The 57671-nt window shown below is 41.4% G+C and carries 41 protein-coding genes and 1 riboswitch (2 of these 42 cut by a window edge); of the genes, 21 read left to right on the top strand and 20 right to left on the bottom strand.

Annotated features, from left to right (window positions below; translation table 11 throughout):
* Positions 1-1100, bottom strand: partial view of a DUF4301 family protein gene (locus G563_RS0101520; RefSeq protein ID WP_028663737.1) — the 5' portion only. 409 nt of this gene lie to the left of the window's left edge; 1100 of the gene's 1509 nt are visible here — the first part of the coding sequence; the start codon lies at positions 1098-1100; the stop codon falls past the left edge of the window.
* 209 nt (positions 1101-1309) lie between these two features.
* Here G563_RS0101520 and G563_RS33455 point away from each other — a divergent pair, with 209 nt between their 5' ends.
* Positions 1310-1774, top strand: coding sequence for a (deoxy)nucleoside triphosphate pyrophosphohydrolase (locus G563_RS33455; protein WP_051210687.1), 465 nt, complete (start codon positions 1310-1312; stop codon positions 1772-1774).
* On the opposite strand, the gene G563_RS36660 is transcribed toward G563_RS33455, so the two are convergent.
* The gene (locus G563_RS36660; RefSeq protein WP_084650722.1) at positions 1764-4625 is read right to left on the bottom strand and encodes a metallophosphoesterase; all 2862 of its coding nucleotides are present in this window, start codon (positions 4623-4625) and stop codon (positions 1764-1766) included. The two genes, G563_RS33455 and G563_RS36660, sit on opposite strands and share 11 nt — an antisense overlap.
* A gap of 86 nt (positions 4626-4711) precedes the next feature.
* Between G563_RS36660 and G563_RS0101500 the strand changes: the two genes are divergently transcribed.
* A complete protein-coding gene (locus tag G563_RS0101500) occupies positions 4712-6865 on the top strand; it encodes a S9 family peptidase (RefSeq protein ID WP_028663736.1) in 2154 nt (717 codons plus the stop codon).
* Between the two features lie 55 nt (positions 6866-6920).
* Here G563_RS0101500 and G563_RS0101495 read toward each other — a convergent pair whose 3' ends face one another.
* The 5 genes from G563_RS0101495 to G563_RS0101465 form a co-directional block, all read right to left on the bottom strand.
* Entirely contained in the window at positions 6921-8051 is a 1131-nt protein-coding gene (locus G563_RS0101495; RefSeq protein ID WP_028663735.1) for an SDR family oxidoreductase, read from the bottom strand.
* A gap of 290 nt (positions 8052-8341) precedes the next feature.
* Positions 8342-10051, bottom strand: coding sequence for a hypothetical protein (locus tag G563_RS0101480; RefSeq protein ID WP_028663734.1), 1710 nt, complete (start codon positions 10049-10051; stop codon positions 8342-8344).
* 278 nt (positions 10052-10329) lie between these two features.
* On the bottom strand, positions 10330-11802 hold the full coding sequence (locus G563_RS33445) for a serine hydrolase domain-containing protein (RefSeq protein WP_051210685.1): 1473 nt from the start codon (positions 11800-11802) through the stop codon (positions 10330-10332).
* Positions 11803-11942: 140 nt separating this feature from the next.
* Entirely contained in the window at positions 11943-15389 is a 3447-nt protein-coding gene (gene ileS, locus G563_RS0101470; protein ID WP_028663733.1) for an isoleucine--tRNA ligase, read from the bottom strand.
* Between the two features lie 258 nt (positions 15390-15647).
* The gene (locus G563_RS0101465; RefSeq protein WP_037325757.1) at positions 15648-16379 is read right to left on the bottom strand and encodes a head GIN domain-containing protein; all 732 of its coding nucleotides are present in this window, start codon (positions 16377-16379) and stop codon (positions 15648-15650) included.
* Positions 16380-16632: 253 nt separating this feature from the next.
* Here G563_RS0101465 and G563_RS0101460 point away from each other — a divergent pair, with 253 nt between their 5' ends.
* The 4 genes from G563_RS0101460 (at position 16633) to G563_RS0101445 (ending at position 21144) form a co-directional block, all read left to right on the top strand.
* Positions 16633-17208: an RNA polymerase sigma-70 factor gene (locus tag G563_RS0101460; RefSeq protein ID WP_028663731.1), complete on the top strand. Its 576-nt coding sequence runs from the start codon at positions 16633-16635 to the stop codon at positions 17206-17208.
* Positions 17209-17266: 58 nt separating this feature from the next.
* The gene (locus tag G563_RS0101455) at positions 17267-18310 is read left to right on the top strand and encodes a FecR family protein (RefSeq protein WP_028663730.1); all 1044 of its coding nucleotides are present in this window, start codon (positions 17267-17269) and stop codon (positions 18308-18310) included.
* An 87-nt stretch (positions 18311-18397) separates the two neighbouring features.
* On the top strand, positions 18398-20311 hold the full coding sequence (locus G563_RS0101450; RefSeq protein WP_051210683.1) for an STN and carboxypeptidase regulatory-like domain-containing protein: 1914 nt from the start codon (positions 18398-18400) through the stop codon (positions 20309-20311).
* Between the two features lie 137 nt (positions 20312-20448).
* Positions 20449-21144, top strand: coding sequence for a porin family protein (locus tag G563_RS0101445; RefSeq protein WP_028663728.1), 696 nt, complete (start codon positions 20449-20451; stop codon positions 21142-21144).
* A 110-nt stretch (positions 21145-21254) separates the two neighbouring features.
* Here the strand turns inward: G563_RS0101445 and G563_RS0101440 are convergent, their stop codons facing one another.
* The 3 genes from G563_RS0101440 to G563_RS36655 form a co-directional block, all read right to left on the bottom strand.
* Positions 21255-22898, bottom strand: a complete 1644-nt coding sequence (locus tag G563_RS0101440) for an amino acid permease (protein ID WP_028663727.1) — start codon at positions 22896-22898, stop codon at positions 21255-21257.
* A 214-nt stretch (positions 22899-23112) separates the two neighbouring features.
* Positions 23113-26202, bottom strand: a complete 3090-nt coding sequence (gene secDF / locus G563_RS0101435; RefSeq protein WP_028663726.1) for a protein translocase subunit SecDF — start codon at positions 26200-26202, stop codon at positions 23113-23115.
* A 147-nt stretch (positions 26203-26349) separates the two neighbouring features.
* Positions 26350-26718, bottom strand: a complete 369-nt coding sequence (locus G563_RS36655; RefSeq protein ID WP_051210682.1) for a hypothetical protein — start codon at positions 26716-26718, stop codon at positions 26350-26352.
* Between the two features lie 474 nt (positions 26719-27192).
* Between G563_RS36655 and G563_RS0101425 the strand changes: the two genes are divergently transcribed.
* Positions 27193-27633, top strand: a complete 441-nt coding sequence (locus tag G563_RS0101425) for a hypothetical protein (RefSeq protein WP_037325755.1) — start codon at positions 27193-27195, stop codon at positions 27631-27633.
* Position 27634: 1 nt separating this feature from the next.
* On the opposite strand, the gene polA is transcribed toward G563_RS0101425, so the two are convergent.
* Positions 27635-30478, bottom strand: coding sequence for a DNA polymerase I (gene polA, locus G563_RS0101420; protein WP_037325754.1), 2844 nt, complete (start codon positions 30476-30478; stop codon positions 27635-27637).
* 116 nt (positions 30479-30594) lie between these two features.
* Here polA and G563_RS0101415 point away from each other — a divergent pair, with 116 nt between their 5' ends.
* Positions 30595-32277, top strand: a complete 1683-nt coding sequence (locus G563_RS0101415; RefSeq protein WP_028663723.1) for a S41 family peptidase — start codon at positions 30595-30597, stop codon at positions 32275-32277.
* A 6-nt stretch (positions 32278-32283) separates the two neighbouring features.
* Entirely contained in the window at positions 32284-32841 is a 558-nt protein-coding gene (locus G563_RS0101410) for an acyl-CoA thioesterase (RefSeq protein ID WP_028663722.1), read from the top strand.
* A gap of 22 nt (positions 32842-32863) precedes the next feature.
* Here the strand turns inward: G563_RS0101410 and rny are convergent, their stop codons facing one another.
* The 6 genes from rny to G563_RS0101380 all read right to left on the bottom strand — a co-directional run bounded on the left by rny (position 32864) and on the right by G563_RS0101380 (position 40095).
* Positions 32864-34426, bottom strand: a complete 1563-nt coding sequence (gene rny, locus G563_RS0101405; protein WP_028663721.1) for a ribonuclease Y — start codon at positions 34424-34426, stop codon at positions 32864-32866.
* Positions 34427-34508: 82 nt separating this feature from the next.
* Positions 34509-34814 carry a cell division protein ZapA gene (locus G563_RS0101400; RefSeq protein WP_169579703.1) on the bottom strand — a complete coding sequence of 102 codons (306 nt, stop codon included), beginning with the start codon at positions 34812-34814 and terminating at the stop codon, positions 34509-34511.
* An 8-nt stretch (positions 34815-34822) separates the two neighbouring features.
* Positions 34823-35239 (bottom strand): hypothetical protein, encoded by a 417-nt coding sequence (locus G563_RS0101395; protein WP_028663719.1) that lies wholly within the window; start codon positions 35237-35239, stop codon positions 34823-34825.
* A gap of 46 nt (positions 35240-35285) precedes the next feature.
* Positions 35286-37712, bottom strand: a complete 2427-nt coding sequence (gene pheT / locus G563_RS0101390; protein ID WP_028663718.1) for a phenylalanine--tRNA ligase subunit beta — start codon at positions 37710-37712, stop codon at positions 35286-35288.
* 167 nt (positions 37713-37879) lie between these two features.
* The gene (locus G563_RS0101385; RefSeq protein WP_028663717.1) at positions 37880-38521 is read right to left on the bottom strand and encodes a DUF1684 domain-containing protein; all 642 of its coding nucleotides are present in this window, start codon (positions 38519-38521) and stop codon (positions 37880-37882) included.
* Between the two features lie 83 nt (positions 38522-38604).
* Complete coding sequence (locus tag G563_RS0101380; protein WP_028663716.1) at positions 38605-40095, bottom strand: tagaturonate reductase; 1491 nt, start codon at positions 40093-40095, stop codon at positions 38605-38607.
* A gap of 188 nt (positions 40096-40283) precedes the next feature.
* Here G563_RS0101380 and G563_RS0101375 point away from each other — a divergent pair, with 188 nt between their 5' ends.
* Together G563_RS0101375 and G563_RS0101370 are read left to right on the top strand one after the other, a co-directional pair.
* A complete protein-coding gene (locus G563_RS0101375; protein ID WP_028663715.1) occupies positions 40284-41456 on the top strand; it encodes a putative sugar nucleotidyl transferase in 1173 nt (390 codons plus the stop codon).
* Positions 41457-41526: 70 nt separating this feature from the next.
* Entirely contained in the window at positions 41527-43152 is a 1626-nt protein-coding gene (locus G563_RS0101370) for a TlpA family protein disulfide reductase (protein ID WP_028663714.1), read from the top strand.
* On the opposite strand, the gene G563_RS0101365 is transcribed toward G563_RS0101370, so the two are convergent.
* Complete coding sequence (locus G563_RS0101365) at positions 43149-44054, bottom strand: DMT family transporter (RefSeq protein ID WP_028663713.1); 906 nt, start codon at positions 44052-44054, stop codon at positions 43149-43151. The genes G563_RS0101370 and G563_RS0101365 overlap by 4 nt on opposite strands.
* A gap of 72 nt (positions 44055-44126) precedes the next feature.
* Positions 44127-44341, top strand: a riboswitch (cobalamin riboswitch).
* Between the two features lie 42 nt (positions 44342-44383).
* Here G563_RS0101365 and G563_RS0101360 point away from each other — a divergent pair.
* The 8 genes from G563_RS0101360 (at position 44384) to G563_RS0101325 (ending at position 52520) form a co-directional block, all read left to right on the top strand.
* Complete coding sequence (locus G563_RS0101360; protein WP_028663712.1) at positions 44384-44974, top strand: DUF6580 family putative transport protein; 591 nt, start codon at positions 44384-44386, stop codon at positions 44972-44974.
* Positions 44974-45681 carry a Dph6-related ATP pyrophosphatase gene (locus G563_RS0101355; RefSeq protein WP_028663711.1) on the top strand — a complete coding sequence of 236 codons (708 nt, stop codon included), beginning with the start codon at positions 44974-44976 and terminating at the stop codon, positions 45679-45681. Before G563_RS0101360 ends, G563_RS0101355 begins: the two co-directional genes overlap by 1 nt.
* On the top strand, positions 45678-46652 hold the full coding sequence (gene bioB / locus G563_RS0101350) for a biotin synthase BioB (RefSeq protein WP_028663710.1): 975 nt from the start codon (positions 45678-45680) through the stop codon (positions 46650-46652). Before G563_RS0101355 ends, bioB begins: the two co-directional genes overlap by 4 nt.
* A gap of 146 nt (positions 46653-46798) precedes the next feature.
* The gene (locus G563_RS0101345) at positions 46799-47353 is read left to right on the top strand and encodes a YqgE/AlgH family protein (RefSeq protein WP_028663709.1); all 555 of its coding nucleotides are present in this window, start codon (positions 46799-46801) and stop codon (positions 47351-47353) included.
* A gap of 56 nt (positions 47354-47409) precedes the next feature.
* Positions 47410-47991 (top strand): outer membrane beta-barrel protein, encoded by a 582-nt coding sequence (locus G563_RS0101340; protein WP_037325753.1) that lies wholly within the window; start codon positions 47410-47412, stop codon positions 47989-47991.
* A gap of 234 nt (positions 47992-48225) precedes the next feature.
* Positions 48226-49665, top strand: coding sequence for an anthranilate synthase component I family protein (locus tag G563_RS0101335; RefSeq protein WP_037325752.1), 1440 nt, complete (start codon positions 48226-48228; stop codon positions 49663-49665).
* A gap of 108 nt (positions 49666-49773) precedes the next feature.
* Positions 49774-50961: a T9SS type A sorting domain-containing protein gene (locus G563_RS36650; protein ID WP_051210681.1), complete on the top strand. Its 1188-nt coding sequence runs from the start codon at positions 49774-49776 to the stop codon at positions 50959-50961.
* 2 nt (positions 50962-50963) lie between these two features.
* On the top strand, positions 50964-52520 hold the full coding sequence (locus tag G563_RS0101325; protein ID WP_037325751.1) for a phytoene desaturase family protein: 1557 nt from the start codon (positions 50964-50966) through the stop codon (positions 52518-52520).
* Between the two features lie 5 nt (positions 52521-52525).
* Here G563_RS0101325 and G563_RS0101320 read toward each other — a convergent pair whose 3' ends face one another.
* Positions 52526-53050: a DUF7935 family protein gene (locus G563_RS0101320; RefSeq protein WP_028663705.1), complete on the bottom strand. Its 525-nt coding sequence runs from the start codon at positions 53048-53050 to the stop codon at positions 52526-52528.
* Positions 53051-53145: 95 nt separating this feature from the next.
* Here G563_RS0101320 and G563_RS0101315 point away from each other — a divergent pair, with 95 nt between their 5' ends.
* Positions 53146-53436: a HesB/IscA family protein gene (locus G563_RS0101315; RefSeq protein ID WP_028663704.1), complete on the top strand. Its 291-nt coding sequence runs from the start codon at positions 53146-53148 to the stop codon at positions 53434-53436.
* A 203-nt stretch (positions 53437-53639) separates the two neighbouring features.
* A complete protein-coding gene (locus G563_RS0101310; protein WP_028663703.1) occupies positions 53640-57389 on the top strand; it encodes a sensor histidine kinase in 3750 nt (1249 codons plus the stop codon).
* A gap of 3 nt (positions 57390-57392) precedes the next feature.
* On the opposite strand, the gene G563_RS0101305 is transcribed toward G563_RS0101310, so the two are convergent.
* A protein-coding gene (locus tag G563_RS0101305) for a universal stress protein (protein WP_028663702.1) crosses the window boundary here: on the bottom strand, positions 57393-57671 show its end. Its footprint extends 564 nt past the window's final position; the window shows 279 of its 843 coding nt (coding positions 565-843); its start codon lies beyond the right edge, outside the window; it ends in the stop codon at positions 57393-57395.

Below are 57671 nucleotides of genomic sequence, written 5' to 3'. Positions count from 1 at the left end.
AGCCGTACAGGACGGTCTAGTTTTTCGGCAAAATAGGCAAGTTTTTGGGCACCACTCCAAGTTTCAAAACCTGATGGCGGTAAAGTGAAAAGTATCTTTTCATAAAATGAAGCTAGTTCTTCTATGAGTGTATCATCTTTACCACCGTTTTCGATATTTTCTTGAAAATCAAATATTTGCTGGCGATATTTCAAAAGCAACGCCCCCAATACTTTTTTGTAAACAAAAGTGGTTTCTTTGAGCTGGTCAGGCACTACGTTATCAATGTTTTTGATAAAAACCACATCTCCGTCTTGGTCATCCAAATTGGCCAACAAAGCCCCGTGACCGGCCGGTCTGAACAGTAGACTGCCGTCCGAGTTTCGGAAAGGCGTATTGTCCATATTGACAGAAATGGTATCAGTTGAGGGCTTTTGTTCAGAAAAGCTGATATCATACGTTACCCCAAACTCATCTTCATAATGGGGTTTTACGACATCAATCAAGGCCTCGAAACGGCTACGATGCTCAGGCGAAACCGTAAAATGAATACGAACTACCCCAGCCGCATTGGCATAATTGGTTCCTTCAATCAAGTGCTCTTCCACGGGAGTACGAGCGCCCGTTTCATAACGATGAAATTTTAATAGGCCTTTTGGCAGATTTCCATAATCTAGGCCCTTGCTTGAAAGAAGATAATCGGCGATTTTCTGAAAGTTACCCGCAGCAATTTCGGTCTCAATGTCAATATCATCTTTTGCCATTGCGGTTTTGAGATCTTCAAAAAAAGCAAAATCGCGCAAACGCTCACCAAATTCTACGATAGACTTATCACTCTTGCCTTCATCTTTATAAGCAAAAAGTGATTTAAACATCCGAGTAGCGGCGCCCGAAGCAGGTACAAATTTTAATAAAGAAATATCAGCCGATTGGGTGTCAAACTCCTCCACCAATGTGGCTAATTCGTTTTCCTCAACCCGTACCACTCCGTCTCCCACTGTCGCCGCTTTGAGTACTTTTAGATAAGGAAAACCTGTTTGAAAATGAGCAATTTGTTGCTGAATCGTTTCAAGTGAAATCCCTTGGTTAGCAATTTGAATAAGGTCTTTTTCCGTAAACATGATATAAGAGAAGTGGTTGAATTAAGATTATGTTTGAATGATAAATTTTCAGAATAAAAAATATATTTGTTTTGTCATATTTAATTTAAAATAACTCATAAAACTGGCTTGAAAGTAAAAAATATTTCTGAAGTTGATGACCATTTGATAAAAAAACAACATTAAAATGATTTTACGTCGTACCTTTGTATAAAAATAAATACCCGCGTATGTCTCACTCTCATCCCTCCGAACATCCCAAAAAGCTCGTAATAGTCCCTTGTGCTATTTTCGAGAAGGAGGGGCGTATCTTTGCTGCTCAACGCAGTGATGGTATGTCGCTGGCCTTCAAATGGGAGTTTCCGGGTGGCAAAGTAGAAGAAGGTGAAAGCGAAGAAGAAACCCTTCACCGAGAGATAATGGAAGAGATGAGTGTTGAGATTGAAATAGGTGTTCGTTTAGCACCTACCTACAAAGAAGACACGCATCGCATCATTTGTCTAGTGCCTTATATATGTCGCATTATGAGTGCCCCTATTGTACTTACAGAACATCTTCAATACAAATGGGTAAAGATTGAAGAAATATATAAGTTGGATTGGGCAGAAGCGGACTTAGGCGTAATCCAGACATTTTTCCAATACCGTGATTCAAAACTTCTCTGCCGCAATCCTAAGCTAAGAGCTAGAGTTTAATGATTTTGCGCTCAATCGTCGCTCCTGCAAACACCATTTTGAGTAGATACACCCCTGCCGGTAAACTATGAATATCTACTTCAGTCTGATTTCGTTGACTTCTTCGTAAGCTTCCTTGTTTTACTACCTTAGCTTCCACATTCCATAGTTCCCACTCTAAAGTTTTGTTTTGAGTAGCTTCTACTTCTATAAAAATTCTATTTTGAGCAGGATTGGGATACACCTTTAGCTGAGTCTCTTGAGGCATAGTGCTTGTTACGGCTACATTCACCCTTGCACTGCCACTCACTGTTCCTATCCCACAAATATTTGTTACCGATTTTAGGGTATAAGTAGTAGCCAAGTCAGGTGAGACAGGCACGGACACAAAACGCTCCGTAGTAGTGGCAGAGGTACTATCAGATAGTTTGTAGGTCCAAGGTGCTTGTCCTTGAAATGAGAGCTTCAACATGGCCTTTTCGCCTAATTGTACGATTGTATCACCGCTTATGATGGCTTTTGCGCGTTGTTTGATTGCAAAGACACCCGTCGGTGCTGCATTGTATACACTGACTTGGTCGGGGACTGTCCTCAATTGGTAATTCCCTCCAAATTCGACTTCTTTAGGAACAACAATTTTGATAGGACTCTCAATACCACTGCCTATGTTTTTAGGAGTGTTAAAATTGCCATTGGCATCAGACAGCTGCGCCACAAAACGAGTATTGTTGGGCAAAACACCTGCTACTTGAAAATTTAAAAATGCCGTAGTTTCGTCACATAGCACCTGATTGACCGACAGCGTGCTTGTGATTTTTGGAACCACTACCACTTGGGCTTTACCTTGGTATTCGCCATTTCCGCAAGCATTTGTGAGAGTTTCCAGCTCATACAGGGTCGTGATTTGCGGGTTTACAGAAATAAGGAGGGGATTGGTAGTAGTGGTAGCCGTAGCTCCTCCTGATAATTTATAAGTCCACGGTGGTGTACCCATAAACAACAATTTTAACTCAGCACTTTTCCCTGCCTCTATAGTGGTATCTCCGCTAAGGGTAGCTGTAGCTTTTTGTTTGATTGCAAAAGCATCCGAAGCAGTATACTCAAACCCAGCCACATTGGCAATTACTCTAATTTTATAGGCTGCACTTTGCGGTATTCCTTTTGGGATTGCGACTCTTAATTCGGCATTTTGTTCTCCACTATTTTCTAAAAAAGTAGGTTTCCCAAAACCTCCCTTCTCATCCGACAATTGTACTCGATATTGCCACTGACGCTGGTCGGTATTTTCTACTAGATATGAAACATTAAGATTTTGACCTTCACAAACGGCCTGAGGAGTACGGGTCTTTATGGAAGGTTTGATGGAGATGTTAACCACAAACTTTTGTTCCAAACAGCCCAATTCATCTTTTACTGTAATGATAGTATCTTGTAAAAGTCTAAAATCAAAAGTCGATGTGGTACTTCCATCTGACCACCGGTGAGGTCCTTTCCAATCGGGTCTTAAAACTACCTTCTCTCCATGTTGAGCTTTTAAATGAACGGTTTTAGGGACATTTTTAAAAATCGTAAATTGGTCTCTCACAATGCGGTCATTACAAAGCCAATTAAAATCCAGTCGATTATCTTCTACCTCTATCACTACCGAGCCGCCATTGATTGAATTTTTGAACGGCATAGCGGGATGGGCAATTCCGTTGAAACCATTGTTTTGTCCTGACGAACCTGCCACTACATAAATTACGCCTTCATCTCCGCCATTTTTGACATACGCACAAGTGTTTTCTCCTCCATCATAGCGCCCCGACGAAAGGCTCGTCAAATGCAAATCGTCTCGAAATGTAGTAGAAAGTCCCGCATGCCCACGCATAGGGCGCGAGCGTTCGTACAAGTGACTGTGCCCGCTCAAAACCAAATCCACTTTAAACCGTTCCAAAATAGGGTTTAGATTTTGACGAATAAGCTTCAGTTCTTCTTCCGAATCCGAATCATGCGAATTACGAGTATAAGGCGGATGATGAAACATCACAATCGTCCAAGGTTGTTTGTTGGCAATAAGATCTTTTTTGAGCCATTCGACTTGAGGACTCAAAGTATCGTACAGTCGATAACGATCTTCTTCAATTCCATAAGAATCCAACGCCACAAAGTGCACATTGCCATAGTCAAAAGAATAATACATTTCGGAACCAGAAGCTACGCCTCCTGCCTCGCCATTTTGGGGCAAAGAAAACACTTGAAAATACGCCACGTCTCGACGATTCTGAGCTCCAGAATAGTATTCGTGATTGCCCGGAATGGTCCACAGCACATTGTTTTTTAGAAAATGATTTTGATAAACATTGAAAAAGTTGAGTTGATACTCTTCATCAGTTCCAATACCATAGGCATTATCACCTAGCAACAACACAACGTCTGTTTGGGTATTATCTTTTTTGATACTATTGATATAAGCATCCCTTACAGAGCGTTGATTGGGCGAGCCATCACCCATATCGCCCATTGCCCATATCTTTATTTTTTGCTTGCTGCCTGGCAAAGGTGCGGTTTTGAAATAGTAGTCGGAGCCTTCCTTTATTTCTCCGTTGTTGTCAATCCCATAATAATAAACGGTGTTAGGTTGCAAGCCTGTAATGGTGATTTCGTGTTCAGTCACAACAGCATCATTTTTTACCATTTGTGTTTTGGCATTCAACGCTTTTCCATACAACACTTTAGTATAAGTGGCCGCGTCGGTACGCCATTTGACCACTACGCTCGTAGGTGTGCCTATTTGGAGATAAGGCCCCCTTGTTAGTTTTTGGGCAAAAAGGAAATAGGTATTTGCACAAACAAGGCAAAGAAATAATAACCGCTTATGAAGAAACAACATACGAAAGATTGAGAGGGCAAAATGTCTCAACAAAAATGCGCATTTTTTTACTATTTTGCTTTTCTATTTTTAAACCCTTTTCACTCATGAAAACCTTCAAAACTTTGGCACAGGCGACTACGCTTGTTCTACTGGCATTTAGTGCTTGTAAAGCTCCTTCCGAAACTACCAAAGTACTTACCCAAGCCGACTATCCGGCCCCTCCTAAAGCCCCCAAAAAGCCTCAGACTTTCACTAATCACGGCTATACGCGTACCGACGATTACTTTTGGCTCAAAGACAAAAACAACCCTGAAACTATAACCTATCTCAAAGCCGAAAACGCCTATGCCGACACCGTAATGGCAAGCACCAAGGACTTACAAAACAAGCTTTTTGAAGAGATGAAAGGTCGTATCAAAGAAGATGACCAATCGGTTCCTTTCTTTGACAATGGCTACTACTACTATACACGACAAGAAAAAGGAAAACAATACGGTATCAATTGCCGTAAAAAAGGTAGCCTCGACGCCCCCGAAGAAATCACTTTTGACCTCAACAAAATGGCCGAAGGCAAACCTGCCCTAATTTGGGGTGGCTATGACGTAAGCGACGACAATACCATCGCCGCCTATGTCAGCAATACCACAGGCTCATACGCCGAATATGAGCTCAAGTTTCGCAATCTACAAACAGGGCAAGACCTTCCCGATAAAATTGCTAAAATGGCAGGAAGCATGACTTGGGCGGCCGACAACAAAACGGTGTTTTATAGCGTGCCCAACGCTGCCCTACGCTCTTATCGAATCTACAAACACGTACTAGGAAGCACCGCCAAAGACGAACTGATTTATGAAGAAAAGGATGAACTTTTCAGTACCTACGTAGGGCGGAGCAAGACCAAAAAAATGATTGGCATTGCTTCTTCGAGTTTTACAAGCGCTGATATGCGCTGGATTCCAGCCGATCAGCCAAATGCCAAATTCAAATTGTTTTTGCCCCGACAAAAAGACATTCAATACAGCGTAGATGACTATACCGATCGTTTTTTTGTAACATGGAAAGACCCCCAAAACAAAAATCAAAAAGTATGGGAAGCTCCCAAAGAAGGTTACGAAGACCGCTCTAAGTGGAAAGAAGTCATTCCTCACAACCCCAAAGCCAAAATTGAAGGCATTGATGTTTTTGAAAAGTACATGGTCATTACCAAAAGAATCAATGGCTTACTCGAAATGGATGTACGAGAGATAGCTACAGGCAATACAAAAACCATCAATTTTCCCGAACCTGTATATACCGCTTATCCCTCTGGTACACCCGAATTTAGCGCTACCAAATTCCGCTACTCATATACTTCTCTCAATCGTCCTTCTACGATTTATGATTATGATATGATTAGCAATCAGAGCACAAAACTCAAAGAACGCGAAATACCGAGTGGTTTCAACGCTGAGGATTATGAAGTAAAACGCCTCTGGGCTACGGCCAAAGACGGCGTAAAAGTACCAATGGCGATTGTTTATAAAAAAGGTATCAACCTCGACGGCTCTAACCCCTGCCTTTTGTATTCTTATGGTTCTTATGGGTATTCGTCCGATGCGGGTTTCAATTCCAATGTATTTAGTCTTGTAAACCGTGGTTTTGTATATGCCATTGCCCAAATACGCGGTGGCTCCGACTTAGGCGAAGAATGGTACGAAGACGGCAAACTCAAAAAGAAAATGAATACTTTCACCGACTTTATCGCTTGTGCGGAGCATCTTATCAAAGAAAAATATACTTCTTCCGAAAAACTAGCTATCAACGGCGGCAGTGCTGGCGGCCTATTGATGGGAGCTGTCACCAACTTACGTCCTGATTTGTTCAAAGTAGTAGTGGCCGAAGTACCTTTTGTGGATGTAATCAATACAATGCTTGATAGTAGCCTTCCTCTCACTACCCAAGAATACGAACAATGGGGCAATCCCAACATCAAAGAAGACTACGATTATATCATGACTTACTCTCCTTACGACAACCTCAAAAAGGGTAATTATCCTAATATTTTAGCGACGGGTGGTCTCAACGATTCACAAGTGGGCTATCACGAACCCGCCAAATGGGTGGCCAAAATCCGTGACCTCAAAACAGACAATAACTTGGTATTGCTCAAAATCAACATGGAATCGGGTCACGGTGGGGCTACGGGCCGTTTTGATTATCTTAAAGAAGAAGCTTTTAATTATGCGTTTATTCTTACAAGATTAGGCATAATTAAATAAAATATTGAGGCCGTGCTGCTATAACAACAGCACGGCTTTTTATTAGAAACACCAATCAAGCTAAAATATTATTAAACTTTTGTTCTACCGCATATCGGCACAAGTCACGAAAATGCCTGTAAATGTCGGGTTCTTCGATATCTTTCATGAGTTCCATCAATACCTCTACATCAAACTCATAATCAGGCGCTAATAAATAATCGTTGAGCTGCGGGCCTACTGTACGATAATAGAGTTTTTCGGCAGCATTCATATCGGTAGGAACCATGTCAGTAAATTCAAAATTATGCCATCCCACCTCTTTCAGTAATGCCGGAATGGTATAAGTATTTGGCACGTACTTACTGCTCACAATATTTAGTTCTCGTATATCGGTATTCAAAGCTCTTACGATTGCTTTTGCCGCATAGTCTACGGCTACGATATTGAGCCCTGAGCCATGATTGATTGTAATACGTAGCGGAAGATTGTTATAAGGGGTTTCTTTGATACGATAAAAAAATGCCCCAAACAAATAAAACACCAAGAAACGGCCTATTACATGATGAGGGTAATCTATCAACCTTCCACAAATAATACTAGGACGCAATACCTGACATTGAAGCCCATAACCTGCACACACCTTAAACAATTCTTCTTCTACTTGGGCTTTAAATTTTTCGTAATGATTGCGATATTCTACTTTGCCATAGCCTTGTGGGTCGTTATATTCCAGAGGACGATATGCAAAAGCGGTACTGATATACGTAAGTTTAAAAATATAAGGTTTCAATGCTTCTAGTAATTGAAGCGTACCGTTATAGTTGGTTTTCTTGATTTCTTCATAAGCGGAGGGGCTATTCCCTAAATTTACGGATGCCGCACAATGAATCAGATGATATTTGTCGTCTTGTGGCAAAAGGCTCATTTCGACCTCCGAAATATCATTGAGATCAAGGTCGATCAATTTAACATTTTGATGACGGATTCTTTCCACATTTACTTGCGTAAGATAATCAGGCAGAAGCTTTTGAGTAAACAACTCATCAAAACGCTCAATGTACGTTTTACCGGGTTTTGAACGTAGCAAAAGCACAATGTTGCCTTCGTATTGATTTTCATGGAGTTTGAGCATTAGTTCATAAAATATATGTGAACCCAAAACACCCGTTACACCCGTAAGAATAAAATTAAGATTGTTTTTCATAAAATAGGCTTTTAAGGTTAATAATGATTTTTGTGAGCAGGGTTAGTAGGGAAGTTATTATTGAGCTGTTGAATCCTGGCATTGTACCAATAGAATACTAAAGCCGACATAACAAAAGCCATAAGGATAACCAACACAACCTGCAAACGGAAGTTGTTTTTGAGAGACCGAAGAATGCGTTTAGTGTACATGCAGCAAAAATTGAAGGCTGCGAGAAAGAATACAAAAAACAAGCGTTCCAAAAACGTTACCTTTAATAAACACTTGTTTATCAACAAGATAACAAAACATTAAATCATGGCGATTACTTCATCTATGCTACCATCTTCGGGGAGGTGAAGTTTGTTGCGAAGTCGATAACGGTACTTGCGGATAGCAGAAGGCCCTACGCCAAGTACATGGGCCATATCTTTGGGCGATAGGTTGAGTTTGCTCAATACTACAAACCTGATTTCGGCAGGTGTCAAGTCTGGCATTTTTTGTTTTAATCTGGTCAAGAAACCTCGATGTACTTGCTCAAACATATTACGAAATTCGTCCCATTGTTCATCTGTCAGAATGGTAGATTGCTGTAATTGAAATATAATATCGTTGCGGTTATCTTCCGTTTTCTTCTCTCGATATTGTTCCAATTCTGTCGAAAACTGTTCAATCAACTCCGTTTTTTGTTGAAGTGCCTTCGTAAAATCGTTGAGTTTGGCTTCGGCATTTTTTTTATCGTCTTCCAGTTTTTTACGCTTCAACCGCTGATTGTTAATAAACAAGATAGCAATAATACTGCTCAAAAAAATAATAATGAGCAATGCATTTCGGATGAGGGTTTGTTTTTTTCGTTCAAAATTAAGCGCCTGCTTTTCTTGCTGATATTTACTTAGTACCACTTTGTGCTGAGCCGTAGAAAGCTGAAGAGCATTGTACTGACGATTGAGGCTATCTTTAATAACCAACGATGAGTCGCGATATTGATAAGCTAGGGCATAATTGCCCTTATGAGCATAGACTTTGGCCAAAATATCGAAAATATCTTTAGCCACCGGCATCCGTTCTTGGATCCATTTTTCTCCAAATTTCTCTTTCCAAATCTTGTAAGGTTCTAGTGCTTTTTGCTGTGCAAGGAGGTAATTTTGTTCTAATAAAGCTATTTGAGCCAATGCAATACAGGCTTCACTAATCCCAAATTTTTGGTTTGTTTTTACGGCATAAGTATAGCAAAACTCCATTTCTTTCTTAGCCATCGCGTAGTTTTGGGACATAAAATAAGTATGCCCAATGTTAAGCCTTGAGATTAGAATCCAACTAGGGTCGTTTTTTCGTAGGGCAAATTGGTTGAGCTTCCGAAAATAAATCATCGCCGAATCCAACTTCCCTAATTCACGATACGACAACCCTATGGTATTGACCAAACCCGTATTTCTTTCGTAGAGATTATCAGATTCGGCTACTGCTTTGGTCAGATAGTGAATAGTATTCTCAAAATCCCTAAACTGATAATAGGCAATGCCAATGTCATATAAGTAGTCTATTTTGTGGGGAAAGTCTCTAATAGTAAAGTTTTCATATTTATAAAACGCCTCTATGTATAGTTCGAAAGTAAATGCGTAGTTTTTGCCCAAATCACGTAAATAATTGGCATACGCTTGCATGGCTATTACCTCCAAATAGTGTTTGTCTTTGGAAGAGAAGTTATCTGTCAAATAGTTATAGTCGTGTAGGTTGGCTGCATAACTTCTTCCTTCTTGTTGTAATCTATACCTAAAGCACTCTAAATGAAGTCGTTCGATTAAGGCTTGGTCATCCTTGTTTCTTGCCTGAGTTAGATATGGATTAATCAATTGATTGAAAGCTACCGTATCTTTTAGTCTTTGATCTGATTGGGTTTTAAAAATAGAATCAATGAATTTTTCGCGGGAGGCAAAATCAGAAAAAAAAATGTCGTTGGCTTGTCCGAGCGCGGGACTAGCCAAATGACACAATAATAACAGCAAAAGAGAGTATTTCATGCACCGTAAAAATAACCCTAAAAGCAGACATTCTAAAATAGACGCTTGACGGATAAGTGTTTGCCCTAAAACTATCTAAGAATTCTTGTTATTTATGGGCAAACCCACAAAAAATCCCTGATTTCTATGCAAGGAAATCAGGGATTGAGTATTAACAAATAACGCACAAACTAGCTCGCTACTTCAAGTTTTATTTTTAGTAAAAACTCATCCATTTCGATTTCAGTGGCGGAGCCATTCAGGTCAGCCGTCAACGATGATTTCGACCCGTACCAAACTCACAAAACCTTCATCAATTTAAAAGAGTCGCTCCCTTGGGTCTGTTGAATACCCGTTATCTTATTTTCACTATCCTTTAAAAAAGAGAATTCGCCTCTCGGAACTTCCAAAATAAAAAAATCAGTATCGCTATTAAAATACAATTTCATCTTCCTACCGTCTTGAATCACATATACATCTTTTCCCTCTTTTTTTATCGATACCCTAACATCTCCCAATTTATAGTCTCCTAAATATGTATTTAGGAGCGCATCAGCCACCTCAACTACCTTTTTTCGTTGGGGGTTATAAAATCCTTTCCAGTCATATACCTTAGCCACACTATTAATAATCTCAGGAATTATGGAGGTAGTGGCGGTGTTGGCCATCACAACCACGCCGTTTCCACCTTCTATACTACCATAATATTGGGCTACAAAACCTTCATCTACACCTCCATGCTGAAAATAAGTTTGCTCACCTCTTTGATCAACAAATACACCTAAAGCCGACGATTTATCAATAAAGGGTGTTAGGCGTAATTTGGTCATAGATTCTGAAAGGACCTTACTAGATTTTCCTTCCAATGCCAATTGCGTCTCAATAATATAGCTAGCTAAGTCGCTTGGATTAGTCCATAAGCCTGCCGCCGCTTGTTCAGGATAAAGATGATAATTCCCCTTAATTGCTTTCCCTTTGTTGTTATGAGCCGTGGCAAGTGGTTTGCCTGAGGCGGGTGGCTGAGTGTAGGAGCTACTGAGCATACCCATAGGCTTCAATACGTTTTCCCACATATATACATCGTATGGCTGCCCCGTAATATCTTCTACCATTACTTGCGATATGGTAGTTCCTCCGCCTGAATATTGAAATTTTAATCCCGGCTCAAAAGCCGACCTAACAGCAGAAGTATTTGCTGGTTTTGCTCCGTCCAAAATTTGGGCGTAGGTGGGTAAAGGCTTTCCTACTTCATACCCTGGAAATCCATGAATCGTCAGCCCTGCTGTATGGCTTAGCAAATTGGCAGTCGAAATCTTCTTGCCCTTAGAGAGTTCGTTGTAAGGAAATTTCCATGATTTTAGGTAATCATTAATATCAGCCGACAAGTCTAGCTTGCCTTCTTGTACCAATTTCAAAACGCCAACGCCGTTGAGCGATTTGCTGATTGAGCCGGCTTGAAATAGCGTCGCTGTAGTGACGGGTTGCTTCGTGTTAATATCAGCCCATCCAAAACCTCTTGCCCACTCAATTTTATAGTTTTTGACGACCGCAATGCTCACCCCATTTACTTTATGGAATGCCATGCGATCTTGAAGGGTAGCATCAATTTTAGCCCCTTCAATCTGTACCCACAATCCTAGATTATTTTCTACTTCTTTGATTTTCTTTTCAATATCAGGAGCATATTGGATGTCTTGAGCAAGCACAAATCCATGCCCTGAATAAAATAATAAAAATAACAGTGCGCGACAGGTAGAGAAAGTAGTTTTCATAGGAATAAAAGGTTATAAACAGTAGAAATAGGTAGAACAAAATCGATACAATTTAAATTTACTACAAAATGGGATACAAAAAAATCCCTGATTTCTATGCACAGAAATCAGGGATTGAGTATTAACAAATAACGCACAAACTAGCTTGCTACTTCAAGTTTTATTTTTAGTAAAAACTCATCCATTTCGATTTCAGTAGCGGAGCCATTCAGGTCAGCCGTCAAATCCAACGAAACTGCCTGCACTTCCTGACAGATATAATCGCGATTGGTAACGATAGCTGCCGCGAGTTCTTCGTTGTTGTTTTGGAGAGTTACCTTGATTTTATCCGTAACTTCCAAACCACTGTCTTTGCGCAAGTTTTGGATACGGTTTACTACATCACGTGCGATACCTTCGCGGCGAAGCTCATCGGTGATAGTCACATCCAAAGCTACCGTGAGGCTGCCCTGACTAGCCACTAACCATCCTGGCACGTCTTCGGCAATGATTTCGACATCATCGCGCATGAGTGTAAATCCAGCCACTACCAATAACCCTTCTTTTTCAATCTCTGCAATACCTTCTGCGCCAAGTCCACTGATAATACCCGCTACTTCTTTCATTTTGGGGCCATACTTAGGACCTAGTGCTTTGAAGTTAGGTTTGATTTTTTTCTTCAAAATACCGCTATCATCACTCACAAATTCTACGCTTTTGACGTTGACTTCGGTCATAATGATAGGTGTTACGTGCTCAATTTGCTGACGTATTTTCTCGTTCAGTACCGGAATCAACACTTTCGTCAACGGCTGACGTACTTTGATTCGGTGAGCTTTGCGCAATGAGTGTACCAACGAACAAATATCCTGTGCCAGCTGCATCGACTCTTCCAAATCAGCATCTACCCACGAAGGCTCATAAGTGTGCCAGTCCGTAAAATGCACTGATGTATGCTTGAAAGGAGTATTTTTGGCAATCGACTCTTCGCGCACGTGCTCGGTGAGGTTGCGATAAAGCCAATCTCCAAAGAAAGGCGCAATCGGCGACATCAACTGCGCTACCGCTGCCAAACAATGCTGGAGCGTTTGGTACGCAGCACGTTTGTCGTCGGTCATTTCGCCTTGCCAAAAACGACGCCGACAAAGACGCACGTACCAGTTGGAAAGGTGATCACACACAAAATCCTGAATCGCTCTTCCTGCTTTGGTAGGATTGTAGTTGTCGAAATGCTCGCCTACTTCTTTGACCAACGAAAACACCTTAGAGATAATCCAACGGTCTAGTTCGGTCAATTTTTCTTTAGGAAGACGATCAAACTGCTCAATGCGATAGCCGTCGAGGTTGGCGTAGAGCGCATAAAAATTATAGGTGTTAAACAACGTTCCGAAAAACTTACGCTGCACTTCCGCTATACCATCAATGTTGAATTTGAGGTTGTCCCACGGTTCGGCATTCGTAATCATATACCAACGTGTAGCATCGGGACCATAAGTATCAATGGTCGAGAAAGGGTCAACGGCATTGCCGAGACGTTTCGACATTTTGTTACCATTTTTATCCAACACCAAGCCCGTTGAAACCACATTTTTGAACGACACCGAATCAAACAACAAGCCCGCAATAGCGTGTAAAGTAAAAAACCAACCGCGCGTTTGGTCAACGCCTTCTGAAATAAAATCGGCAGGGAAAGATGTTTTTGCATCATCATCAGCCGTACCACCCATACTTTTGGGGTACTTGTCGAGGTTTTCGAAGGGGAAGTGAAACTGCGCATAAGGCATCGCACCCGAATCAAACCATACATCGATAAGGTCTGGCTCACGGTACATTACTTTTCCGCTAGCCGAAACCAAAAAGATTTCGTCAACATACGGACGGTGCAAATCAAAAGCTTCGGTACCTTGTGATTGTAAGAAAGCTTCATTTTTGGCACGTTGTTCGTCACTCAAAGCTCCACTCTCGACCGCTTTTTTGAGTTCAGAGGTTAGCTGTTCTACAGAGCCAATACAAATCTCCTCGCCACTTTCGGTACGCCAAATCGGCAGGGGCGTTCCCCAATAACGGCTACGGCTCAAGTTCCAATCTACCAGATTTTCGAGCCAATTGCCAAAGCGCCCTGTTCCGGTACTTTCGGGATTCCAGTTGATGGTTTTGTTTAACTCTACCAAACGGTCTTTGAGTTTGGTAGTAGCAATAAACCAACTATCCAATGGATAATACAACACAGGCTTGTCAGTACGCCAGCAATGCGGATAAGGGTGCTCATATTTTTCTACTTTGAAGGCTTTGTTTTCTTCCTTCAACTTGATAGCGATGAGTACATCGGTAGGCTTGAAATCAGACTCACTGCGTACTTGATCCGAATAGTATTCTTCTTTGACAAAACGCCCCGCAAACTCACCCATTTCTTTCACAAAACGCCCTTGTTTGTCAACGATAGGCACTTCTTTGCTGTTTTCGTCGCGCACCATGATAGGCGGTACGCCGTTGGCTTTGGCTACTCTAAAGTCATCAGCTCCAAAGGTAGGTGAAGTATGAACTACCCCCGTACCATCTTCGGTCGTAACAAAATCACCCAAAATCACTCTAAAAGCCTTATCTTGATCTTGAAGTGGCTGGATGTAAGGCAGGAGTTGTTCGTATTGAATATCTTCCAAATGCTCCCCTTTAAACTCCAAAAGCACCTTCCACGGAATCACCTTATCGCCCTCTTTATAGGTCGATAAATCAACGTCTTTGCCTTTTTCTGAGAAATATTTCCCTACCAAATCTTTCGCCAAAATCACATTGATAGGCAAATGAGTATAAGGATTGAAAGTTTTGATAAGTACATAATCAATTGCTGCGCCTACCGTCAAAGCCGAGTTGGCGGGCAAGGTCCAAGGGGTGGTCGTCCAAGCTAAGATGTAGATTTCATCACTATCGGCGGTGTCAAAAAGATAGCCCGATTTTCCCGTCAATTTGACCTTAAACTGAGCCACAATCGTGGTATCTTTTACCTCTTTGTAAGTACCGGGCATATTGAGCTCATGCGAACTAAGCCCCGTACCTGCCGCAGGCGAATAAGGCTGAATGGTATAACCTTTATACAAAAGGTTTTTGTCGTATAGCTGCTTCAGAAGCCACCAAAGACTTTCGATGTAGTCGTTTTTGTACGTAACGTAAGGATCTTCCATATCCACCCAATAGCCCATTTTTTCGGTCATAGTGAGCCATTGATCCGTAAAACGCATTACGGCTTCTCTACATTTTTTGTTATAGTCTTCGATACTAATCTTTATACCAATATCATCTTTTTTGATGCCTAGTTCTTTTTCTACTTGTAGCTCAATAGGCAAGCCGTGCGTATCCCAGCCTCCTTTGCGCTTCACTTGATAACCACGCAGGGTTTTGTAACGACAAAATATATCTTTAATCGTACGAGCCATCACGTGGTGAATCCCTGGCGTGCCATTGGCCGAGGGAGGTCCTTCATAAAAAGTAAACGACGGTGCCCCTTCGCGTACTTCGACAGATTTTTCGAAAATTTGGTTGTCTTTCCAAAACTGAAGGATGTCTTTGCCTACCTGAGCATAGTCCAATCCTTTGTACTCTTTGTAGTTCATCGGGCCTTTTTTTTAATTAAAATTGCCGTTAGTCCATAATCGCTATTAGTTTTGAAAACACCAATAACCGATTACTGACAACGGCCTCAAATTAGGAGTGCAAAGTTATGAATTTTTCGGGGAAGTAGTGGTGTTACTGCTCTATGCCATTTTTTGTGCTACAATATTAAATACTACCTTAAAAAGAAACCCTCTCCGCTGCACACTAAGGCGTGTTTCACGAAAAGGGTTGATATTCTATTTGGTGCTAGCCCTATTTTAATCAGGCTTCACGATACTGCCCCCCGACAAGTCGGGACGAACATCAGGACGCCCCCGGTAGCGCAACGAACTTGCTCCGCTGGCTTTTACGATTAAAGTTTTATCAACCAATACACGCGCATCACTTGCTCCCGACAATTCTAAATCAACATAATCGACCGGATAATCAAAAGCTTCCAGCGTAGATGCCCCCGATAAGTCGCCGACCAACGAAGCACCTTGTCCACGTAAAGTGAGCTTAGAAGCACCCGACAAATCAATGTCTGTTCTTTCCCAATCTCCATCGATATTGGCTTTTGAAGCTCCCGATAGCTCAATTTCCATGTCTCTGGCACCTGAAAAACCCTCAATATCGGCATTCACAGCTCCTGAAAAATCAATTTCTTTCAAGACCGGCATCGTAATGTCTATCTCCATTTCATAACGACGAGAGCGCCAGTTTTTATACCGTATCACTAGTTTTCCACTTCTATCCACAAAAGCATCAAGGTCGCTCACATCGCGACGGTCGCCGTAGGCTACTACTTTAAATTGACTTCCTTGCTGTACCCGTACCCGAAAGGCGCTTTCCATTTCTAAACGGTCAAAATCGCGCAGATTTAGCGTTTTTGTATCAGGGTTTTTGGGTTCGAGCAGGCCGTCGTTATTGATGAAAATACAAGATTGTAAAAAACCTAATACTAGTACAAAGGTGGCAAATTGAATAAAATTGATTTTGAAATTTTTCATGACTGTTATGAATTAATATAAAAACTCGTTTTGGAAGTATGACAACTCACTGACGGCCCTCCCCTATCTTTTTGCGAAAAAAAGTGAAGTTTTTTCCCTTGTAAAAAAAATCATGCGACGGATAGGGGGAAGATTTGGGACAGTTGTCTTATACCAAATGAGGTTTTAACCTTGATTTTTAACAACTCGTCACAAAAACGACCCTGTCGTTACGGGCAAAGCATTACCTTTGTACCAAAACGATACGTCATTCGTGCAATTAACGGACACACAAATACTTAGCGCCATTCGGCAAGGAGATGAAAGGGTTTTCGAAACTATATTTCGGAAACACTACGCCAGCTTATGTACCTATGGGCGTTCGATTTTGCACGATGCCGAAGAGGCCGAGGAAATTGTCCAGACAGTGTTTGTGAATATTTGGGAAAAACGAGAAGAGCTTGAAATTACGCAATCGCTAAAATCGTACTTATTTAGAGCCGTGCATAATCATTGTCTTAATCGTATCAAACACCAAAAAGTACGAAACGAACACCAAGAGTACGCCACGTATTATCAGGAAACGACGTATGAGTCGGTAAGTGACACGGTTTATAAAAACGAGCTAGAAACCCAACTTTCGTTGGCCATCGAAAAATTACCCGAGCAGTGTCGTATTATTTTTAAACTAAGTCGTTTCAATGAATTAAGGTATCAAGAAATTGCGGATCAATTAGGTTTATCGGTCAAAACCGTCGAAAATCAGATTGGAAAAGCACTCAAAATTTTACGAACCGAGCTGGCAGACTATTTGCCGATTTTGGTTGGATGGATTTTAAGTGAATTTTGAAACCATGCGGGAAAAATACCCCCTTTTACCAAAAGTCTATTTTATAACAACACCCGATTTGAATTCACATCTACATATTCCCGACGATTTACTGGCGCGGTATGTTGCAGGAGAAGCCTCTCCTAGCGAAATGCACCAAGTAAAAGAGTGGTTGGTACAATCAGCCAACCATGAGGTGGAATTGTTGCGTTTTCAGCAGATTTGGGAGGCTTCGCAAGAAGTAAAACCCACCCTCAAAGTAGATGTAGACTCAGCTTGGCAAAAAGTCAAATCCAAAGCGGCGCTTTCTGCAAACATCACAAATGAAACCCCTGCACAAAGGGCTGTGCCTGTAGAGACAGCCCCAAGTCACCCTAAAGTCAAACCTCTAGGGAATACATCTTACTTCTGGCGTATTGCGGCAAGTATTTTAGTAAGTTGTGGCTTAGGATGGCTAGGCTATCTACTTCTGAACCAGCCCCAAGAAGCTAAAATGGCGCAGGTGATAGAAACCAAGAAAAACACCACCAAACAGATTTTACCTGACGGCACTACCGTTTTTTTGAATCAAAATTCGGCACTTAGTTATAAAACTGATTTTGGAGAGCAACTACGCGAAGTGTCACTAAAAGGAGAAGCTTATTTTGACGTAAAACGCGATGAAAATCATCCGTTTGTTATCAAAGCAAATGGCACTGAGATACAGGTCTTAGGTACGTCTTTCAACGTCAAAGCTTATACTAAAGCCGTAAATGTAGCCGTAACTAGCGGTAAAGTGCAGTTTTCGACCTCAAAAACTAAAACTGTATTGGTAAAAAATGAGACAGCTACCGCCCAAGCAGATACGATCATCAAGCTACCATCGCTCGACATCAACGCTATGGCTTACCGTACACGGGTTTTTGTATTTGAAAAAACCAACTTAGGGGATGTAGTCGCCTCACTTAGAGAAGGGTATCAAACTGATATTCAAATCGATAAGCGACTTCTAAATTGTCAACTTACGGCCCGCTTCGAACGCGAAAGCCTTGACAATGCCTTGGCAGTCATCGCCGAAACACTCAATCTTAGAGTCACTCACAAAGGCCAAACGATACTACTTGATGGACAAGGATGTAATTAAGTACGGTCATTGTGAGCCATAATCACAACAGCCATGAAATCTATTTTGCTAAAAAAACCTTCCTGCTGTTTATACAAGCAGTCCAAGATGAATTTATTCAAAGCTTCTATTTTTGTTGGAATCTTTTTATCGATTTCGGCGTCGAGTTGGAGTCAAACCTCAACTTTAGACAAAGCCATTAGCCTCAAAATCACCAATGAACGCTTGGAAGAAGTATTAAAAATCATTGGCGAACGGGGAGGATTTAATTTTTCTTATAATCCCAAAGAATTTGACATCAACCGACGTATCACTCTTACGGCGTCAGGCAAGGCAGTAAGGCAGGTGCTAGATGAGATTTTTAAAGGAGGGGCGGCTTATAAAGAGCGGCGGGGGCATATTATCCTCCAAAAAGTAGAAATTGAGACCGAAAAACCCAAAGATATTATTATCAATGGTTATGTTTTTGACCGCGAAACAGGCGAGCGCATTGCCCAAGCCAGTATTTTTGAAAAGCAAACCCTGATTTCGGCGGTTTCCAACAAGTCCGGCTATTATCGTCTAAAACTCCCTGCTTCTCTTCCCAAACCTCAACTTGAGGTTCGTAAAGAGCGATACTTTGGGTATAGTACTGCCGTTACGGCTCCCTCTTTGGATATAAGTTTACTCCAAATGCCGCTTGATAGTCGGCTTCAGCCGCTTTCGCCTCAGGTAAAAGCCGCCACCCTACCTCCTTCTGACACCCTCAAAGTAAAAGTACCTGTAGCAGCATCGGCGTCTCCCATGTTAGTGTCGGTCGATACGGTTTTTAGTCCGTCTAAACCCAAACGCCAAATCATAGAAGACGTAGAACAAACTTTTGTGGATGCCTTTGCGTCTGCCAAACAAGCGATTCACATCAAAAACGTAAAGGATACGCTCTATCGTCCGTTTCAAGTTTCTTTTTTACCTTTTATTGGGACAAACCACGTCATGAGCGGCAATGTCATCAATGCCACCTCTTTCAATATCATTGCCGGGTATTCGTTGGGAGTAACCGCCCTCGAAGTCGGTGGTTTTGCCAATGCTGTCCGTGGCAATGTGCATGGTGCTCAAATAGCAGGCTTTGCCAATGCCGTTGGCAACAGTGTATATGGCTTACAAGTGTCAGGGTTTGCCAACGCGGTTTTAAGAAATTTTGAGGGTTTACAAATTTCAGGCTTTGCCAATGCGACAGGAGGCCACCACAGTGGTTTACAGATTGCGGGATTTACCAATCTCACAGGCCGAACTTTTACTAATGGCTTACAAATCGCGGGCTTTGCCAATGCGGTTTTAGGAACCACCAAAGGGGTGCAGATTAGTGGTTTCACCAACTTAGTGTTGGGCAATCTATACGGCTCTCAGATAAGTGGTTTCGCCAATATCGCTACAAAAAAAGTGAGAGGAGTCCAAATCAGTCCCTTTTTCAATTATGCTCACCTTCATCAACAAGGCGTACAATTATCTCTCTTCAATTACGCTGATTCGTCGGGGGGAGTGCCTATTGGCCTTTTTAGTTTTGTAAAACGAAATGGCTATCGACGTTTGGAAATAAGCACAGACGAACTCAACTACGCTAATTTAACCTTCAAAACTGGAGTCAATGCGTTTTATAATATTCTCACCATCGGCGGGAATTTTGGAATTGCCAACAAGCCCCTCTACACATTTGGCTATGGAATAGGTTCGGCGATTCGACTAGGCAGAGGCTGGATGACCAACATAGACCTCACTGCCAACAAAATCATGGAAGAGGTAAACCGTTTCGATTCCGTCAACGGGCAGTTTTATCGTATTGCTTTAGGCTTAGAAAAAAAACTTACTCCACAACTAGCTTTATTTGCAGCCGCCTCTCTTACAGGTCTCACCGCCCAGCCCGGTTATCTTAAAGTAGACTTATCCCGTCTGTATCAGCCCTTTCCGGTGGCCTCGCTTCAAAATGGGCTAGAGTTTACCAATTGGCTAGGATTTCAGGCAGGAATAAGGATATGTAACCGTTAACAATCGTTAACCAAAGAGAGCGTTACTCTTTAAAATACGACCGTCTAAATGTCGTTAAATGAGTAAAACTTCTATTGATATATGGCCTAATTTTTACGTAACTTTTTTATTTTTTATTTAACCATCTTCTAATACTAATGAAAAGATTACGTCATACACTAACAGCCTTGTTTGTTGCATTGGTAGGTTTTTCGAGCCAAGCACAAGTATCTATTGGAGCACGCGGAGGAGTTTCTTTGGCCAAAACAATGGGCAACGGATTTATCGAAAATTTTACGGGAGAGCTTGATTATATAGTCAGTGGCAATGGCGCGTTATTTTTGCAAGTTCCTATTAGTGGGGGGCTGTCGTTTCGTCCCGAAATAGGCTACCGACAAAGCGGAGCAGGTATCACTTCCAACAATTTATTGAATTTAATAGGAGCCAATCTACCTTTAGGTGGTAGCCTCAAACAACGCCTCACTTATATTCAAGCTCCCATGTTGTTACAATATGACTTTGGCTATGAAGATAGCCCCGTCAGACCTTACGTTATATTGGGTCCTTCTCTCAACTATCTCGCAGCTGGAAAAATCGTTTCACGTGCCGATTTATTCTTGTTTCAAACTCCTCCCACGCGGACATCTATTGGTTTAGGTTCATTTTCTCGTTTTGAATTAGGAGGTGCAGGCGGTTTGGGCGTAAGTTTTGATTTAGGTGTCGCCAAAATGCTCATCGAAGGTCGCTATGAGCGTGGATTTACACGCGTCTATGACTCGGGCATTGTACGCATTCCTGTTCATAATCAAAGTTTTAGCTTATTAGCAGGGTTTTCGATTCCTTTGGGTCGATAAAAATAATTTTAATCAAAGGTTGCACCCCTTCCAACAAAATAAGATGCAAAAAAAGGGCTGTCTCAAGATAGAGTCAGCCCTTTTTTGTAAATACGATTCTAGCAAAAAAATTATTTTTTCAGCCAAGTAGATATATATATTACAGCATGAATCGCGGCAAAAATCAAAGAGAAATAAAACAATCCTGTATCTGCACCATCGGTTTGTGCATGGTGTACAAAAGCAATAACCCCCAGCGCCAACGCCAATGCTAATCCAGAAAGGCCAATGATTTTATAATCACCAGCGAGGGTGTGTAAGCCTTCCGATAATTTACTGTGCTTGATACCATACCATAGATACACATCAAATCCGATAATCATCCATACAATCAATCGAATCCAAGTATCAAGCGGTAAGAAAGCCATCATAAAGAAACAAGTAACTACTCCCAAAATAGGTACCAATGGCACCAATGGCGTTTTGAAAGCGCGAGGAGCATCTGGCATTTGCTTACGCATAACGATGATACCGATACATACCAAAATAAATGCAAACAAAGTACCTATACTGGTCATTTCGCCTACTACTCGTGCTGGAATAAAGGCCGCAAACAAACTCACAAAAATCATGAACATCACGTTACTTCTTACGGGCGTTTGGAATTTAGGGTGTACTTGAGAAAACACACTAGGTAACAGGCCATCTTTACTCATACTGAAGAAAACGCGGGTCTGTCCCATAAGCATCACAAGGATAACAGAAGCATAACCTGCCAAAATCGCCACAATAATAGCCCGGTTGAGCCAAGGATAATCTGGCACAATCAAGCCAGCTGCATTGGGAGTACCCATGTGTTCGATCGCTACTGCTACTGGGGCAATCCCATCTTGTCCTTTAAATGAAGTATAGTTGGTCACTCCTGTCATTACGTGAGCAAACAAAATATACAAAATAGTACAAATCACTAAAGAAGCCAAGATACCGATAGGCATATCTCTACGAGGGTTTTTGGCCTCTTGGGCTGCTGTACTTACTGCGTCAAAACCTATGTAAGCAAAAAACACAATCGCCGCTGCTCTAATAATACCACTAAAGCCATACTCCCCAAAATTGCCAGTATTTTCAGGAATATAAGGAGTGTAGTTTTCGTTGTTGATGTATTTCCAACCTAAGATGATAAAAATAATCACTACCGCTACTTTCAAAGCCACAATGATACCATTGACCAAGGCACTTTCTTGGGTACCTTTCATCAACAACAAACTCATCAATATCACAATAAATACTGCTGGCAGATTGATCATTCCTCCATCCCACGGTCCTACAGTGAGGGCATGAGGGAGATGGACATCAAAACCTTCTAAAAATTTAACCAAATAACGGCTCCAACTAATACTTACAGTAGCGGCTCCTACGGCATACTCCAACACCAAATCCCAACCAATAATCCAAGCGATAAATTCGCCCATCGTGGCGTAAGAATAGGTATAAGCACTTCCCGCTACAGGAATCATCGACGCAAACTCAGCATAACACAACCCCGCAAATGCACATCCAAGGGCAGCTACGATGAAAGAAATGGTAATGGCAGGGCCGGCCTGATTGGCGGCGGCTCCGCCCGTAATAGAGAATAGTCCTGCACCAATAATCGCCCCTATCCCAAGTGCAATCAAACTACCCGCACCGAGTGTTCTTTTTAATTGGTTACCTTCTCCCGATGATTCATGTATCAGTTTGTCTAAAGGCTTTCGAATCCAAAGTTGATTTGCCATTCTTTGTTAGGTTAAAGTTTTACAATACAAAATTAGGTTTGTGAATGAAATGTGGTTGAAAAATACGTTGTTATCGGCTTGTTACCAAACAATTACAACAAAAGTTATTTTAAGTACAAAAGAAAAGTGGTTAGTGAGTGACAAGTCAAAGTCCTGTATAATAAGTTACTGACTTTAACTCTCAACGACTAACCACTTATGATAAATCACCTAACTATTTTTTTAGAGAAGGCTTAATGAGTGGGGCTTTCTTTTCTTTTTTAGCCTTTTCTTCTTTTTGCTCTTCTTCTTGAGGCATTTCTATTTCCTGCATGCCACCACGTGGGGTATCAGGAAAATCCGAAATCAAACGAGCAGGAGCTGGTCTTTTAGCCTCATCGGTTTCTTCTTTAGATTGGGCACGAGTAAGAGAATCCACTACAATAGGAGTCGCTACAAAAAGTGAAGAATAAGTCCCCACAATTACCCCAATCAGCATCGCAAAAGAAAATCCACGAATTACCTCTCCACCAAAGAAGAATAACACAATAAGTACCAACATCGTAGAAAGACCTGTTACGGCGGTACGGCTTAAGGTACTATTCAAGGCATTATTGATAATCACCGGTATACTTTCCTTCTTGTTGCGATTGTCTCGTAGATATTCTCGAATACGGTCAAATACAACCACCGTATCGTTCATCGAATAACCCATAATCGTAAGAACAGCTCCAACAAAAGCCTGATCTACATCCAAAGAGAAAGGTAGAAGACCATTAAATATAGAGAATATTGCTAGAATAATGAGTACATCGTGAAACAAGGCTACCACACCTCCCCACACGAAAGCAAGCTTCCGGAATCGTAAGAAAATATATAAAGAAACTACCAAGACCGCTAAGAAGATAGATTTCAATGAGGTAATGATAAGATCAAAAGCGATGGTTGGCCCTACTTTTTGAGAACTTTGGATCGTAGATTTATTGCCTGATAGTTTGCTCAAACCTTCGTCCAGTTTGGCAGCTGCTCTTTTATCAGAATCTGCCGATGGATCGTCTACCAAATAGCTCGTAGTAATTTTAACTTGTTCGTTGGCTGCAATACCCGCCCCTCCGTACGTTTTTACCTCAGGAGCAGCACCAAAAACTTCCGTAAGCACCTCACGAACATCAGATGTACTGACAGGGTTTTCAAAACGCACTACGTAGCTACGTCCACCTTTGAAATCAACACCAAGGCCGAATCCTTTGAAGATGACAGAAACAATCCCCAAGGCGATGATGGTCGATGAAATAATGTAATATAAACGACGGCGTGATATAAAATCGAAATTCGTGTCTTTGAACAGGTTTTGAGACCAAGTTGCAAAAAACTCAATTTTATAGCCTTTGGCTACCCACCATTCCAAAATCAAACGTGAAACAAACAAGGCGGCAAAAAGCGAAGTAAGAATACCTATCACCAATGTAGTAGCAAATCCTAAAATAAGCCCTGTCCCTAAAAAGAAAAGGATAATACCGGTAAGAAGGGTAGTAACGTTGGAGTCTAAGATAGAGGAAAGAGAGTTTTTGAAACCATCCGATATTGCCAACTTCATATCTTTACCCATCGCAAGCTCTTCTTTGATTCTCTCAAAAATAAGTACGTTTGCATCTACCGCCATACCTATGGTAAGTACAATACCCGCAATACCTGGCAAAGTAAGCACCGCCCCTAAAGAGGCCATAATACCCATCAAGAAAAACAAGTTGATTATCAAAGCAATATCTGCCACAATCCCAGCTTTGTTATAATAAATAAGCATAAAGCCTAATACCACTAGCAAACCTACCAAAGAGGATATAATACCAGCCGTAATAGATTCAGAACCCAAAGTAGCTCCTACCACAGCTTCTTCCACGATATTTGTGGGAGCAGGTAGTTTACCAGCTTTAAGTACGTTGGCCATGTCTTTGGTCTCGTCAATCGTAAAGCTTCCCGTAATACTTGAGTTACCATTGGGGATTTCATTTTGTACGTTTGGCGCAGTATACACAAAGCCATCCAAAATGATAGCGATAGGACGTCCAATATTGGCAGCAGTAAGATTTTTCCATTTACGAGCACCTTCAGCATTCATTCGCATACTTACCTCAGGGCGGCCTCGGTCATCATAATTGTTGCCGGTAGCATCTACTATTACATCGCCTTCAAGCGGTGCTTGTCCACTTGGTTTTTTAATAAAGTAAATACCCACAATTTCGTTACGTTTGTCGGTGGTTACAATCCCCTTACGATCCCACATCATGTAGGCGTCTGAAGGAAACATCGCTTTCACTTCTTGACGACTAAAAAGCTCATTGACACGAGCTGTGTCTTTTGCATAAACCCCTAATTGACCTTGTGAAATAGGGACAAACAAACTAGCCAAACCTGTTTGGTTAGCTGTAGTATCTTTGGCGGTAGAATCCGCTTTTGCTCCTTTGGCAAGTTGCGCTGCCAATCCTCCACCTACAGCAGTTGTATCGGCTTTTCCATTTGCTTTTTCTGCGATTTTTTTCTCGGCATCTAGCTGAGTCAAATACGCGCCCAAAGCATTTAAACCTGGAGATACTTCATCAAGGGTGTATACTTCACAAAATTCCAATTTAGCAGAACCCGTCAAAAGACGACGAACACGGTCAGGGTCATCTACCCCAGGCAACTCAATCAAAATACGTCCTGAGCCCGGTAGACGTTGGATGTTGGGGTTTGCTACCCCAAATTTATCAACCCGCTGCTGGATAATTTGAAAGGCACGGCTAGTAGCTCCCTCTACTTCTTCCTTCAAAAATTTGATTACTTCTCCATCCGAAGAACTGCTATTGATTTTACCACGGTTGGTGCTGTTTGAGAATACTTGAGCCAATGAAGCATTAGGCGCAATTTTCTTGTATTCGCTCGCAAATAAGTCAACAATATTGGCCTGACTTGTTTTTTGAGCCTCAATAGCCTTTTTCAAAGCCTCATTGAACTGGCTATTGCGAGCGCTTCCCCCAGCCAATCCCTTCATGATGTCAGAAGGGGCTACTTCCAACACTACGTGCATACCTCCTTGCAAGTCAAGACCTAAACCAAGCTCACGTTGGGTGACTTCTTGGTAAGTTGAACCAAGAAATACTGGCTCGCGGCGAATAGAGTCTAAATAATGCTCTTTCTTTTTAAGGTCGACAATCCCGTCTTTTCCAGTAGCATATGCTTCGGCTTTGCTCTGAATATTACGCGCCACAAAAGTAAACGACAGATAATAGACGCTCAACAAAGCCACTACTATCGTCAAAATCCAAATACCAAGTCTGTTTTGCATTTTTTTATTTAGGAAACAATTGATTGAATGTAATTTAAATGAATCTGTCAGAAGGCATAACATGCCTCCAAGGATACGCATAGGTATCTACAAAACTGGCTTTATGATCAAACACACAACAAGCCAACAATTCTCAACCTCTAAAGACTAAGGAGCGTTGATTGCGATAAAATGGCCGAAAACGTTTCGGAAAAAAGAGAAGAAATAATAAAATACGTCAAAGCGTTTGGGAAGAGTACAAATTACCGGTAGCTCAAAACTATATATAGTCGGTAAAAAATAGAAAGACTGCTCAAAATCAAACGAAATGGCAGGTGCAACTACTGCCTCAATCGACATTTCCTGAATGACAGGACGCTCATCGTTGGTTTGTTTTTCTTTGTCTGTCTTAACAGCAACTGGCTTCTTAACCTCCAACTTCTTCAGCACTATGGAGCGCCCCACTGTTGCAGTCAGGAGGAGCAACAATGCAAGCGATGCTGTAGTTAGTTTAGTAAGTAGCTTTTTCTGTTTCATATGTCTTTATTACCGTTGCCTCATCAATGAATTAAATGGAGGTCGTTTTTAAAGTGTTCGCAAAGTTCGTACCATTTTTTTTTCAAAACAATACCTCTCTCACATCCTTTACTAGATTTTATCTATATTTTTCTTAAAAATTTCACAAAATCAAACATTTCACAGTGCTTTCCTCTAAAATAAAGGATATTATTTTTTGAACTTTCTATAAAAAAGGCCCTATAACACCTAAAAATTTTGTTGTGTTGCTCAATATTGACCCCTAAAAAGGTGTTTCTTACAAAAACATAGAATGATTTTGTAAGGTTTTGATACAAGACCCCAGAAATTTTGGTTATAATACCATACCAATATCAGGCGTTGTTATTGGTGAGTAGCGCACTGATAAATGTCAGTACTTATTCCCCAATACTTAATCATTTTGTACGGGATATTCATACTTAACCTATTGTTAATAACCACCTCATACACAACATGCAGACTTTAAAAATATCTTACCTTCAATTATTGAGTTATACGTTAGGAATATTGATGTTAGCAGCTTGTGGACGTCCCGTTTCTACTCCCAACGGAGGCCTTGGAATCCCTATCAAGCTAGCCAACGCCGACTATCCACTTGATATTTTTTACGAAAACCAACCTACCAATCGGCCCTATACTCAACTTGGCCCTGTGAAGGTAGAAAAGTCTGTGCCCCTTAGTGAAGCCCAAACCAAAGAAGGAAGAATGATCTACAGAGGCAATGATGAAAGTCAAAAACGCGCACTGCTCGATCAGCTTATATTACAAGGCGTAGGTATGGGAGCCCACGCCTTGGTCAATGTAAGATACCAATACTATACCACCAAAGATTATCAGGGATTTGTCATGGAAGGAATTGCCGTAAAATATGGTAATATGCCCTCCCCTCGATAATCTAGTGTGCTTCTAGCCAATTTTGGCCTACTCCTATTCCTGTTTCCATTTTTACGGGCAGCGGAATAGCGTTGACCATCAACTCGTTGACTTTGTGACTCAATAGCTCTACCTCGTCGCGATGTGCGTCAAAGATTAATTCGTCATGCACTTGCAAAATCATCTTTGATCGAAGATTTTCTTTTTTTAGGAAATCGTGGATATTAATCATGGCCACTTTGATCATATCAGCTGCTGAACCCTGAATAGGTGCATTGATGGCGTTTCGCTCCGCAAAACCGCGCGTCGTTTGGTTTTGCGAATCAATATCTGCCAAATAACGTCTCCGTCCCAAAATCGTCTCTACATATTTGTTTTCGCGTGCCTTATGGATGGCATTATCCATGAAAGTTTTGACCGACGGAAACTCTTGAAAATAAGCCTTGATAATTTCGCTTGCTTCGCCTCTTGGAATACCTAATCTTTGTGCCAATCCAAAAGCGGAAATTCCATAGATAATTCCAAAGTTGACCATTTTGGCTTTGCGTCGCATTTCGGAAGTTACTTCTGCAAGTTCTACCTTAAATACTTTGCTTGCCGTACTAGCATGAATATCCAAGCCATTGTTGAAGGCTTCGAGCATTGTCTGGTCTTGGCTAAAAGCCGCCATGATTCGCAATTCAATCTGTGAATAATCGGCCGACAAAATCACAAAATCTTCGTTTTTAGGCACAAATGCTTTTCTGATTTCGCGTCCGCGTGGCGTTCGTATCGGGATATTTTGGAGGTTGGGATTGGTACTACTCAAACGCCCCGTAGCAGCTACAGCTTGGTTAAAAGAAGTATGAATCCGGCCTGTATTGTGATTAATCAAGAGAGGTAAAGCGTCTACATACGTAGATTTTAGTTTCTGTAACTCTCTATAATCCAAGATTTTTCGCGCAATTTCGTGCTCTGCTTCAAGATCAGACAAGATATCTTCACCCGTGGCATATTGTCCGGTAGCTGTTTTCTTGGGGTTCTTAATAAGTTTGAGCTTTTCAAATAAAACCACCCCCAATTGTTTGGGTGATGAAATATTAAACTCTTCGCCCGCCAATGCAAAAATTTCGGTTTCGACTTGTTTCATGTCGGTATCCAATACGCCCGACATTTCTTTCAAGGTTTGAAGGTCTACTCTTACTCCTTCTCGCTCCATATCGGCCAATACTGGCACCAAGGGAATCTCTACCCCTTTAAACAATTTATCAGCCTGATTTTCAACCAACAAAGGATGCAATTTTCCTTTTAACTGAAGTGTAATATCCGCATCTTCGGCGGCATATTCTACCAGTTTATCGATTGCCACTTCACGCATCGTGAGCTGTTTGGGACCTTTTTTTCCAATCAACGCCTCAATAGCCACAGGTTCATAATTGAGGTAAGAGTTAGCCAAAATATCCATATTATGGCGTTTATCTGGCTCAATCAGGTAGTGTGCCAGCATAGTGTCGTACAGTGGTCCTTTTATTTCGACGCCATAGTTGTGCAATACGGCCAAATCATACTTGAGATTTTGGGCAATTTTTTCAATTTTGGGATTTTCTAGTACCTCCCTAAAGTCCTCTACTACCTCTTGCGCCGCTTCACGGTCTGCTGGTACGCTTACAAAAAAAGCCTCTCCACTTTGATAGGCAAACGACATTCCTACTAGCTCGGCATCGATTGCATCGATAGAAGTAGTTTCGGTGTCAAAACAAAACGAATCTTGTAAGCTTAAATAATAAGCCAATGATTTTCGCAACTCGGGAGTATCAATCAAGTGATAACGATGAAATGTATTAGCGACGGTTCGCTTTTCGGTCGAAGTACTTTCTACAAAGCTCGTGACAGTAGGTTTGTTGGAGGTGGGCTTGGATGGCTCAGGTGTAGGTGTACTTTCTCCAAACAAACTCAACTGACCGTTGCTTGCAGGAGCAGATACTTGAGTAGAAGTAGGGCTAACGTCGGTCTCACCCAGTAAACGTTTACGGAGGGTTCGAAACTCTAGTTCGTCTAACAACTCTGACAACAATTCTCGGTTAGGCTCACACATCAGCAAATCCGATTCGTCAAATTCGATTGGAACATTAACATCAATTTTTGCTAATTCTTTCGAGAGTTTAGCCTTATCGGCACCTTCTACTACCTTTTCTTTGAGCTTGCCAGTTAATTTATCAGTATTGGCTAGGAGGTTTTCTACAGAGCCAAATTCCTCTATCAATTTTTGGGCTGTTTTTTCTCCCACCCCCGGAATGCCAGGGATATTGTCGGACGCATCCCCCTGCAAACCAAGCATATCTACTACTTGGCTTACGTCTTTGATTCCCCATCGTTCACATATCTGCTGCGGCCCCATGATTTCTACTCCCTTGCCCAATGCCGCAGGTTTATAGAGATAGATATGCTCTTCTACGAGCTGTCCGTAGTCTTTATCAGGGGTCATCATAAAGACTTCAAAACCCTCGCGTGCGGCTTTTTTAGCCAACGTACCTACGACATCATCCGCTTCATAGCCGTCTAATTCTAAAATAGGAATACACAAGGCCCTCAGCAATCGCTTTATATATGGTACCGCGATAGTAATATCCTCGGGCTGCTCTTGACGTTGTGCTTTATATGCTTCAAACTGAATATGTCGAAAAGTGGGTTTAGGAGTATCGAAAGCGACACCCAAATGAGTAGGTTTCTCATCTTTTAGGACTTCCAATAAAGAATTGAGAAAACCAAATACTGCGCTCGTATTCAAACCTTTAGAAGTAATTCTTGGGTTTTTGATAAAGGCAAAATGTGCGCGATAAATCAATGCAAAAGCATCTAGAAGAAAAAGCTTTTTGTCTGGTTTCATGGTATTTTTAATCAGTAATTGTTACAAAGAACGGAAAGTTTGGAGAGATTTTTGACAGTTGGAAACTACCTTTTGTATTTGTTCGTTAATTTTATGTTTTTGATAAAGTATAAAAAATGGAAAACCCAATTAAAAACGACCGTTGGACGGTACGTTTGCCGATTTTATTGAGCATTACCCTTGCCGCAGGTATTTTGCTCGGTGCTACGTTTTTTGGAGGCAGTAAAGGCATGACCGATGTAGCAAGAGGATATACCAAGTTTAAGGAAGTCCTTCAACTCATTGACAATAATTACGTAGATACTGTAAATACCGACGATTTGGTGGATTATTCTATCACCAAAATGCTCGAAAAACTTGATCCACATACTTATTATTTCAATCCTAAAGATGCAGTAGCAGCTCGTTCTCAGCTAGAAAGCGGTTTTGATGGCATTGGGATTGAATTTAATCTCTATAAAGATACAGTATACGTAGTGACACCTCTAGTGGGTGGCCCTTCGGAGGCCGTAGGTATCCAAGGCGGTGACAAAATACTGAAAGTCAACGATGAAGTTTTTACGGGAAAAAAAGTGGACAATGCCTTTATTTTTTCCAAACTACGCGGCCCAAGAGGAAGCGAAGTCAAACTGGAAATTTTGCGCCGCAGTGTGCCAAAACCTTTGGTATTTCAGCTTCGCCGCGACCGCATCCCGACTTATTCGGTGGATGCCTCTTATATGATAGACAAAGAAATCGGGTACGTGAAGGTGACTCGCTTTTCGGAATCTACTTACGATGAATTTAAAAACTCAATTACAAGCCTCAAAAGCCAAGGCATGAAAAAGTTGCTGTTGGATTTACGAGGCAACCCGGGAGGATACATGGACCGTGCTACCAACATGGTAGATGAATTATTGTCGGGTGACAAACTCATTGTTTATACCGATGGTAAAGATGACCGCTATGACCGCCAAACCAGGGCCAAAAACCTAGGCATGTTTGAGGGCGGGAGTGTCGTAGTACTCATTGATGAAGGAAGTGCTTCTGCTTCCGAAATCGTAGCTGGAGCGCTTCAAGACCACGACCGTGCCCTCATTGTAGGACGCCGCTCTTTTGGAAAAGGCTTAGTGCAAATGCCCGTCAACTTATCTGACGGCTCCGAACTTCGCCTAACTATCTCCAGGTATTATACTCCTAGTGGACGTAGTATTCAAAAACCCTATAAGTCTGGAGAGCTTGAAAGCTACGAAAAAGACCTCAAAGAGCGTTTTACGCATGGAGAGCTTTTTGTAGCAGATAGTATCAAAAACAACCCTAAGCTTCAATTCCGAACCGATGCGGGTCGTATTGTGTATGGTGGGGGCGGAATTACGCCAGACGTATTTGTACCACGCGACACGAGCATGATGACGCCTTATTTGTATGAGTTGTTTAGTAAAAATATCATACGTGACTATGCATTGAGCTATGTCAGTCAAAACAAAAAACAACTTGAAAAACAAACTTTTGCAGAGTACCTCAAAACTTTCACTGCCAAAGACAGCGATTTAGAAAGTATCGTTAGCAATGCTACGGCCGACAATATCAAATTCAACGAAAAAGAATTTAACCGCTCTAAACCTTACATTCGGATCTATCTCAAAGCGATGATTGGCCGCTATGCTTATCAGAAGAGAGATAAAAATGCGGGTCTCAACAACGAGTTTTATCAAGTAATGGCAGTACAAGATGAAGGAATTCAGAAAGCACTCACGCTATTTGACGAAGCCGAAAAGCTCGCTCATGGTAATGTAAGTTTGAAAGACGAGAAAAAATAAGCCTTTATGAGCGGAAAATCGGTCAATTACTCTCGTACTACCATCACTGAGCTGATGATACCCGCCTATGCTAATTTTGGCGGAAAAATACACGGAGGCATTTTATTATCTCTTATGGATAAAGTTGCTTATGCCTGTGCCTCCAAACACGCCGGTACCTACGTTGTAACAGTATCCGTAGAAGGTGTCAATTTTTTACAACCCATCGAAGTAGGAGAACTCGTATCTCTACATGCTTCGGTCAATTATGTAGGACGAAGTTCGATGGTGGTAGGGATTCGGGTTATTGCCGAAAACGTACGCACAGGCACCCAAAAGCACACCAACACTTCTTATTTTACGATGGTAGCCAAAGACGATGAAGGCAAGCCTACGGAAGTTCCTCCGTTGGTATTAGAAAGTAAAGAAGATAGTAGGAGATTTTTGGAAGCTATCAAGCGGCGCGAACTCAAAGCGCTGTATGCGGGAGATTTTGACAATGAAAAAGTCCGCATGAAATTAGAAGAAAATTTACACCTTCTCGAAAAAGAAAGATGTATCATAAAGTTTGAGAATGGGAAGTAGTCACTTCCCATTCTTGCATTTTTTATTTTGCATAAGCCACCGAGCGCATTTCCCGAATCACTGTCACTTTTATTTGTCCGGGGTATTGCATTTCTTTTTCTATCTTTTGAGAAATATCAAAAGATAGTTTGCCTGCGGCTTCGTCGTTTACGGCTTCCGAATTAACAATTACACGTAATTCACGTCCTGCCTGAATCGCATAGCACTTATCCACTCCAGGGAAGTTTGTAGCCAATGCTTCTAAGTCTTTCAAGCGTTGGATATAAGATTCCATCATTTCGCGACGAGCACCTGGGCGAGAACCTGAAATCGCGTCACAAACTTGGATAATGGGCGACATCATACTCGTCATTTCAATTTCATCGTGGTGCGCTCCGATGGCATTGCATACTTCTGGATTTTCTTTGTATTTTTTGGCAAGCTCCATTCCCAAAATCGCGTGCGGTAGCTCTGATTCTTCTGGCCATACTTTTCCAATATCGTGCAACAGACCCGCTCTTTTTGCCAATTTAGCATTCAATCCCAATTCAGAAGCCATAGTAGCGCAAAGCCGTGCCACTTCACGAGAGTGCTGGAGCAAATTTTGGCCATAAGAAGACCTAAAACGCATCCGCCCAATCATCTTCACAAGCTCAGGATGTAAACCATGAACCCCCAAATCAATCACCGTACGCTCACCTATTTCGACGATTTCATCGTCAATGTTTTTCTTGGTTTTGGCCACTACTTCTTCGATACGAGCAGGGTGAATACGGCCGTCTTGTACCAATCTATGCAGAGACAAACGTGCTATCTCACGGCGAACAGGATCAAATCCTGAAATCACAATTGCTTCTGGAGTATCGTCGACGATGATTTCGCAACCTGTGGCCGCTTCTAATGCACGAATGTTTCGCCCTTCACGACCAATAATCTTTCCTTTGACATCGTCGCTTTCGATATTAAAGACGGATACGGTATTTTCGATCGCATGCTCTGAGGCCGTACGCTGAATGGTCTCTATGACAATCTTTTTTGCCTCTTTAGTAGCCGTAAGCTTGGCTTCGTCGATGGTATTTTTGATAAAGGCCGAAGCTTGAGTTTGGGCATCTGCTTGAATAGCATCTATGAGTTGGGCTTTGGCTTGCTCCGCAGTAAGATTAGCAATACGCTCCAACTGCTCTACTTGGGAGCGGTGCATTTTTTCAGCTTCTTCGCGGCGCTTATTCGCCACTTCAGTTTGTTGCTCTAGGTTTTTCTTTAATGTCTCCAACTCATTCTCACGGCGCTTATTTTGCTCCGTCATTTGGTTGAGCTGTTGTTCACGCTGTTTGATTTTCTGCTCATTTTGCAGAATAATCTGCTTCTTTTTATTGGACTCATCCTCAAACTCGGCTTTGAGTTTCAAGTATTTTTCTTTGGCTTCAAGAATGCGGTCTTTTTTGATGTTTTCAGCGGTTATTTCAGCATTCTTGATGATTTCCCCCGCTCTTTGCTGGGCGTCTTCTTCCGTTTTTTTATTGGATTTTTTTAGTACAAAATAAACAATTGCTGCTCCTACAGCGGCCGAGACCGCAGCATCAAGCAAAAAAAACAATATATCCATTTTACATGTGTGTTTAATGGTTCGACATATTTCCCTTTAAACGCAGCATAGGAGATATACTTAACTGAAACGACCAAAAATCTTAAATTTGGTTTGAGGGACTGAAGTATTTTTGTAGATAGTCTAAGTGTTTAAAAACTGTTGACTGTATAACTTCTATATCATTGTCTCCTTTAAGTCGGGCTACCATTGCATCTAAGCATACCATCGCTAAGATTCTCTGAATATCGGTTTCGCCTTTCTCTGTCATTCGAACTTTTACTTGTGCATCAACTATCTTGGCTGCATCTCTCATAAAAGACTCTTCATCATCTGAATTAGCCCATACTTCATACGTTTTATCGGCTATTTTTACTTTTAGAAGTCGTCTTTTTTGTTCTTTTTCCATGAGTTGAGTCATAGCGTTTTTAGCAAAGCTATGGTTTCTTCTATGTATCGAATGTAATCGTCCAATTTGGTGTTCAGTTGCGTAATCGCGTCTGTGTTTTTCTGGTTTTTTACAATTATAGACAATTGTTTGAAATTATTTAACTTTTCTTTCAAAGAAAGTTCTTTTTCGCGCAATTGTTTATTCTCCGCTTTTAAGTTTCGGGTTTCTTGACGCAATGTTTTGAGTTCTGCCACTTGGCGGTCATACTTTTTTTCGAGCGCCTCAAAACGAATTTTTAGCTCAATATGAGCGGCTTTTTCATGACCAAAAGCAGCCTGCAAAGCCGTAATACTTCTTTCAATAAACAAGAACTGAAAATTCAGCTCATCCAGCAACCTATCATCTTCATATGTTGCTAGTTTATTTCCGGTGTACTTAGACATGCCATTTGCAAAAATCAGTGTGTATTACGTCTCCTACTCCCTACATTTATTTTCTGATAACAGCCCCCAATTCCTTTTCAAAACCCAACATTAGTTTTTGCATGGCTTTGTCAATGACTTTATCAGTCAGGGTTTGGGCTTCGTCTTGGAGTATAAAACTCACTGAGTATGATTTTTTATCAGTACCGATATTCTCTCCCTCGTACACATCAAATACGTTGATATTCGTCAACAGTTCTTTTTCGTATTTGTGGGCTGTTTGTCTAATCTGCTCAAAAGTCACTGATTTATCCAATACCAAAGATAAGTCACGACGTACTTCTGGAAATTTGGAGACTTCGGAGAAACGAACTTTATCGTTGTATTGCTTGAGCAAGTACGCCCAGTCAAAATCTGCATAAAATACAGGCTGCTTGATGTCTAGCATTTTGGTAAGCTTGCTTCTGACTTGCCCAAAACTCACCACCGGTTTTTTCTTAACAGTGTAGGTGAGGCCATACTCAAATACTGACTTATCGGTCAATTCCTGCTTCTCTACATTGTGTACCCTGAATGCATTTAAAACTAGATGCACTTGCGCTGCTAAGTCATGAAATGCTAATTTTTGATCTTTGGCTACCCAGCTTTCCGCCTGCTGATGTCCTGCCATCAATAGTACCAAATGCGACAATTCTTTGTACTTGCCTTCTACTTTGTGGTAGGTTTTGCCAAACTCACAAAGTTTCAAATCTCGTTGACGGCGATTGAGATTGTATGCCAAACTCTCCAAGCCTGAAAACACCATAGTTTGCCGCATTACCGACAAATCTTCGCTCAAGGGGTTCAATATCACTACATCTTCGCCCACAAAACTTCCTCGTACAGCATCATTGTAGATGGGCTTAGTGAGAGAGTTGGTCATGGTTTCGTTAAATCCATTGGCAGCCAACAAATTCGCAATGCGTAGTTTCTGTTTATCAGGGTCTACCAAAGGAAAACCTGACAAAAAGTTGGCAGAGAGATGGTCAGAAAGCTCAATATTATCAAATCCAAAAATCCGCAAAATCTCTTCGATAATGTCAGCTTCGCGGGTCACATCTACCCGATAAGGAGCCACCGAAGCCACAAACCCTTCTGAAGTTTCGTCTAATATCTCAATATCAAGGCTTGTTAAGATTTGCTTTATCAGCGTGCGGTCAAGGGATTTTCCAATCAAACGGTCAATATTTCGGAATTTGACTGGTACATTATTGTTAAGAATAGGATTGGGGTAAATATCCACTACTTCTGAAGCGGTCTTTCCGCCTGCTACTTCTTTAATCAGCAAAGCGGCGCGTTTGAGAGCATAGACCGGCATGTTGGGGTCGGTACCTCGCTCAAATCGGAAAGAGGCGTCTGTTTTGAGGCCGTGGAAAGTACCGGTACGTCTAATCCAGGCGGGAGAAAAGTAAGCGGCTTCCAAAAATATCCCCGTCGTATGCTCAGTCACGCCCGATTTAGTACCACCAAATACACCCCCGATACACATAGGTTCTTCGGCGTTACAAATCATCAAATCATGCTGGGAGAGTTTTCTTTCGACCCCATCAAGCGTCACAAAAGGAGTCCCCGCTTCTAAGGTTTTGACGATTACTTGATGACCACTGATTTTAGCGGCATCAAAAGCGTGCAACGGTTGTCCTAGTTCATGACAAATATAGTTTGTAATATCTACCACATTGTTGATAGGACGCACACCTACTGCCTGCAATTTTTCCTTCAACCAATCGGGAGATTCTTTGACTGTCAGCCCCTCAATCAAAATTCCGGCATAGCGAGGACAGGCTTCCGAATTTTCGACAATTACTTCCACTCCTGATGCAGAGGGGGCTTCGTTGGCTACAAACTGCTCAACGGAAGGCCATTTGATTCCCCTATTTGATACTGCCTTGAGGTCACGTGCTACGCCAAGATGCGAGGCGGCATCGGCACGGTTGGGCGTAAGGCCGATTTCGATGACATAATCGGGCAGCAATCCAAAGTATTGAGCAGCAGGAGTACCGTTGGCCAAATCAGTGTCTAACACCATAATACCCGCATGAGATGTTCCTAATCCTATTTCATCTTCAGCACATATCATCCCTTCTGAGGGCTGACCATATACCTTGCGTTTTGAAATCGTAAAAGGCTCTCCATGACTAGGATAAATAGTAGCACCTACCGTGGCTACTACTACTTTTTGGCCAGCCGCTACATTGGCGGCTCCGCATACGATGGTAGACGGCTGCTCGGTTCCAATATCAACCGTAGTCAGGTGAAGGGTTTTTTCTTTGACCGTAAAAGGCTCACAAGTAAGCACTTCTCCTATTACTATTCCATTGAGGCCACCCTGTACTTTTTCCACAGGTTCTATACCTTCTACTTCTAAGCCTGTAGCGGTCAATAGTTTCCCTACTTCTTCAGCAGACTCCTCAATATCAATCAGTTGTTTAAGCCAGTTATAAGAAATTTTCATAAAACATTCAGTCCCAATATTGATTGGGTATATTTAAAATTGTTTTAAAAGTCTAAGTCTTTTACTTAAAACTTTTAGTTTAGACTGCAAAATTAGAGGATTTTGGGGAAAGCATATAACTAGTGGTCTTCCTTATCTCGGAAATTATTCACTAGCAAACCTTATTTCTATTTATCAAAGTTTTTTTCTCCTGCTTCTATTCTCACTGGCAGGGTGTTTTCTTTGGGAGGAATCGGGCAGGCATAGCTTGGGTTGTAGGCACAATAGGGATTGTATGCCACGTTGAAGTCGATAAGCAGTTTGTTATCTTTCACATCCTCTGTTTTAAAATCAAGATAGCGTCCTCCTCCGTAAGTTTCTTCAGGTGCTGTGGCATCTCGAAACAAAATAGACAGACCTTTGTCGTGTTTATAAATCAAAAGACGGTACACATTCAAGTCTGCGGCTTCGCTTTCTCCCGGCAAGGTAAATTCCGCAAACCCATATTTTTCGTAGGTTTCTTTGCTACCATCCGTCATTGGGACCGATACCTGCTTGTCAGAAGCAGCGCTATGATAGGGAATCACTTTGGCCTCCACTTTATAAGTAGGATCTGGGGCAAAATAATGCAATCCTTTAAAATTAGATTTGTCTGCAATCGGCGAGCTATCAGAATTTCGATAAAAGTTATCTTTGTCCTTACGTTCTTTTTCTATTTGAGCAATATAATCATCGACCGAAACGGTTGTTTCTTCCCCCAAAAAAGTATATCCAATAATCCCTATGATTACCAAAAAAATAATACCTACAACAAATTTATTTTTCAACATATTGATTTTTGTTTGAAAAGAAAAACAAAAGGGTTAGAGGCTAAGTCAAAACCTAACATCTAACCCTTAATGTATAATTATTGCTACAATATGGCCTTTTCCAAAGTATTTTTTACGCCGTTGGTCATCATATCTGTAAGATATTCGGTGACGGTTTCGGCAAATCCTTCCAATTTTGTCAAATCAGCTTCCCATATTTTAGTATTGCTCAATACTGTTTGTACCAACTCCCCTACCGACTCCGTCGTAACTCCTTGCCATTTCTCATAGAAATAAGCTGCTTGTTCGTCATTAATGATATAAAAATCGTCGCCTCTTTGGCCATAATAATGCTCATTTTGTTGTTTTACGGCTTTCATAAACAACAAATAAGCCGCAAATCCAATAGCAAACAAACGAGGAGGCTTGCCAAACTGCTGATAATAACGCCGAATCGTAGTGGCATTACGAGCGTTCATTTTGGAAGTTTGCTGTAGCGTAATTCCGATGAGTTTTTGCTGAATAAACGGGTTACGATAACGATTCAGAATATCACCCGCAAACACTTTCAACTCATCCATTTGGTCATCAAAAGGCAAAGTAGGTACGATTTCGTCATATATGACGTTCTCGTAATACTTCGACATAGCAGGGTCGTTCATACACTGAAATGTAATATCAAATCCACTCAAGTACCCAAGTGGAGCCGAAGCACTGTGACTACCATTGAGAATACGAAGTTTGCGCTCACGATAGTAGGAAATATCTTCGTCAACGATGACATTGGGGTGGATTTGCTCAAACGATAATACTTTTTTAACTCGCTCATCGCCCTCAATGGCCCACAAAAGATAAGGCTCTGCAACGGTCAATAGTGAATCTTGGTAGCCTATTTTTTCTTCAAGAGCAGCATGAGTGGCAGCATCAGGCTTACCGGGTACAATCCTGTCTACCAAAGAATTACAGAACTTGACATGGTATTTCAACCATTTGTTAAACAATTTCCCTAATTCGTTGTAAGCAGAAAGCTTTTCGACACATTCGCGTAGCTTGAGGCCATTATCAGTAATAAGCTCCGTAGGAACTACTACGACTCCTTTGTCTTTTTTGCCGCCATATGTGCGAAAGCGCTCATACAAAAACGCCGTCAGCTTGGCAGGGAAAGATTGAGGAGGGCTTTGGAAGATATTTTCTTCAACGTATTGAATACCTACTTCTGTGGTATTAGAAATAATCACTTCTAGATGTGGATTACGAGCTACCTGAAGAATACTTTGCCAATTGTCTTGGGCCGAAATCACCCTACTGACCGCCGTAACCGTCGTAGCTTCATCGATAGTATTTCCTTCTCCGTCGACACCCCGCACACAAACCGTGTAAAGACCATCTTGGGCAGCAAAATCATCGGCTGAACCAGCAGTAGATTTCACAACTACAATACGCCCGTTAAAAATATGCTGCTTGTTGGCTTGGTCTATAAGATAGTCACACAGACCTCTAAGCAATACTCCTGTACCAAATTGAAGTACTTTTACTGGTAGGTCAAAAGTAAATTGATTTTCGCTATCAACGATTTGTTTGGAAAGTTGAGGCATGATTATCTGGAATATTTGTATTGTTTGGTGAGTCAAAAATGTTTGTATTGGCAAACCTAATAAATTTTACGCAAAACTTATCTTTGTGACGGCGAAAGCCTCTAAAACTCTAATGGTTTTTTTCACTTTTTGACATTTAATCTAAAAGTATTGGTAAAGAAAAACCTGCTTTTTAAAAAAAATAAAAAATGGCCAATTTTATTATTTACGACGATTCCAGCATACGTCCTTGGTTATTACCTTTTACTTTTACTCGTCCTGTCTCTGAAATTCGGTGTGGGATTTGGACATTGACCCAAAAATGGCAGCATTTTCTGAAAGCGAGACCTTCATTCTTGACTGAGTCTTATCTTCAACCCAAATTCCCACTCCTTACCACCGACGACAATGTATTTTTGAACGGTGCTGTCTGCGCCACCAAATCCATTGCCAAAGCTGTTGGGAGTCTTAATGAAGGCGAAGCATTGATAGGAAATGATTTGATAATTGCCTACCGCTCGCCTTATGAGGTTGTAGATCCTAAAAATGAATTAAAACTTATTTCTTTTATTGAGTCTTTTACGGTTATTCGGCGAGTATGGGACATTTATGGTGAAAATGGTGCTCAAATCAAAGCCGATTTTGAGGCAATCACGCACAATCGTACAAGCCAGCCCATTGACGACCCTTATACTTACTGCTATGCCCCTCATCAAATTTTTGTAGAAGAAGGGGCAAACATTCGTGCTTCGGTTTTAAACGCTCAAAATGGGCCGATTTACATTGGCAAAAACGCCACCATTCACGAAGGAAGCGTCATCGTGGGGCCTTTTTCACTTGGCAATAATGCTACTGTCAACTGGGGGGCTAAAATGCGGATGAATACAAGCATTGGGCCTTATTGCAAAATAGGGGGAGAAGTGAGCAATTCGGTGCTATTTGGTTGTAGCAATAAAGGTCATGACGGGTTTCTGGGCAATTCGGTCTTGGGAGAATGGTGTAATTTGGGGGCAAATTGCAATAACTCTAACCTCAAAAACGATTATACTAACGTAAAGCTCTATAGCTATGCTACGCACACCCTCGAAGATTCCAATCGCCTTTTTTGTGGGTTATTTATGGGGGATTTCACCAAAGCCGGCATCAGCACTATGTTTAATACTGGCACGGTAGTAGGAGTCAATGTCAATGTATTTGGGGCAGGCTTCCAGCCCAAACATATTCCTTCTTTTTCTTGGGGGGGTGCCGCAGAGGGTTTTACAGAATACCGCCTCGAAAAAGCGCTCCAAGTGGTTGAAGAAACCATCAGCAGAAAAGGGGAACCTTTTACAGAAAGTGATCAAGAAATCTTAAAACACGTGTTTGAAATCACACGTCCATAAAACGAAAGCTATGGCATCATCGACCTTTCAATTCCTATCTTCATCCTACCTAAACCATACAATAAAGTTCATGGTAATTGTGGTACTAGGGATGATGTATCATGACGGACATACCCAAAATGATACACTGTGGCTTAGGGGAAAGGTGGAGAATCTATCACTCAGGCTTTATCGTCGTGCGCCTGAAGTGGTAGTATCTAGAACCAATATTTTACGCCCCAATCGAGTGATTGTAAAAGTGGCCCCACTTCAACCAGACGGAAGTTTTGAATTAAAAATCCCTTTAGTTTATCCAATTGAAGAATGTAATCTTTCGTATGCCAGCATGAGTATACCTTTCCTAGCCACCAAAGGAAAGAGTAATGTCAAAATCAATGGCGATTCGCTTGACAAAGCCAAGTCCCCTGTTCTTTTTGAAGGTGCGCTCGCCAATATCAATAATCAACACACGCGGTTTTGGACAGCCTTCAATAATTGGCTTATTACTAATCCTGAAAAAAAAGAGAGTACAGACAATATCAATCGTTTTTGGGAAGCCCTCACTACCGAACGAGAGCGCCGCACAGCTTATTTTAGTTCTTTTTTCCCCCAACCTGAGCCTTTACTAAGTCAGTGGGTTCTTTCATCTTTCAACGATATTGTGGTAGCTAGGTTTTATGATAAGCTGCTCCAAACCGATGCCCCTTTTCCCGCTTCTTTCAGCAGTCTTGTCGCCTTAGATACCACCCAAATCCTCACTTTTTCTAAAGCGAATAGTTATGATAAATTTATACAGCATACGGTTAATACTACCCCTACCCCCAAAGAATCGACCCTGCCGGTGAAGGTACTGTCTGCCCTTATTTTAGAAAATATTCCCAATCTTAGTGAAGAGGAAAAAGAACGCCTCTCTTCATTTACAGAAAATGGCGTCGCCAAAATGCGTGATATTAATTTTTTAAATACACTTTTTGAACGAAGAAAAGACATCATGCAACCCTTGAGTATTTTTGAAACCTACCTCAAAAAATACGCAAGCGTGGCCTCTCCCAAAGAACTTGATTACATCCAAGCCAACTTTTATGCCCGCTATATCAATAGCGCCATGCCACAAACCATGGAACTTTGGTATCATCATATACGTCCCAAGATTTCGAATCAACTATATAAAATATCCTTAGACGAATTGCACCATAACGAAAACTTAGATTCTACCCTTATCAACAAAACCTACCGCCAACTTAGCGGAAATACACAAATCAATATAAATGAGGCCCTAGAACCTATTTCGGGGGTGTATCTCCACCAAAATGCCGTCGCTGACGGAAATGTAGTTTGGGAAAAAATTAAAAGACATTATCGCGGCACACCTTTTTACGTCATTTTTTGGACCAACGACGAACTTGGCCTCCAAAGTTTGGAAGAGGCCCGACTCCTTAGAAATTTATATTCTGAAAAAGAATTGCCTTTTGTCTACCTCTGCGAACAAGACTCAGGAGAAGACTTATGGGTGCAATCCGTAATTAAAAACAAAAACAGAGGCTTGCACATCAAACTAACTGAAGAGCAAAACGATTTTTTTGTGAATTCGTGGGAAATCACCCGTGTACCTCATAGTGTGCTTGTAGACGCTACAGGCAAATACATCAGCCGCGACGCACCCTTACCGAGCGACCAAAAAGGCTGGGAAAAGATTCACAATAAAATTTGGCGCTAAACTTCTTTGACAGTAAACTTAGGCTGGAGAATAGGGTATAAAACCACCGATAGTAAAATCACCAAAGCTCCCACATAAAATCCCGTAGTCATACGCTCGTGCAGAATGAAATAGGCCAAAATTATCCCGTATACAGGCTCTAAATTGATCGTAAGATTGAGCGTAAAGGGGGAGATTTTGCGCAGCAAATGAACCCCTGCCGAGTAAGCATATATCGTACATACCAATGCCAATATACCAATCCAGAGCCAATCAGAAGGAAGAGGGAGAAGCTCGCGTGAGGTAAAACCTCCACCCAACGACATTCCCATGATACCAATAAGCATGGCAAGCGTGGCGCCGTTCATTTCATAAAATGTAATCAAAAGAGCATTATGCCGCGTGACTAAACGACTGTTGGCAATGGTAAAAAGAGCGGCCAAAAATGCCGAAACAAGTGCCAAGCTCAATCCCAACGACTGGTCAAATTCAAATCTAAAAATAAGATAAAGCCCTGCTATCACTACTAAGCTCAACAATACTTCCAACGGCCGCACTCTTTTGCGATTGAAAAGAGGTTCCAGCAAAGACGTAAAAAGAGAAGTAGTAGACATCCCCGCCAAACACACCGAAGCACTAGACACATGGGCAGACAAAAAAAATGTAAGCCAATGTAAACCCATAATCACCCCTACGCCAAGCATCGCCCAACGGTCCTGAGTAGATACTTTTTTCCATTCTTTCCAAAGCCACAATACTATCGCCAGTCCAATTGCCGCTAAAAGAGTGCGAAAAAAAGTCAGGCTTAATCGTGAAAGAAGGGGATTCACTAGCTTGCCCAATATCGCCGTCCCCCCCCAAATAAGTACCAGAAAGTGTAAGTGTAAATAATCTCCTAATGTAGGCTTAGGTGTATTGCTCATGAAAGTTATATTTGGAAGAAACAAAAGTAAAAGTTTAGGAGCAAATTTCCCTAACTGTGGGGAGTTCTCCTTATTTTTGTGCGGTGTTTGGGTGCCCTATATTTTTGTTTTATCACAAATTTTGAAGGCTTAATAGGGAATTTCGTGCAAAACGAAGACTGTCCCCGCAACTGTGAGTTTCGTCGAAAGTCGCTCTCTTGCTTCTATATACCACTGACGATTGGACCGTCGGGAAGGTACCGAGCGATGAAACAAGTCAGGAGACCTGCCCAAAACATTTTTTTATCGCCACGTACGGAGGATGCGTAGCCTAACCACATTCCAAATTTATGAAACAAACATTCAATCCCCGAGTTCTGACACTATTGTGTTTTATTTTAGCTATTGCGTTGATTCGTATTTTAAACGTTGTCCAACCTTCTCCTATTTCTAATTTTACGCCTATCGGTGCAATGGGACTGTTTGGAGGAGCCTATTTTAGTTCTCGCTGGAAAGCCTTCACGTTTCCTCTTTTAGCACTCTTGGTAAGTGACCTTGTCATCAATGCGGCGGTGTATCGCGGTCAGTATGGTCTTATGTATGATGGCTGGTATTGGGTTTATGGTATTTTTGCTTTGATTGTGGTGTATGGCAAAGTGTTATTAAACAAAATCAATATCAAAAATCTGCTCCTTGCCTCAGTAGTTGTAGCCCTATCGCACTGGGTCTTGTCTGATTTTAGTGTATGGCTCGCAGGGGGTACAGATCTTCGGACGGGCTTACCACTCAGTCGTGATTGGTCGGGCTTGATACAAAGCTTGGCTCAAGGTTTTCCTTTTATGCGCAATTTTTTAGCAGGCACTATTGCCTACAGTGCTATTTTATTTGGAGGCTTTGAGCTGCTACAGCGCCGTTTTCCTCAACTTGCTTTGGGTAAATAATGACAAAGGCTTTCATGAATTGGTCGGGCGGAAAAGACTCCGCCCTGTCTCTTTATCATATTCTACAAAATCATACTTATGATGTAAAGTATTTGCTGACATCTGTCAATGATACCTTAGGACGTGTATCAATGCACGGCGTCCGCGAAGATTTACTAAACTTACAAGCCCAGCGCATAGGGCTTCCACTCATTACATTGCGCCTGCCCGAGACTTCCTCTATGGAAGAGTATAACCTTCGGATGAGCGATACCCTTCGCCCCTTAGCAGAGGAAGGCATCAGTCATTCTATTTTTGGCGATATTTTCTTAGAAGATTTGCGCCACTACCGTGAAAATCAGCTTGCAAAAGTAGGAATGCAGGGTGTTTTTCCTATTTGGAAGCGAGACTCATACGAGTTATTGGCCGAGTTTTGGGACTTGGGGTTCCAGACCATAGTAGTGAGCGTCAATGGTAGTTTACTAGACGCTTCTTTCTGTGGGCAAATCCTCAATCAAGATTTCGTTAAGAATCTTCCAAAAGGAGTAGATGTATGCGGCGAAAATGGCGAGTTTCATACCTTTGTGTTTCAAGCTCCTTATTTTTCCAAATCCATTGATTTCCAAAAAGGCGAAACCGTCGAGAAAACATATCAATACAAAAACGCATCAGGCGAATCTCTTCAGTCTACTTATTTTTTTACTGATTTGATACCTACTATACCATGACTCATTCTACTATTACAAAAGGCACTGTCCGCCAGATATACCATACTCCGCTTTTGGAACTTATTTATCAAGCAGCTACAGTACATCGTCAACATCATGACCCGCAAGAAGTTCAAGTCTGTACACTACTTTCTATCAAAACAGGCGGATGCCCCGAGGATTGCGCTTATTGTCCACAAGCGGCTCGCTACCAAACAAATGTACAAGCTCATAAGCTGATGGAAATAAACGAAGTACTGAGTGCCGCCCAAAGAGCTAAAGATACTGGAAGTACACGTTTTTGTATGGGAGCAGCTTGGCGCGAAGTGCGCGACAACCGCGATTTTGACCGGGTGCTGGAAATGGTAAAAGGGGTTAATAAAATCGGTTTAGAAGTATGCTGCACATTGGGAATGTTGAGCGAGTCTCAAGCTCAAAAATTAAAAGATGCAGGTCTGTATGCCTATAATCACAATCTTGACACGAGTGAGGAGTTTTATGGAGATGTGATTTCGACACGCACCTACGATGACCGGCTCGACACCCTGCATCACGTTCAAAAAGCTGGAATTTCGGCTTGCTCGGGCGGTATCATCGGAATGGGAGAAAGCGACGAAGACCGCATCGGAATGCTCTACACCTTGGCTTCTCTTCCTACTCCTCCCGAATCCGTACCTGTCAATGCGCTGGTGGCGGTAGAAGGTACTCCTCTGGAAAATCAAAAGCGTGTTTCGGTCTGGGAAATGATACGAATGATAGCCACTGCTCGTATTTTAATCCCCCAAGCCATGGTCAGACTTTCGGCGGGAAGAGTCAGCATGAGTGCTGAAGAGCAAGCGCTGTGCTTTCTAGCGGGAGCCAATTCTATTTTTGCTGGCGAGAAACTGCTAACTACCCCAAATCCTGATATCGATGCCGATGCGGAATTGTTCCAAACCTTAAATATCAAACCTCGGCCTGCGTTTAAAGAACAGGCTCTTTCTGTGGTCTAAAGAGTTAAAAAAGAGACTTTCCCAAACGGCTTTCAGTTTTCCTAATTTCCTTTTTTATTAGGTGAGGCTACATAAAATCCATTACTTTTGTACTTTCTTTCGTTATGTGATTAGATTTGCTGATGTTAGAATTTGATTGATACAAAATGCCATCACTAAAACCCACCAAAGGAAAATTACTCATTGCCGAGCCGTTTTTAGGAGATCCTAATTTTGAACGGAGCGTCGTTTTTTTGTGCGAACATAATGAGCGAGGAACTTTTGGGTTGGTTTTTAATCAAACCACCAATTTATTTCTCAACGATGTTTTGCAAGAACCGGTGGCCAACAATTTACCTTTATACTTAGGCGGGCCTGTCGAGCAAAATACTCTACATTTTTTGCATCGTTTATCTTTTATTGAAGATGCTATTCCGGTGGGTGAGAATTTATTTTGGAGCGGTGATTTTGAGCAAATTATCAGCATCTTAAATGTGGGAAAAATAACCGAACAAGATATCCGTTTTTTTGTAGGGTATTCGGGATGGAGCGCGGGGCAGCTTGATGATGAGCTAAAAAGAGATTCATGGATTGTGTCTGACACAGACGCGGCTTTTATTTTTGATACCCCTACCGACCAATTTTGGCGCGCTGTATTGCGGCGCATGGGCGGCGAATACCGCGTAAAATCACACTATCCCACCGACCCTAGATTAAATTGATTGTTTATACATAATGGGATAGAATCCCTTCGCATCACATTTTTTGCAACATTATCATGAATTTAAAATTTAAGTTTCTAGCTCTTTTTTTTACAATAGCCATTGCCACTCAGGCTCAGACTGTCTATATGAAGCCTCATTTGGGACTAAGAGCTGGATTAAACATCTCACGGAGTACTTATTCCCCCAACTTTATTTATAACCTCAAGGCTCAATCCCACCCTAACTTAGGTGTTTTTTACCGCTTTCGTACCAAAAAGTGGGTGTTCCAGCCCGAATTACAGCTTTCGGTACGCGGAGGTACTTTTAAGGGAGAAAACGAAATAGTTAAAAACAACCTCAATTATGGAAGCTTTGTACCCGTCCTTGGCTATATTATCACAGAAGGACTAACTTTTGAAGTTGCCCCCGAATTTAGTTATCTACTTCATACTCCCAATACCATTGTACCCCTTCGCCGCAACGAAATGAGTTTGGGCACAGGTCTTAGATTCGACTTCATGGATATGGCCGAAGATTTTAGCCTCAATGTTCGTTATATTCATGGACTCAACAATCTCTCAACATCTCAGTCGGAAAGTTTTTCTAACCGCACCTTGCAAGTATCGGTCATTTATAATCTTTACAAAAAGAAATAAACGATACAGCTTAGCATACAAATAAATTTGGTTTTTAAAATCACAGTTGTACTTTTGTGACATGAATAACAACATACTCAATATTGCATATTGGTGGCGTACTCATTCCATAGGATGAGCAAGTAGCCTTTTGTAATGTTGGAGTGTGTACCAGCGGCTCGTTGCTCATCGCAGCGAGCCGCTTTTTTTATTTCTAAGACATTATCAACCTACCAATCTAATTCACATATAGCAATGGTCCAGACTGCCTTTACCGTCACTACAAAACATCGTAAATTACTGGGAGATATGCTTACTCCCGTGGGAGTTTATCTGAAATTACGCGACAAGTTCCCTTATACTGTCATGCTTGAAAGTGCCGAATACCACGGCATGGAGCATGGGTTTAGCGTTATTGCGTGTGACCCAGTGGCTTCGTTTGTGATTGATGAAGATATAGTAAGTCAATCTTTCCCAGATGGTTCTGAAGAGACATTTCGCCTCACGCACCGTAAGCAAGCCATGCAAACCTTACAAGAGTTTATTCAGCGCTTCGATGCACCCAAAAACGAGTACCCTTTCATCAATGGGGGGCTTTTTGGTCATATTACTTATGATTCGGTAGAATATTTCGAAGATATCGAAATTCAAGAAAAAACACCCGACAATGCCATCCCCCAGATGGTTTATCGCGTATATCGTTTTGTAATCGCCTTCAATCATTTCAAAGACGAAGTGTATCTCTTTGAACATGATTACGGAGTTACCCGCGAAGACAGTAATCATAGCCGTAGCATGGGAATGGACTTGGAATCCTTGGAGATGATTGTGAAAGCACCCAAAATGGCCACTTTCCAATTCAAAGCCGCCGCTGACGAGCAAAGCAATGTAAATGACGATGAAATGTCTGAAATCATTCAAAAATGTATTAATCACTGTCTGAGAGGCGATGTATTTCAGATTGTACCTTCTCGGCGTTTTAGCAAAAAGTTTGTGGGTGATGAATTCAACGTTTATCGTACACTTAGGTCTGTCAACCCATCGCCTTATTTGTTTTATTTTGATTTTGGAAGCTACAAGATTTTTGGTTCTTCGCCCGAAAAACAAATTTACATCAAAAATGGACACGCTGAGATTCACCCAATTGCGGGGACATTTCGACGCACCGGCGACGATGAGAAAGACGCCGAACTAGCCCGCCAACTAGCTGCCGACCCCAAAGAAACTGCCGAACACGTAATGCTTGTTGACTTAGCTCGCAACGATCTCAGTAGAAGCTGCGATGTGGTCAAAGTAGAGACTTACAAAGAAGCTCAGTTTTTTTCGCACGTTATTCACTTAGTTTCGAAAGTTACTGGCAAAATGAACCCAGGGGTCAATCCTCTTCAGCTGGTAGCTGATACTTTTCCGGCTGGCACTCTTTCAGGCGCCCCTAAGCACAATGCCATGACAATCATCAATCGCCTCGAAAAAACCAATCGCAGCATTTATGGTGGAGCATTGGGGCATATTAGCTTTAGTGGCGATTTTAATCATTGTATTACGATTCGTACTTTCTTAAGTAAAAACAACACATTGTTTTATCAAGCCGGTATGGGAGTAGTAGCCAAATCAAACATTGCGTCTGAGATGCAAGAGGTGCATAACAAACTTGCCGCTCTCCGAAAAGCAATCGAATTAGCTAATGAATTGTAAATAGCCTTTTTAATTCTTTATTACTAAAGTTTCTTTATCTTTGTTTCGCTTATTGCACACTTTTTGTATAAAGTAACAGGGAAGTTAATTTGTAATCGCTTTCAACGTATGAGGGGATATTTTATACTATTAGCAGTTTTTGTTTCCACACTTACATTTGGACAGGGAGGCATCAATCTTACTACCGTTGGCAATACCACACCGTGGTCGCCTCAAGGTGCTTTGACGAAGACATTTCTGGATGTGGGGACACCCGCAGTCAACGTAACTGCTACCGTAGAAGGCGATACTCGCCGTTTCAATAACAGCACCCCTCGAAACGATTCTCGCGGGCTTTGGCTAAGTACATCTTTAGGAACACCCCTTGAAAGAGTTACTGTTACCTTCAATTTTAGCTCACCTGTTACAAACCTTTCTTTTAGAATTCTGGGGGTTGACCGTGACCTTAGCTTTAGTAACTATCAAGATAGGGTAGCTATTGATGGTCGAGATGCGACAGATGCTGGCATAACCCCCGAAATTTCTTATAATCCTTCTACGGCTTATTTGTCTAATGGGGAGCTTCCTCACATCAAAAACATATACGGTTTTACAGCTGACCCTTTTGATAGCACCTCGGCAGAGGTAGTTTTTCGGAATGTAGGTGTCAAAAAACTAACCCTTACTTTTGGGAGTGGACTCCTCGTCCGTGAAGGGCCTCTCACTACCCAAAGTATTTTTATTTCAAGTTTATCGTGGTCAAATGTAGTGCCTGTCCAGCTCATTTATTTCCGTGGACAAGCTGAAAGCAATCGTGTACGTCTTAATTGGGCTACTGCCACCGAAACAAACAGTGATTATTTTAGTATCGAAAGAAGTGTAGACCTAAAAGAGTTTTTGCCGATTGGTAAAACAACCTCCCTAGGCGAATCCCGTCAGCGTCATGAATACAGTTTTTTGGATGAAGCACCTTTGCCAGGAGTCAATTATTACCGACTCAAACAAGTTGACAAAGACCTCGCTTTTGAATACTCCAAAATTATTGCGGTAAGTTCGCAGTCTCAAGCTTCCGATTTTGTGATTTATCCGAATCCGTCTGATGGCAAAACAATCAAACTACAATTTGATAATATTGAGCTAGATGCCCTTCGACTAGTAAATTTGGTAGGTCAAGAAATCCCCTTTGAAATACAAGCGTCTTCAACCAATAGTCTTACCATTCGGCCTTTTCAGGAACTTCGCTCAGGGCTTTATTTCATTACTTATGCAGCCCTTGGACGCAACAGAATCACCCAAAAGTTGTGGGTGAGCCAGTGACGATGACTTATGATGTAATTATCGTAGGCGGAGGTCATAATGGTTTGGTAGCTGCGGCATATCTGGCCCAAGCTGGTAAATCTGTGCTGCTGCTTGAGCGAAATGATTATCTCGGAGGAGCCACCACGTCTCAACGTATTTTTCCCGAATACGAGGCTTATCTTTCGCGTTATGCTTACTTGGTAAGTTTGTTTCCCACTAAAATCATTCAGGATTTAAACCTACCTTTTCAACTCAAACGTCGAAAAACTGCCTCTTTTACTCCGTTCGTTAAAAACGGAAAATCCTCGAGCTTACTCTTAAGCAATGTTGATGAGCGCCTCAATGCTCAACAAATCAAACAGCTACATCCCAAAGATTACGAAGGATACCAACGAATCTTATCATTGCAGCAAATACTAGCCACTAAGATTTGGGACTCCTTTTTGTCGCCCCTTCATTCCAAAGAGGACTGGGAAAAATCGCTTACCAATTCTGAGGAAAAATTGGCATGGCAAGCGCTAATAGAACAGCCTATTGGGAATCTGATTGAAACTTTTTTGCATGACGATATTCTACGGGGTGTAGTGCTGACTGATGCCAAAATCGGCACTTTTACTCATGCTCACGACCCAAGCCTGCTACAAAACAAGACTTTTCTTTACCACGTTATTGGCAACAAAACTGGAGAATGGCGCGTACCAGTGGGAGGTATGGGAGCAGTGGTAAGGGCGATTGAGGATACTGCTCAAAAAGCTGGCGCTACGATGATTACCGAAGCCTCAGTGGAGCATTTGCATTTAGGAAATTCTTATCATACCATTGGGTATCAAAAAGGCAACCAAGCATATGAAGCAAGGGCAAAGTACGTGTTGATGAATGCTTCTCCAAAAACAATAAACAAACTCCTAGGCAAAGCCTATACTCCTTCGCGCGCTAATGAAGGAACGGCTTTTAAGGTTAATATGCTTTTACATAAATTACCCAAATTAAAAGCAAATGGTATTGCCTCAACCGATGCTTTTGCGGGGACATTTCATATCAATCAATCTTATCAGCAGCTACAAGTCGCTTATGATGAAGCTAGTATGGGTCGTCTTCCTTCGCTTCCACCCTGCGAAATCTATTGCCACACACTGACCGATACTTCTATTCTTTCACCTCAACTTGCCCAAAATGGTTTCCATACGCTAACTCTTTTTGGATTTGATATGCCTTATAGTTTGTTTAAACAAAACACCGACAACCTAAAAAAGTCAGTAGTAAAGGCCTATTTGGAGGGGATTAATGAATACCTAGACGAACCTATCGAAACTTGCATTGCTCAAAACAGTGACCAATCTTTGTGTATTGAGGCCAAAACGCCCTACGACTTAGAGCAAGAGCTGGGCTTGCCCCAAGGCAATATTTTTCATGATGCACCTAGCTGGTTTTTTGCCGAAAATACCCTCGAGATAGGAACCAGAGGAGTAGAGACCGAATTTGAAAGGCTGTACATATGCGGTTCGAGTGCCAAGCGCGGAGGGGCCGTAAGTGGTATTCCGGGCTACAATGCAGCTATGAAAGTCCTAGGATTATGATTTTGCTAGGCAAATTCCCGTTGGATTTCTTCTTTCACTTTTTTGAGGGCATGAGCAGTAGGATTTCGGTTGTCTTGAATGATTTTTTCAAAAATCTTTTTAGATAATTCTAGCGGTGATGCCTCCGCAGGAATATCCGCAGCAGCTTGGTTAATAAGCGTAATTACCTCTTGCTGAGCGGCTCTAATATCTTCCCATACTTCAATACTCATGTATACTTGTTGCGACAAATTATGATTGAATTCTTCTCTTACTTCTCTCAACAAAATCTGTTGAAACTCCAAGGCATGAGTAGCAGAACCATTGAGTCGAATAAGAAGATTGTTGGGACTGATACGTTCCAAAAAAAGACACATCCTCTCATAGGCTTGAAGACGAATAGGAAGCGTAATTTCTATTTGTTTACGTTTTTGGTCAAGTTGTTTTTCATCAAATTGTTTTTTCAAAAAAGCCGTTATAGTCAGATACATTGCATATAACACCAGAGCGGAGGGAACAAGAATTTTTAGTAGGTCAGTGACGATTTCCATGGGTTTGTTGTTTGCACTTTACAAGATACGTTGCGCAAAGAACGCAAACAGAAAGCAAAATAGTACGTATTAATGAAGATAACCTATAAAAAACCATGTTAAATACCCCTCCTGTACGTATTTCGGCTATTGCCAAACAAGAAATAATAGACACTTTAAAAAGCAACAAAATCCCAGAAATATATGGTCTAAGAGTAGGCGTAAAAGGAGGTGGATGTAGTGCCCAGTTTTTATTAGGTTTTGATTTACCTACCGAAAACGACCAAATTTTCGTTATTGATAGTATTAAAGTTATTATTGATAAAAGACATTTGATGTACGTGATTGGAACAGAAGTGGACTTTGAAGAAACAGAGGAAGGTGCAGGTTTTACGGTTGTAAAATAACCTCACTTTATTATGAAATATGCCTAATAACGGAAGGGTTGTTTTAAATTTATAGTACATTAGTAATCTGGTTTACAGCCGATTACTCAAAAAAAATACATAATTAATGGTGGCTTACCATTTACTTAGTTATTAGATCTAACTTTTGGCACGATTTTAGGATTATGTCTGTCAAATCATCAAAAAACAAGATAGGGGTTTACGTGCAGAAAATTAGCAGACATATTCTGGCCATTTTGGCTTTGATTTCGTTGGTATTGGCTTTGCTATCTTTCTTCTTTTTTGAAAAAGGAGCGTTAGGCGCCACCGAAGAAAAATATTTTTCGGCCGTCAAAGAGCGAGTTAGCCACGAACTAAGCATTTCTCAGCAAGAATTAGCTGCGACGATAGCCTTGCTTTCCCAAAATGCAAACACGCAATTTTCTGACCTACGCCGTCCGACCAAATACCCTTACTACATCTATCAAAATGGTCGCTTGATTTTTTGGTCCGACTATAGGTTCATCCCTGATTATGAATCGATTAGGCGTATTACCGAAACCCAGCTTGTCAATTTCGAACAAGGCAAATACCTCGTAAGCCGTCAACAATACATCCGACTCCACGACCGTATCGATGTAGTATCGGTAGTTAATCTATATCGCCATTATAACAACGAAAACAATTATTTTCAATCGGGCTATAATTCAGATCTGTTTACCATTGACCCTGAAGCGATATCGCCACAAGCTGGCCCTGTTTATCAAAATGTACTTGACCCTCAAAATCGGTTTTTATTTTCGATTTCTCCCCCCAAGTTTGACACGCACCAAAACCAGTCTACCCCTGTCAATACCATTATTTGGGGTTCATTAGCAGCTTTATTTTTTGGAATTTATATTTTTCAGTGGGTATTTCGGTGGAGTCGTCAAAAAAGCTATGACCAAGCTTTTATCTTGCTTGTTGCTTATCTGCTTTTGCTGAGAGCTGGAATGATATATTTTGGGGTTCCGTTTCTTTTTTCCGAAACAGACCTCTTCAATCCTAAATTTTATGCTTCGTGGGTTGCCCCATCGGTAGGCGATTTACTATTGAATTGTATTGTTTGCTTTATTCTGTCTCTCTATTTAGCGGATTTTTATTTTCGTTTCAAAACCTATCATCGCCTGCTAAAAATACCCCAAAACCTCAAAGTTTTCTTATCGATTTTGTGTGTTAGTCTGAGCTTTGGCGTATTTTATGGTTGTTTCTCAGAAATTACCAATATCTACGAAAAATCTCAATTTACGCTAGATATCACTCTTAGCATTTCGTTTACCCTGCTCAAGATTGTGTGTCTGGTTATATTCATTTTTATTACCAGTATTTATTTTCTGCTTACTCACTTTCTAGTCAGTATTTTCATTCGATTCAACTCCAACCGCTCGCGTGCTATTGTGGTATTTTTGATTGGGATGGTGTTGGCAATCATCATCTTATGGTTGGCTGGAGCGGCCATTGAGTGGATTGTAATTATTCACGCTCTTTACTTCCTTATACTTTATTTTTCGCGCTTCCCTCGCATTTTATACACCTTCCGCTATCGCACTACGATTTACTATTTTACGGGCGCTTTTTTCTGGGCTATAGTCACTACTTACGTAGTATATAATGAAGAAGATCAAAAAGATGTAGTCAATAAAAAAGAATTTGGCCAGAAAGTAATCGCCGAAAATGACGGCTTAGGGGAGTTTTTATTGGATAAAGTACGGCTATCCATTGCCAAAGACATCGATATTCAGAATACATTCACGAAAGATACCATTCTGTCACGTGAGCGCATTCAACGAAAAATCAAGAGTATTCATTTAGACAAATATTTCGATAAATACGACATTGAAGTATTATCATTCAAAGCAGATGGAGAGCCTCTCGACAACACAATCTCAAAGCAGACCTTTGATGAGTATACCCGCTATTATCGACAGTCCAAGTATCAAACAAGCTATCCTTCTCTCTTTTTTATCAATGACATTGTCAACAATTTTAAAAAACAGTATTTAAGTCTGATTGATATTCAGAAAGATTCGGTTCTAGTGGGCAAAGTGGTTCTTAACCTTAATCCTCGTGAGGAACAACCCAAAAATGTCTACCCTGAACTTTTGATGGATAAAAAGTTTGTACAAGCGCCCGAAACTCGTCAGTACAGCTATGCCATTTATGATGCCACCAAACGCCTAGTATATAGCGCAGGTAGCTACAACTATGACCGCAAAATGCCCCTTGCCGAATTGGAAGGTACGGATTTGTTTGAGGAGGGCATTTTGCTTTATAGCTACAAACACGTAGGAAGCCGTGACAAAAACAAGCGCTATGTAGTAGTATCTTCCAAATCCTATCCATTCAAAAACATCATCTCCAATTTTTCTTTTTTATACCTCATTTTGGTATTGTATGTTATTGGAATCATTGGTGTATATGCTCTCAAGTATGGTTTGAGGCGATTGAAAATTAGCTATACCAACAAAATTCAAATTTTGCTAAACGTAGCGTTTTTCTTGCCTTTGATTCTCATTGTAGTTATCACGTTGAGTGTCATTAATTCCAACTACTTCAACAATCAAGAAAGTACTTATCTAGCCAATACCAAAAATGTAGTGATCAATTTTGCGCCTTATCTTGAAGAGCATTTGAAGGGCAGTAGAAGCAAAGACTCTATGGAAGAAGAGCTTGGGAAAATAGCCCGAGACGCCAATGTTGATATCAACTTTTTTGATGAAACAGGACAACTATATACCACCACAAAGCCACTCATTTATGAAAGCAAACTTCTTTCAAAATGGGTTAATCCTGAAGCCTATATTCACTTACTCCAAGACCGCGAAAATGAGGTGTTCCTCAACGAATCACTTGGCAACAAAGAATATCGTACGGCCTATGTCACCGTCAAATCAAGCCATACAAGTCGCCCGCTAGGAGTATTGAGTATCCCTTATTTTGACTCAAAACCCGAACTTGACCGCCAAATCATTGAGGTGATTTCGACAATTTTGAGCGTCTTTGCCATCGTATTCTTAATCTTTTTGGTCCTTTCTTATTGGGCCTCCAACATGCTCACGATTCCATTACGAACCATGACTCAGAAGTTCAGACGCATCAATCTTCACCAGCTTAATGAGCCGGTAGATTGGAAATCAGACGACGAAATTGGACTGCTTGTGGAATCATACAATCAGATGTTGAAAAAACTAGACGAAAGTAAAGAAGAACTAGCCAAAAACGAAAAGCAGTCGGCTTGGCGTGAAATGGCCAAACAGGTGGCACACGAAATCAAAAATCCGCTGACACCGATGAAATTGACAATTCAGCAGCTTCAGCGTACCATGCTTCGTGACCTTCCGCCTAACTTACCTCAAAGTGAGAGAATTAGGCGCACTTTTGAGTCTCTGATTGATCAAATCGACAACATTAGTGATATCGCGACTTCGTTTTCGGATTTTGCAAAAATGCCTCTTCCCAAAAACGAACTTTTTGAAATATCTTCGGTACTCAACAAAGCCGCAGACCTCTATGCCGACGACCCAAAAATCATTCTTCGACGTGATATTCAAAGTCGACGTGTCAATGTGATGGGTGATCGTCAGTTGATTGGGAGAATCATCACAAACCTCATCATCAATGGTATACAATCTGTTCCCGTTGACCGTCGCCCCGAAGTATCGTTACGTTTGCGTACCGATGAAGGCAATGTTTATATTGAAGTTCAAGACAATGGAAACGGGATTCCAGAGTCCATTCGTCCGAAGGTGTTTTTGCCTAACTTTAGTACAAAACAGGGAGGCTCTGGCTTGGGACTTGCTATCGCCAAAAGAGGCGTAGAACACGCTGGTGGCAATATTTGGTTTGAGACAGAAGAAGGCATTGGTACTACCTTCTTCTTATCTCTCCCTTTGACGCATTCGGCTCAGCTCTCTGAATTGAGTCTAGCCAAGTAATTTCTATTTAATGCTGATACTCAGCACCGGAATATCAGAATGGTTGACGGTGTCTTCGGTCATACTTCCCACGAGCAGGTGAGCTAATCCTCTTCGTTGGTGCGTTGCCATCACAATCAAATCAGCATTGTGCTCATGGGCAAAACTCAAAATAGCATCTTCTTCGTTAAACACATTTTGTTTTGATACATAGAGCGTCGCATTTTTAAGCCCAGACATAGCCACCAACTGATTTTTCTGCGCTTCTATCGCTTCGTCGTTTTCAAAATGGGCGGGATTGTT

It is taken from the genome of Runella zeae DSM 19591 (genome assembly GCF_000423565.1).
GTDB classification, from domain to species: Bacteria; Bacteroidota; Bacteroidia; order Cytophagales; family Spirosomataceae; genus Runella; species Runella zeae.
Note: the sequence above shows the minus strand (reverse complement) of the source record. Positions and strands in the feature narration are given on the sequence as shown.

Excerpts from the sequence above, each read along its gene's own strand:
- G563_RS33455 (WP_051210687.1), top strand. The coding sequence starts at position 1,310 with ATGTCTCACTCTCATCCCTCCGAACATCCCAAAAAGCTCGTAATAGTC.
- G563_RS36660 (WP_084650722.1), bottom strand. The coding sequence starts at position 4,625 with ATGTTGTTTCTTCATAAGCGGTTATTATTTCTTTGCCTTGTTTGTGCA.
- G563_RS0101500 (WP_028663736.1), top strand. The coding sequence starts at position 4,712 with ATGAAAACCTTCAAAACTTTGGCACAGGCGACTACGCTTGTTCTACTG.
- G563_RS0101495 (WP_028663735.1), bottom strand. The coding sequence starts at position 8,051 with ATGAAAAACAATCTTAATTTTATTCTTACGGGTGTAACGGGTGTTTTG.
- G563_RS0101480 (WP_028663734.1), bottom strand. The coding sequence starts at position 10,051 with ATGAAATACTCTCTTTTGCTGTTATTATTGTGTCATTTGGCTAGTCCC.
- G563_RS33445 (WP_051210685.1), bottom strand. The coding sequence starts at position 11,802 with ATGAAAACTACTTTCTCTACCTGTCGCGCACTGTTATTTTTATTATTT.
- ileS (WP_028663733.1), bottom strand. The coding sequence starts at position 15,389 with ATGAACTACAAAGAGTACAAAGGATTGGACTATGCTCAGGTAGGCAAA.
- G563_RS0101465 (WP_037325757.1), bottom strand. The coding sequence starts at position 16,379 with ATGAAAAATTTCAAAATCAATTTTATTCAATTTGCCACCTTTGTACTA.
- G563_RS0101450 (WP_051210683.1), top strand. The coding sequence starts at position 18,398 with ATGAATTTATTCAAAGCTTCTATTTTTGTTGGAATCTTTTTATCGATT.
- G563_RS0101445 (WP_028663728.1), top strand. The coding sequence starts at position 20,449 with ATGAAAAGATTACGTCATACACTAACAGCCTTGTTTGTTGCATTGGTA.
- G563_RS0101440 (WP_028663727.1), bottom strand. The coding sequence starts at position 22,898 with ATGGCAAATCAACTTTGGATTCGAAAGCCTTTAGACAAACTGATACAT.
- secDF (WP_028663726.1), bottom strand. The coding sequence starts at position 26,202 with ATGCAAAACAGACTTGGTATTTGGATTTTGACGATAGTAGTGGCTTTG.
- G563_RS36655 (WP_051210682.1), bottom strand. The coding sequence starts at position 26,718 with ATGAAACAGAAAAAGCTACTTACTAAACTAACTACAGCATCGCTTGCA.
- G563_RS0101425 (WP_037325755.1), top strand. The coding sequence starts at position 27,193 with ATGCAGACTTTAAAAATATCTTACCTTCAATTATTGAGTTATACGTTA.
- polA (WP_037325754.1), bottom strand. The coding sequence starts at position 30,478 with ATGAAACCAGACAAAAAGCTTTTTCTTCTAGATGCTTTTGCATTGATT.
- G563_RS0101415 (WP_028663723.1), top strand. The coding sequence starts at position 30,595 with ATGGAAAACCCAATTAAAAACGACCGTTGGACGGTACGTTTGCCGATT.
- G563_RS0101410 (WP_028663722.1), top strand. The coding sequence starts at position 32,284 with ATGAGCGGAAAATCGGTCAATTACTCTCGTACTACCATCACTGAGCTG.
- rny (WP_028663721.1), bottom strand. The coding sequence starts at position 34,426 with ATGGATATATTGTTTTTTTTGCTTGATGCTGCGGTCTCGGCCGCTGTA.
- G563_RS0101400 (WP_169579703.1), bottom strand. The coding sequence starts at position 34,814 with ATGGAAAAAGAACAAAAAAGACGACTTCTAAAAGTAAAAATAGCCGAT.
- G563_RS0101395 (WP_028663719.1), bottom strand. The coding sequence starts at position 35,239 with ATGTCTAAGTACACCGGAAATAAACTAGCAACATATGAAGATGATAGG.
- pheT (WP_028663718.1), bottom strand. The coding sequence starts at position 37,712 with ATGAAAATTTCTTATAACTGGCTTAAACAACTGATTGATATTGAGGAG.
- G563_RS0101385 (WP_028663717.1), bottom strand. The coding sequence starts at position 38,521 with ATGTTGAAAAATAAATTTGTTGTAGGTATTATTTTTTTGGTAATCATA.
- G563_RS0101380 (WP_028663716.1), bottom strand. The coding sequence starts at position 40,095 with ATGCCTCAACTTTCCAAACAAATCGTTGATAGCGAAAATCAATTTACT.
- G563_RS0101375 (WP_028663715.1), top strand. The coding sequence starts at position 40,284 with ATGGCCAATTTTATTATTTACGACGATTCCAGCATACGTCCTTGGTTA.
- G563_RS0101370 (WP_028663714.1), top strand. The coding sequence starts at position 41,527 with ATGGTAATTGTGGTACTAGGGATGATGTATCATGACGGACATACCCAA.
- G563_RS0101365 (WP_028663713.1), bottom strand. The coding sequence starts at position 44,054 with ATGAGCAATACACCTAAGCCTACATTAGGAGATTATTTACACTTACAC.
- G563_RS0101360 (WP_028663712.1), top strand. The coding sequence starts at position 44,384 with ATGAAACAAACATTCAATCCCCGAGTTCTGACACTATTGTGTTTTATT.
- G563_RS0101355 (WP_028663711.1), top strand. The coding sequence starts at position 44,974 with ATGACAAAGGCTTTCATGAATTGGTCGGGCGGAAAAGACTCCGCCCTG.
- bioB (WP_028663710.1), top strand. The coding sequence starts at position 45,678 with ATGACTCATTCTACTATTACAAAAGGCACTGTCCGCCAGATATACCAT.
- G563_RS0101345 (WP_028663709.1), top strand. The coding sequence starts at position 46,799 with ATGCCATCACTAAAACCCACCAAAGGAAAATTACTCATTGCCGAGCCG.
- G563_RS0101340 (WP_037325753.1), top strand. The coding sequence starts at position 47,410 with ATGAATTTAAAATTTAAGTTTCTAGCTCTTTTTTTTACAATAGCCATT.
- G563_RS0101335 (WP_037325752.1), top strand. The coding sequence starts at position 48,226 with ATGGTCCAGACTGCCTTTACCGTCACTACAAAACATCGTAAATTACTG.
- G563_RS36650 (WP_051210681.1), top strand. The coding sequence starts at position 49,774 with ATGAGGGGATATTTTATACTATTAGCAGTTTTTGTTTCCACACTTACA.
- G563_RS0101325 (WP_037325751.1), top strand. The coding sequence starts at position 50,964 with ATGACTTATGATGTAATTATCGTAGGCGGAGGTCATAATGGTTTGGTA.
- G563_RS0101320 (WP_028663705.1), bottom strand. The coding sequence starts at position 53,050 with ATGGAAATCGTCACTGACCTACTAAAAATTCTTGTTCCCTCCGCTCTG.
- G563_RS0101315 (WP_028663704.1), top strand. The coding sequence starts at position 53,146 with ATGTTAAATACCCCTCCTGTACGTATTTCGGCTATTGCCAAACAAGAA.